Origin of the sequence: Streptomyces sp. NPDC008137 (genome assembly GCF_042957035.1) — a bacterium.
Lineage (GTDB): Bacteria > Actinomycetota > Actinomycetes > Streptomycetales > Streptomycetaceae > Streptomyces.
On the sequence record NZ_JBIBHN010000003.1, the window covers coordinates 171,496 to 227,176 of the forward strand.

A 55,681-nucleotide genomic window follows, 5' to 3' on the forward strand; every position below is an offset into this window, starting at 1 on the left:
CGAGCGCGGTGTCCACCGAACCGGCGTCCGTCACCCGCAGCTCCGGTCCGCCCCCCGCCGCGTCCCGTTCCACGGCCCGGCGGATCGCGTGGTGCGCCCGCCGCTCCGGACGCCACTCCCGCCCGGCCGAGCACAGCACCTCCGCATGGCCCCGGGCCCGGCCCACGACGTCACCCCCCGCACCCACCCCGTCGCGACCGGCGCCGCCCGCCCGCAGCCGCGCCCGCACCACGCCCAGCACACACCCGGGCTCGCTGATCAGCGCCCGCTCGGCGTACCGTCGGCGCAGGGACACCGCCCTGGCGACCGTCACCTCCCGGCGGCCGCTCTCCCGGGCGAACGCGTCGGCCAGCACGGTCGCGAGGAACCCGCTGACCGTCAGCCGCCGCGCCCCGCACCAGTCACGCAGCCGCCGGCTCTCGTACGGACCGAGGGCGAGGGTCACACCCTCCCCGGCCTCACGCACCTCCCCGGCCTCACGCACCTCCCCGGCCTCACGCACCACCCCGGCCCACCGCCCACGCCCGGGTCCCGGCCCCGCGCCCGCTCCTCCTCCGTACGACGTCACGGCCCGCCGCGCCGGCCCCGGCACGCACACCCCGCACACCCCGCCGCTCTCGTACGTCAGCTCGTCGGTGTCCGGCGGCAGCTCCTCCTCCCCGGCACAGGCACCCGGAACGCCGGACAGGGCGTCCAGCAGCGGCCGTACGAGGCGCCCGACCGAGTGGCCGTCGCAGATCGCGGGGTGCAGGCTGAGGGAGAAACGCGTCGCCCCCTGCGCGGTCCGCCCGACCCGAAGCCCCCACAGCCGCTCACCCGCCGGCGGCCCGGGCTCCCCCCGCCGGAACCACAGTCCGCCGTCCCCGGTGTCCTCGATCCGCAGCGACAGCAGCGGCAGCCGCCGCAGCCACGACTCCACGGCCGCGTCCACCCGCTGCGGCGAGAACACGCCGTCCACTGTGAAGGAGGTGGTGATTCCGCCCCTGCCGCGCATCAGGGCGTGGCTGTACGCGAAGGTCGCCTCCGTGTCACTGAGCCTGCGCACTCCGCCGTCCGGCGTACGCGGCCCGCCAGCCCGCGCGCGCCCCCGCTCACCGCCGCTCACGATCCCTCGCGCGCGGCGGCCGCGAGCATCGGCGACGCACATCGCACGGTGTTCGCCAGGGTGACCCCGTGGCTCGTGAAGTCCAGGGTGACGCGGTCGCGGTCGGTCATCCGGAAGCCGTCGTGGAAGCTGCTGCGGTCGGCGCCGATGTAGACGTAGTGCACACGGCCGGGGGCGAGCAGGGCGTCGTAGGAGAACAGTTCGGACATGATGTCGTCGAGTCCGTAGTGCAGGGCCTTGGTGCCGGTGGTGAACTCTCCCCGCCAGCACGGCTCGCCGTCCCGCTCGATGGTGACGTGCCCGGTGACGTGGCGCGGCGGTTCGTCGAGGAAGAGCCAGGGCGCCACGCCCGCGTCGCACAGCTTGGCGTACGAGAGGTGCCCGCGGTGGCGGCGGAAGCGGCCGATGTCGGTGAGATCGTTGCCGAAGGTGTAGCCGACGTACCGGGGCATGCCGTCCGCGTCGGTGACGTAGACGAGGACGACCTCCGCCTCCTCGGTCAGCGCGACGGACCCGGCCGGGGCGCGCAGCTCCTCCCCGGAGGTCCTCAGCACATCGCCGAGGCCCTTGAGGAACCAGTTCGGCTGGGACGGGGTGTCCGCGTCCACCTTGACGTTGTGGGTCTGCATGAAGCCGCCGACGACCGCGTCACCGAGGTGGCCGGGCAGCAGCGGCGGGCGGAAGGACACGGTGTCGAGTTCGCTCACGGGAACCGTCACCGTCTCGGAGGCGGCGAGGAGCACGGCGACGTCGCCGCCCTCGGTGAGCAGCTTCCCCAGGTCCCGGCTCCCGAGCGGTGTGAGGCTCAACGGCCGGCCCGCCTCGGGCAGTCCGAGGCCGAAGTGACGGCCACCCCGGTAGGTGCATTCGAACAGTACGGTCATGACGTTCCCGCCTTTCAGGCATGGGTGTGGTGGGTGAGGTGCTTCGGTGGTGTGCGTCAGTGATGTGCGCGTGGGAAGGCCGGGTCAGTAGTCCCGTACGGCCCAGCGCTCCGCGCGCGCGGCGAGGTCCATGCCCCAGCCGGTGCCGTCCGCCGGTGCCAGCGTGTTCGTGTGGCGGTCGACGGCCGGGGGCGGGGCGACGATCATCTCCGGGAAGAAGCGGTCGGACTGCCCGGCCTCGACGGTGAGCGCGTCCGGGTGGCCGAAGGCCAGGGCCCGGCCGGAGTTGATGAGCGGGCCCACCTCGGCGACCTGGACCCCGAACTGGTAGCGGACGCCGTTCTCCCGGGCGTAGGCGACGAGCCCGGCGGCCGGCAGCGGCCCCCCGTTCTTCGACACCCGGATGTTGAACGCGTCGCAGGCCTCGGACTCGACCGCCGTACGGGCGTCCTGGGCCGTGCACACCGACTCGTCCAGCATGATCCGCAGCCCGCCCTCGCGGCGCAGCGCGCGCAGCGCCTCCCACGAGCCCTTGGGCAGCGGTTCCTCCACATAGTCGACGCCGGCCTCGCGCAGCCGGTGGGCATGCTCGACCGAGTTCTCGGGCGTCCAGCACATGTTGGCGTCGACCATGATGGGTATGTCGTCGCCGATCTTGTCGCGGATCGTCCGGACGGTACGGGCGTCGTGCTCGATGTCGTCCGACGCCTTGATCTTGACGAAGTGGAAGGGTCCCCGGGTGGCGAGGAACTCCTCGGCGTCCAGGCTGAGGTCGAGCACCTGCGACACGGGCAGCGAACGGCGTCCCTCGTCGGGCTCGCCCGGCAGCAGCTCCCGTCCGCCCACACCCGTCCGGCGCCCCAGCCAGTCGAGGACCGCCGTCTCCAGCAGGCAGAGCAGGTTGTTGCCGCCGTCGATCCCGAAGATCCGGGCGAAGCCGTCCCGGTGGAGCAGCTCCAGCAGTTCCCCCGGGTCGCGGCCGGTCAGCAGCGCGAACAACGCGTCGAAGTCGACCTCTTCGAGCGCCGAGCGCACACTCGCGGTGGTCTCCCCGGTGACGTACGACCGGGGCGCGCACTCGCCGATGCCGTCCACGCCGTCGGCCGAGAGTCTCAGGACCAGGCTGTCGGACGTACGACGCCGGGCGGCCGGATGGTCGAACGGTGTCCGCATGGGCAGCTCGACGTGGTAGAGCCGGGCCCGTCCGGGCCTGCCCGCCTCAGGCGCCACGGTTCACCCCCTGGAGCAGGGTGTACGTCGACGTCCAGTCGACCAGGTCGCCGCTGACGTCGGTGTAGAAGAGGTAGTGCTTGTCGGTGGGGAACTTCATGATCGAGCCGCGCCCGGAGACCAGGTCCTGGAAGACGGAGTGCGCGGCGTCCAGGTCCACGATCGGGTCGGTCATCCCGGAGACGAAGGTCGCGGCGGGGACCGCCGGGCTCAGGCGTCCGCGCGTCAGATAGAGCCGCTCCAGTTCCAGCAGCACCGCCCGCGACCGTCGCGTCAACTGCCTTACCGCCAGGTCGTCGTGGTCGATGAAGTGCTGGTACTTGACCTCGTCGGTGAAGTCTTCGGCCTTCAGCCCCGCGTCCCACAAGTCCTCGCTCCCGCTCGCCGCGATGGCCTCGCGTGCGTCCGGGTCGAGGGTCGCGTGCATCTTGCCGAGCCAGGACGAGCAGAACACGGCCGCGTCGTACGAGGTGGTGAACCCCTCGTACGCCATCAGGGCCGCCAGGAAGGAGCCGCCGAGGCAGTGCCCGAACAGGGACAGGGGTACGGCGTCGCCGATCATTCCCCGGACGTACGCGACGGCGTTCGCGTAGTCGCCGAGGACGGTGTCGACGTCCGGTATCTCGTGCCGCGGACCGGGGCTGATGCCGCTGCCGCGCCGGTCGAGGACGAAGAACGCGATGTCGTTGTCGGCGAACTGCGGGCCCACTTCCCACAGCCACCCGGCGTGGCTCTGCAGTCCGTGGAAGTAGAAGACGGCTCCCTTGATCTGCTCCGGCCGCCACACGTGCAGGGCGAGCCGGGTGTCGCCGCAGGGCAGGTCGATGATCTCGCGGCGGGTGTTCTGCGGGGGCCTGAGGGTCTCCAGCATGGTCAACTCTCCTTGATCGGTACTGATGAGTGGGTGCGGGGCGGACGTGTGCCGGCCGGCTGTCAGCCGCCGAGGATCGCGTCGACGAAGTCGATGTCCTTCTGGAACGGCTTGTACTTGTACTGAGTGGCGTTGCCCCGCTGCCGCCGTGACTCGACGTACGCGGCGATCGCGCCCTGCGCCACGGTCCGCACCCGGAGCGCGGAGAGCCGGCCGCTGTCCCGCTTCGAGGCGTACTCGATGTTGATGACGGACAGTTCGCGGTCGATCGCGGCGGACAGCACCTCGTCGAGGTCCGCCCCGGGTTCCGGTACCTCGACGACGACGGTGTAGGACGGCGGCTCGTCCCAGCGCGGGCCGCACATGTACAGCCCGGTGTCGAGCCCGCTGCCTTCGAGCCCCTGCCGGATGGCCTGGGTGACCTGGCCCTCGGTGATCTTCTCGCCGGTGAAGGAGTGGAAGACGCCGTCGCGGTGGGTGAAGTGGACCCAGGGGGTGCCGTCCGCGATCCGGTCCACGCGGTAGATGTCCCCGGTCCACAGCCGGTAGAGACCGTTCCCCTGGGACATGATCAGGTGGTAGTCGCGCCCCTCCTCGACCTCGTCGTACAGCAGCGTCTCGACCTTCTCGCCGGCGTCGAGGAGCGCGCCGAGCGGTACGTCGGCGGGGACGAACTCGAAGTACGCCTGGCTGACGGCGAGCGGCTGGCTCTCCAGGGTGTCGTCCACGGGGATGGTGGTGACGCCCTCGGTCCCGCAGCTCATGAACGGCAGCTTGGCGACACCGGGCAGCACGGCGTCCAGGCGCGGCTTGTACAGCTCGGCGGAGGCCGACAGCCAGCAGCTGTACAGCGTCAGCGTCGGCCAGAGGTCCACCAGGCTGAACTCGCCCTTGGCCAGGACCTGTTCGAGGTGGAGCGCGGCCTTCTCGTCGGGCTCGGTCCAGGGCCTGCCCTGGAGGGTGCCCTCTCTCAGGTCCCGCACCAGCTCGGCGCCGTGCTCGGCGATCAGGTCGCGCAGCGAGACGAGGGTGCTGGGGTTGATCGCCGAGATGTAGTGCAGGTCCTTGCCGACGAGGTGCCGTACGCGGTGGTACATCCGCCCGGCGTGGCTGGTGGGCGTGTCGGGGCCGAACCACGGCGACTCGTACCACGGCGGGTTCCAGTCCCGGCTGTTGATCTGCGGATGCCGGTTGCTGATCGCCTGGTGCTCGACGCCGTGCACGAAGTCGTACACGTCCTCGCGGACGGTCTGGGTGTCGAGGGTGGCGAAGGGGTGCGCGAGGATCTCGGGGTGGTGTTCCAGATAGGTGCCCCACATCGCCTTCATCGCGGGGATGCGGTACTTGAGCAGCCAGTGCAGGGTGTACGGGACGCGCTTGGGGGTGCCGGTCGTCCCGCTGGTCTTGAGCCAGCGCAGTACCGGGCTGCACGACAGGATGCCGCCCTTGGTGTGGGTCTCCCGGTCGATCTGCTCGACGAAGTCGTTGTAGCGCATGATCGGCAGCACCGCCCGGAAGGTCTCCGGGGCGGCGGCGACGGCGTCGTACCCCTGCTCCTTCCAGTGCAGCGAGGCGGTGCCGATGTCGATGAGGTCGTCGAGGACACGGGCCTGGGCGGCGCCGGGGTCCTTCAGATCGGCGAGCAGGCTCTCACGGGCCCGGAAGCACTCCTCGACGAAGGGGTCGCGCCGGTCCTGCCAGTGCTGCTGCCACTGCGATGTGCCGTGCGTCTCCATGGCTGTCTCTCCTCAAGAGCTGTGCCGGCGGCCTGTTTTCGGGCATGCCGAAGGGCCGCGCGGCGGTGGCCGAACGGTGGGGTGGGTGCTACGGAATGCGGGAGGTCTTCGGTGCGGGGAGGGGCTCCACGGAGTGGAGGGCTACGCGCCGTTCTCCCCGGCCGCGAGCGCGGCCAGCTCGTTCAGGTCGTACAGGGCCTGGCGTTTGGTCCCGTACCGGGTGATCTTGCCGCGGTTGGCCCACTGGCGGATCGTGCCCTCGCGGACGCCGAGGGCGAGGGCGGCGAGCGAGGTGGGCACGCGTTTGCCGCGCGGGGCGCGCAGGTCGTCGTTCATGCCGGCTCCTTGGTCTCGAGCGTCGATTGACGATGGTTCATGAGCAGCCACTGGCGTGGGGTGAGCACATGTCCCGCTCCGCACATCGGTCCGCGCAGCACCAGCTCGTCGCCGCCGCGCCCGGGCAGCGACACCTCGGCGTCGCAGCCCGCCTCCACGCACCGGCCGAGCGGTACGAGGTCCGGCTTGGGCGGCGCGACCACCAGCCGCAGGGCGGTGGCGGTGCGGGCGATCTCGTCGGCCGCCGGGCCGGCGGCGGGGTGGGCGGCCAGGAAGTCGATGTGCCGGCCGAGGAAGACGGCCAGCTCGGGGACGGACCGCTCCGGCGGGACTCCGGCCGCCGGGTCCTCGTCCAGGACGAGCCGGGCCCAGGACGCCAGTCGTACGACGGCGTCGTGCCGGGCGTCCAGCGCCGCGTCGCTCACCGGCGGCGTGTCCGGACGGTGGCCCGTGACCCGGGCGAGGCCCCCCTGCCGGGCGGGGAGTACGAGCCGCTGCTCGCTCTCGTGGTGGAGCGCGGGCAGGGCGGTCAGATCGGCCGCGAGGGCGCGTTTGCAGGGGCGGCAGAGCCGGGCGCCGGGCGCGGCGGTCCTGCGCCGCAGCCCGTCGGAGCGGGCCGCGCGGCGGCAGCGGTTCGACGCGCACCGCTCCGGGAGGGGCTGCGAGGGGGTCGGGTCGGCCATGGTCACTGGTCGCCTCACCTTCGGGAGACAAGGAGATGCGGGGAAACGGGGAGCCCCGGAAAACGGAGCCCCGGAAAACGGAGCCCCGGAAAACAAAAAAGCGCCGCTCGACGGCGACGCGATGGCAGTGCGAAGGCTCCTGGAAGTGGGCAGACTGCCTCGCGAAAGAGTGTTACACGTCTGCCGCATGGGCCGCAAGAGCCCACCGGAAAATATCCAACAAGTCTGTATCGCCTGGTAGTTGGCCGCGCACAGACGACAGGTGCCGTCCGCCCCGGTCCTCGCGGGGCGGACGGCACCTGGCGCCGGGGGCCGGTCAGCCCGGCGTCGGCACACCGAGAACACGGTCACGAAGGGCGGGGAACTCGGCACGGGTCTTCGCGACGAGCGCCGGGTCGAGGTCGACGACGAGCGTCTCCTCTCCCGCCCCGGCCTCGGCGACGACCTCGCCCCATGGATCGACCACCACGCTGTGGCCCGCCTGTTCCACCCCGGCGTGCGTACCGGCCGTACCGCAGGCGAGGACGTACGCCTGGGACTCGACGGCCCGCGCGCGGGCCAGCAGCGACCAGTGGGCGCGCCGGGCGGCGGGCCAGCCGGCCGGGACGACGAACATCCCCGCGCCGGCGTCCACCAGCAGCCGGAACTGCTCGGGGAAGCGCAGGTCGTAGCAGGTGGCGAGCCCCGCCGTCAGCTCCGCCGGGCCGCCGTCGCCCAGTGTGACGGTGACGGTCTCCTCGCCCCGGCCCAGCAGGGCGGCCTCGCCCCGGTCGAAGCCGAAGCGGTGGATCTTCCGGTACGTCCGGTGCAGCCGGCCGTCGGGCGCGAAGACGAGGGAGGTGTTGAACAGCGCGTCGTCCGGGCCCTGTTCGATGATCGAGCCGGCGTGCAGCCAGACCCGGGCCGCGGCCGCGGCCGCGCCCAGCGCCCGGGCCGTGGGCCCGTCCAGCGGCTCGGCGTGGGCGCGGAACTCGTCGAAGGCGAACGCGCCGACCGTCCAGAGTTCCGGCAGGACCACCAGGTCGGCGGTGTGCTGTTCACGAACGAGACCGGCCACACGGGCACGCCGCTCGGCGACGGTTTCGTCCGGTCGTACGGCGATCTGCGACAGCGCGGCGCGCACGGGATCTCCCTGAGGTGTTGTGCGGCCCGGAGGGCCGGGGGTGGGTCAGCGCAGGTACGAGGCGCCGTTGACGTCGATCACGGCACCGCTGCACCACTCGGCCCGCTCACCGCTGAGCCAGGCCACGGCGGCGGCGACGTCCGAGGGCGCGGCGATCCTGCCGAGCGGGCTCTGCCGGCGCACCTGCTCCTCGGCGTCCCCGACGAGCATGCTCTCGGCCAGGTCCGTACGGACGAATCCCGGCGCCACGGCGGTCACCGCGACGCCGAGCGGGCCCAGGGACTGGGCGAGCGACTGGGTCAGCGCGTGCAGGGCGGCCTTGGTCGCGCCGTAGGCGGGCGCGTCGGGTTCGCCCCGGTAGGCGCCGCGCGAGCCGACGTTGACGATCCGGGCGCCCCGCGGGCCCTGCGGCCGCTGCCGGAGGTGGTCGACGAGGTGCCAGATCAGGTCGGCGGGCCCGAGCAGGTTGACGTCGACGAGGCGCCGCCAGTCGGCCTGCCAGTCCTCGTACGAGGTGGTGGCGACGGGCTGCTCGGCGTAGACGCCGGCGTTGTTGACGAGGACGTCCACGGTGCCCAGTTGCGCCACGGCGGACTCGATGACCCCGCGGGCCGCGCCCGGTGTGCCGACATCACCGGTGACCAGGGCGTGGCCGGTGCCGGGCAGGGCGTCCAGGACGGCCTTCGCGGCGGCGGTGTCGGCACGGCAGTGCACCGCCACGCGGTGTCCGTCGGCGGCGAGTTCGGTCGCGATGGCGGCTCCGATGCCCCGGGAACCACCGGTGACGAGCGCGCAGCGTCGAGTCATGGGAAGAGCCTTTTCATTGGAGAGGTCAGAGAGAACAAGCGAATCATCGAGGCCCGACCGGACACTCATTCGATAGATGCACCAGGGCCCACAGACACTTCAGCTGGGCCTGCACCTCCGCGCCGGTGCTCCCCGATCGCAGAGCCGCCTCGGCGCCCGCCGTCAGATAGACCGCCAGCAGTTCCAGTTCGTCGGGCGCGGGCCGGGCACCGGCCGGTTCCGGGGCCGCTGTCAACAGGTCCCGCAGGGCCGCCCGCCAGAGGGTGTACCAGCAGGACGCAACGGCCCGTTCCCGGGTGAGCCGGGCCGCCGCGCGGACGGTGACCTCCCGCTCCAGCAGCCGGGCCACCTCAAGGGTGAACTCGGCGACCGGCGGCAGCGGTCCGGCCGGCACGAGCCGGGCGAGCGCCTCGCCGGTGAGGGCCTCGGCCTCACGGCAGACGGCGGTGGCCAGGTCCGCCTTGGCGGGGAAGTGGAAGGTGAGTGCTCCCATCGTCGCCCCGCAGGCCCGGTGCACGGCGGACAGCGAGGTCCCGGCGTACCCCTGCCGGTCGAACTCGACGGCCGCCGCCGCGATCAGCGCCTGACGGGTACGTTCCGCTCTCACCTGCTTCACCATGGGCTCGACCTCTGCATCCATCACGGGAAATGACTCCCACGGGCCCGCCGCGGACGGGGGCGGGCGGGGGGCGCGGGGGAGGGCGGAGGGCCACGCCCCCCGTCCTGTGAACGTACCGCCGCTTTTCCTCGCGGACGCCTTCCGTGCCCAACCCCGCAACCACTTGGCCAAGTCGGGCGGGGTCGCCTCGACTTCAGCCGAGGACCACAGCTCCAGCCGGCCCGGCTCGGCGCCCAGGCGGTGTCACCCGGCGCGCAGCTGCTCCCGGTACCAGGCCGCCGCCCCGGCCAGCCGCTCCAGCGGTCCCGGCCCGGGGGCGCAGCCCGTGAGCCGCCAGATCTCCTCGCTCTCGTACCAGTGGTCCCGCGCCAGCAGGGCGAACTGCCGCTCGCTGATCCGCCCCGGCGTCTCCCGCAGCCGCACGAGGCACTTCTCCCAGGCCCAGTCGTCGGCGCCGGCCGACGGCAGCACGTCCAGCTCGGCGAGTCTCGCCATGAGGTCGCCGCCCCGCACCGGCACCGGATGGCTGGCGTGGTGGACACCGGCGGCCACGGCGTCACTGTCCGGTGCAGTGACCAGGGCGGTGACGAGGCGTGCCAGGTCGTCGACGTCGACGGCGGAGACCTGGCCGCGTCCGCCGTCCCAGCGGGCCGGTACCCGCCGGAGCAGTTCGCCGAGCGCGGGTACGACCCAGCGGTCCCCGGGACCGAGGACCAGCCCGGGGCGCAGCACGACGGCTCCCGCGTCGAGCGCGATCCGCTCGGCGGCCAGCCGCGTACGGCTGGCCGCCGACACCGGCGCGGGCACGACCCCGCCGACGGGGATGCCCCGGTGCGGACCGGGCCCGTACACCGCCGCCGTGGACAGCTGGACGACCCGCCCCACCCCCGCACGCCGCGCCTCGTCGACGATCGCCCGGGTGCCGCCGACGTTCGTCCGCTCGCACTCCTCCGCCCCGCCGGAGACCCGGCAGGCGAGGTGGACGAGGACGTCCGTACCGCTCGCCGCTCCATGGAGGGACGCGGGGTCCGACAGGTCCGCGCGCACCCACTCCACGCCCGCCCGTTCCCCCGCGTCGGCGGGAACCGCGCGGGCGACGGCCCGCACCTCGACCCCACGCCCGTCGGCCCCGCGTGCCCGCAGCAGCCGGCGCAGGACCGCCCGCCCGACGAACCCGGTCGAGCCGGTCAGCAACACCCGGACCGGTGTCATGAAGCCGCACCCTCCTCGGGCTCGGGCGCCACCGCCGGTTCCCCCGCCGTCTCCCCGTTCCCCGGGAACTCCAGCGAGGCGACCACCTCCGCCGGCGCGATGGCCGGCAACAGACATCGCAGCATGTTCTCTATGCGCGCGGGCAGGTCGGACCGGTTGGTGGAGAGCCGGGACATGATCTGCGTACCGGTGTACGAGGCGACGATCACCTGGGCGAACGCGGCCTCGTCCACCTCCGGGTTGAGCTGGCCGAGTTCACGCGCCTCGGTCAGATGGGTGCGGAACTGCTCGGACCACCAGTCGTAGATCGAGTAGTCGAGCAGGTTCACCTCGCTCTGCTCGACGGCGAGCCGGACGCCCGCCCGGAACAGCACGTTGGAGCGCATCTCCACGGCCAGGTACTGGCACACGTCGATCAGCTGCTGCAACCCCTTCTTGCCCTGGGGCCATTGCAGCTCGGCGGCCTGGTCGACGATGACCGCGCGGGCCAGTTCCTCCTTCGACTTGAAGTGGAAGTACATGGCTCCGGTCGTGATGCCGGCTCTCTGCAGGATCGCGTTCAGACCCGCGCCGTGGTACCCGGCCTGGTCGAACACCTCCGCAGCAGCGTGGATGAGCGCGGCCCGAGTCCGTTCCGCGCGTTCCTGCCGTTGTCGTGCCATCGGCAGACTCCCTCACACCCGTAGACAAACAAAAAGAACGACCTCTATTTTATTCACGTCGGCGCCGCCCTGTCACTGCGGCCGCCTTCGCTTCACTTGCGCGTGCCCATTGGAGAGTCACCGCATCAGGGGGGAACACCATGTCCATCAGCCTTGCCCAGTACAGCGTCGAGAACCGTTTTGAGACGGTTTCGCCCGTCCTCACCCACAAGACGAACCAGGACGAAGTGCTGCTGCGCAACTGGCGGCGGACCGCGCCCGACGCTTTCACGGTCACGGCCGCCTGGCCCGCCACCCACCCGTTCTACGTCAACCGGCTGGGTCTGCACGACCCGCTGATGCTCAGCGAGACCGTACGCCAGACGCTGCCGCTGCTGTCCCACGGCGCCTACGGCGTGCCGTTCGGCCACCAGCTGCTGTGGAAGGACTTCAGCTGGACGCTCGACCCGGCCGCCGCTCGCGCCGACGGGGGGCCGGCCGAGCTGGAACTGCACATCACCTGCGACGAGGTGACCTACCGTCGTGAGCGGGCGTCCGCGATATCCCTGAGAGTCGACGTCGAGCGCGCCGGCCGCCCGCTGGCCTCGGTGCGCTCGCGCTTCACCATCCAGGACCGCACCGTCTACAACCGGCTGCGCGGCCCGTACGCCGACGCGGCCGCGGCCACCGCGCGCGCCGTGCCGCTGCCGCCTCCCGCGGGTCTCACCCCGTTCGGCCGCGACCGCTTCGAGGACGTGGTGCTCGCCGCGACCGACCGGCCCGACCGCTGGCAGCTGCGGGTGGACACGACCCACCCCATCCTCTTCGACCACCTCGTGGACCACGCCCCGGGCATGCTGCTGCTGGAGGCCGCCCGCCAGGCGGCACTGGCCACGGCCCACCCCGGCACCGTGACGGTCACCGGCATGGACAACGACTTCGTGCGCTACGCCGAGATGGACGTCCCCTGCTGGCTGGAGGCGGAGCAGCTGGCGGACCCGGACCAGGTCAGGATCAGCGCCCGGCAGCACGGCAAGGAGATCTTCGCCAGCGTGGTGACCCTGGCCGCCGCGCCCGCCGATTCCACCGACCACCGCGTCTGACATGTGCCTCTTCCGCTCTCTCCGCCGACCCGCGCCCCCAGGGCGGCGGTCAGTCCGCCCCGGGTCCGCCGGGCGGGTCGGCGGTGGCGGCCGCGTCCCGCAGGGCGTCCAGCAGGCCGCGCAGGGCGGGCTGTTCGAGGGCGGTCTCCCGTACGGCGGCCGAGATCACCCGGACCGGTTCGGGGTTGCGGACCGGGCGTACGACGACGCCGGGGTGCCGGTTGCGCAGTCCGAGACCCGGCATCAGACCCACGCCGAGACCGGCCGCGACGAAGCCCTGCGCGGTGGCGTAGTCCTCGCTCTGGATGACGAAGTCGGGGCTGAAGCCGGCCGCCGCACAGGAGTCGATGACGGGTTCGAGGCAGGGCCCGGGGGGCTCGCTGCCCACCCACTGCTCACCGGACAGCTCATGGAGGTCGACGACTTCCCTGTCGGCGAGCGGATGGCCGAGGGGCAGCACGGCGGCGTACGGGTCGTCGAGGAGGTGGACGATCCGGAAGCCGTCGCCCGCGCGGTCACGGTCCTGGACGACCACGGCCAGGTCGGCCCGGCCCCGTACCACCTCCTGGAACGGGTCCTCGGGGTCGGTGAGTTCGAGGTCGACGCGCACGCCGGGGTGCTCGGTGCGCAGCCGGGCCAGGGCGGGCGCCACCAGGGTGGAACCGGCCGTGGCGAAGTAACGGACCGACAGCAGGCCGGTGCGCCCGGCGCGGAGGTCCGCGAGGGCGGACTCCGCCTGCGCGACCGCCGAGCTGATCAGGGCCGCGTGCTCGGTGAGCAGCAGGCCCGCGGCGGTGGGGCGCACCCCTCGGCCGACCCGCTCCAGCAGCGCCGTACCGGCCTGCTTCTCCAGTGCCGCCACCTGCTGGCTCACGGCGGACGGTGTGTAGCCGAGGTGGGACGCGGCGGCGGTGACCGTGCCGCTGGTGACCACCGCGCGCAGGACCTGGAGCCGCCTCACATCAAGCATGTAGCTGAGCTTAACAGAATAGGTAGAATCATTTGCTTGTCCTCAAAGCTTGACTCAGGCACCTTCGTAGGACCGGGACGAGAACGCACCGGGCGGGCTTCATGGGACGGAGGAACATCGTGAACAGCGGTACGCGGAGTCTGTGGGGCGGATTGCGGGTGGCGGTGCTCGCCCTGCTGTGGGGATCGACCTTCCTCTGGATCGAGCTGGCGCTGCGGGGGCTCTCCCCGCTCCAGGTCACGTTCGTCCGCTGCGCCCTCGGCGCGCTGGTCCTCGTCGTCGCCTGTTACGCGACGGGTCATCGGATGCCCCGGGGCGTGACCGTCTGGCGGCACATCGCCGTCGCGGCCTTCTTCTGCAACGCGCTGCCGTTCGCGCTGTTCAGCCTGGGCCAGCAGACGGTCGACTCGGGTCTCGCCGGTGTCCTGAACGCCACGACCCCGCTCTGGTCGATCGCCCTCGGCCTGGCCCTCGGCTCGGAGCGCGGACTCCGCCCCGTACGGCTGGCGGGGCTGCTGCTGGGCTTCACCGGGACCATCGTGATCTTCGCCCCCTGGCAGACGACCGGCGCGACCGGCTGGGGCGCCCTCGCGATCCTCGGCGCGGCCGCCAGTTACGCCGTCGCGTTCACCTACATGGGCCGCACGCTGGTCCGCAAGGGCACTCCCACCATCTCGCTGTCCGCCGCCCAGCTGGTGGCGGCGAGCGGGCTGACCGCGCTCGCGATGCCGGTGGGGGGCCTGGAGTCGGTCGACGTCGGCCCGGCCGTCGTGACCGCGGCCGTCGTCCTGAGCGTCTTCTGCACGGCGATCACCTTCCACCTCACCTACCGCATCATCAACGACGAGGGCGCCACCAACGCGGCCGTGGTGGGCTATCTGCTGCCGGTCGTCTCGGTCCTGCTGGGCGCGGTGGTCCTGGGCGAGAGCCTCAGCGCGCGGGTGGTGCTGGGCATGGTCGTGGTGCTGGTGGGCGTCGGGCTGACACGGCGGAAGGTGGCGGTGGCGGTGGCGTCGGGTTCGGCTCCGGGGGGCGGGAGCGTGGGCTCCGAGCCGCAGATCGACGAGGCGGGGGACTCGGGGGAGCGGGGCGCCAGGGGGCTCGCGACGGAGAAGCCGGCCTCCGGGCAGTCGGCCTCCGAGGAGCCCGGCACCGTACAGCCGGGCTTCGAAGCGGCCGGCACCGTACAGCCGGCCTCCGGGCAGTCGGCCTCCGAGGAGCCCGGCACCGTACAGCCGGGCTTCGAAGCGGCCGGCACCGTACAGCCGGGCTTCGAAGCGGCCGGCACCGAACAGCCGGCCTCCGCTGCGCCCGCTGCCGCGAAGCCGGACTCCGCGGAGCCGAGCCGCGGTGACACTCCCCGGCGTACCCCCGGGCGCACGCTGCTGGAGAACGCCCGGTGACCCTCGGCGGATCCGAGCCCCGGCTCTGGTCGGCCTATCGCGCGCTGACCGAGAAGGCGGTCTTCACGGACCTCACCCACGCCTTCGGGCCCGGGCAGCCGCATTTCCCGGGCTTCGGGGACGAGCGGCGCGAGACGCTCTTCGACCTGGAGCGCGGCGACGGTTTCACCGTCCACCGCCACACCCTCGTCGGCCAGTGGGGCACGCACGTCGACCCGCCCTCGCACTTCGTGGCCGGGGCACGTCCGCTGGACCGCATCCCGGTCGAGGAGATGATCCTGCCGCTGGTCGTGCTCGACATCACAGCCCGGGTGGAGACCGACCCCGACGCCACGCCCACCCTGGACGACGTGAGGTCATGGGAGGAGCGCAACGTCCGTGTCCCGTCCGGCTCGTTCGTCGCCCTGCGCACCGGGTGGAGCCGGCGCTGGCCGGACCAGGTGGCGATGGCCAACCGGGACGAAGCGGGCGTCAGTCATACGCCGGGCTGGTCGGCCGAGGTGCTGCGGTATCTGTTCGAGGACGCGGGCGTCACGGCCATCGGCCACGAACAGGCCGACACCGACCCGGGCCTCGCCGCCTCCGCGGGTGACTACAGCCTGGAGACATACGTCCTGGGACGCGACCGCTGGCAGATCGAACTGCTGACCAACCTCGACCGGCTCCCCGAGGCGGGGGCTCTGATCATCGCGACGTGGCCCAAGCCACAGGGCGGTTCAGGGTTCCCGGCGCGAGTGTTCGCCGTACATCCGGCGCAGTAAGCGAGTCCCGGGGGTGCCATGGCAACGGCCAGGGCCGCCACCCCCCACAGGAGAGGCCCCGGCCGTCGCGCGGCACGGGCCGCGCGGCGGCCCGTACTCCCTACAGCGCCATGTCTGCGTTTTCTGTCACACCTGCCGTGTCACGGCTTAGTTGCATCGCGGACGGGCATGGACGGGGAATGGTTTCAGGACGTAACGTGCCTTTCGCGCCAACGCGAAGGCGGCAAGACCACCGCAACCACCTGCGGAGTTAATACCGCAACCATCACTTGAGGAACCACGACGGCGAGAACCCGGTCCGCGAGAGCGGCGCCGGCTCAGGCGCAGAAGGGCGCGCGGTGCTGGGGGACGACGCGGAGCTGACCGCCGCGGTGCGTGCGGCACAGGACGGAGATGAGACCGCGTTCCGGACTGTGTACCGAGCCGTGCACCCGCGGCTGCTCGGATATGTACGGACGCTGGTCGGCGACCCCGACGCCGAGGACGTCACGTCCGAGGCGTGGCTGCAGATAGCCCGTGACCTGGAGCGGTTCACCGGCGACGCGGACCGGTTCCGCGGCTGGGCCGCCCGTATCGCCCGAAATCGTGCGCTGGACCATATACGTATGCGCGGGCGCCGGCCCGCGATCGGCGGGGACGAGACCGAACTGACCGGCCGGGCCGCGGAGTCCGACACCGCGGGCGAGGCCATGGAAGCGCTCGCCACGGACGGCACGTTCTCCCTGATCGCCCGGCTGCCGCAGGACCAGGCCGAGGCGGTCGTGCTGCGGGTGGTCGTGGGGCTGGACGCGAAGACCGCCGCCGAGACGCTCGGCAAGCGCCCGGGCGCGGTCCGCACGGCGGCGCACCGGGGTCTGAAGCGGCTCGCCGAACTGCTGGGTGACGCCCCGCAGGCTGATCCGGAATCGGCCGGGGTGCTCGACGCCCTGCCGCCTCCGCGAGAACCGCGCGGAGGTGCGGTGACGTCCGCAGGTGTGACGCAAAGCGTCCCGCGGACGCAGAAGGATGTGTGATGGCCGACGAGCAGTACAGGTGGCTGGACCGCGAAACGGCGGAGCGTTTGCTGAGCGGAGAGCCCCTCGAAGCTGTCGACGGCGCCGACCGGGCCCAGGCCGAACGACTTGCCAAGTCCCTCGGGGCGCTGTCCGCGTCACCCCCGCTGACCAGCGAGGAACTCCCCGGTGAGGCCGCGGCGATGGCCGCTTTCCGCAAGGTGCGCGCGGAGCGTGCCGACGCCGCGGCGGCCCTCGCGGCCTCGGAGGGCACGGGCGGACAGGCCGCCGACGACGTGGTCGACGCCGGACTCGTCCGGATCGGTACCTCTCGCGGCGGTGGCTCCGGCGCTGTCCGGCGGCCTCGCACGGCCCGCCCCGCACGCCTCGCCCTGGCCGCCGTGCTGGCTGTCGGAATGGTCGGCGGGATCGCGGTCGCGGCCGGAACCGGAGTCCTCACACCGTTCGGCGGCGACGAGCCCGACCCCGGCGCGTCGGTCTCCGCCGCCGTCTCGCCCCCCGGGCGGTCGCCGACCTCGCCTTCGCCGAGCGACGCCGTGCAGGGCGGATCCACTCCGGACGACGGCCCTGGTGACGCCCCGAGCGGCCCCGCGGCGGGCGGCGCCGGTGCCTCCGGAGGGGACGACACACGCGACGAAGCCGCCCCGAAGCCCGGCCAAGGCGAGCGGGGAGACCGCCCCGGCGAGAGCCGCGGAAAGCTCGCCTTGGCCTGCCGCGACCTCCGCGACGGCAAGCGGCTGAACGCCGACCGCAGGCGCGCCCTGCGGGATGCGGCGGGCGGCACCCGGGTGTGGAAGTACTGCAAGGGCGTCCTGTCCACGACAGGTACCCGCTCCACGGACGGCGACGACGAGGGCGGCGACCAGGGCAGGCGCCAGAACAAGGACGGGAACACAGACGAGAACAAGGACGGCGACAGGGACAAGAGGAAGGCCAGGGACCGGGACCGGAACGGGGACCGCGAGCAGGACCGCGACCGGCACCACCGGAACGACGGCGACGACCACGCGGACCGCAGCCATTCCCGGCAGTCCCTCGCACCCCTCCGACCTGCGGTTTCGTACTCCGTGAAAATCTCCCGGCCGGCGGTGTGACGTTTTCGGCCGCCCCGGCGCAGTAATGAGTGAGCCGACTGGTCATCGGCCGTCGCACAGAGCCGGGGTTCCCCCCGTACCTACGGCTCGTGCACCTGAGCGCGGGCGGGACACGTTCCCCCGGTCCCGCCCGCGCCCCAACTTCCCGCCTCTCCCTCCCGAGTCCTCACCAGGACACGACGACCTTGTCGCCGTCGCGGACCCGCGCGTACAGCTCCGCGATCGCCGCCTCGTCCCGTACGTTGACGCAGCCGTGCGAGGCCCCCGCGTAGCCCCGGGCGGCGAAGTCCGCCGAGTAGTGCACGGCCTGGCCGCCGCTGAAGAACATCGCGTAGGGCATGGGTGAGTCGTAGAGCGTCGACACATGGTCGCGGGACTTCCAGTAGACCGAGAAGACACCCTCCCGGGTCGGCGTGCCGCTGGAGCCGAAGCGGACGGCCACCGTCGACACGGTCCGCCCGTCGATCATCCAGCGCAGCGTCCTGCTGGTCTTGTCGATGCACAGCACCCGGCCCCTCGTGCAGCGCGGGTCCGGCGGGTCGGCCGGCTGGCCGCCCATCAGGTACAGGTCCCATCTGCCTGGCTCGCGGGTCATCCGCAGCAGCCGCTGCCAGGTGACGGTGTCCATCCGCCCGGTGCGCGGCAGCCCCCGCTTGCCCTGGAAGCCGCTGACCGCCCGCTCCGTCTGTTCGCCGTACGTCCCGGTCGGTCCCTCGAAGAGCCAGGCGACCTGCCGCAGCCGGGCCTGGAGCTCGCGGACGTCCCGGCCGGTGGCACCGCGGGACCACAGCACACGGGCCGGGGCGGGCGGTGCCGCGCTGGGCTTGTCGTCGTCGGGCGGGGCGGGCGCGGAGGGCGCGGTGCTCCGGCTGCCGCCGCCGGGCGGGGTGCGCGCCGGGGACGGGATGCCACTCGGTAACTCGATGTGCACCGGCGAGCGGCGCTTTCCGTCGCCGTCGGGCGGCTGCACCGTGCAACCGGGCAGCGCGGCCAGTGCGGCCAGCGCGGCGAGTGCCGCTGTGATCGCTCTCCCCATGCCCGTAGTACGCACGCGGCCCCCTGTCGTCTCACCGGTGTGCCCGGATGCCACCCGAGATGTTCCCCCGGCGTGACCCGTCGTGAACCAAGGGGCATGGTGGTGAGCGAGGTCCTGACCATCCACTGCTCGGCGGGAGGCACACACCATGGCGCGTGAGTCGGAGTCCGGGCTGCCCATCGAGCCGGTCTACGGGCCGGAGGCTCTCGAGGGCTGGGATCCCGCGGAGAAGCTGGGGGAGCCGGGGACGTACCCCTTCACGCGGGGCGTGTACCCGTCGATGTACACCGGCCGCCCCTGGACGATGCGCCAGTACGCGGGCTTCGGCACGGCGACGGAGTCCAACGCCCGCTACCGGCAGCTGATCGCCCACGGCACCACCGGTCTGTCCGTCGCGTTCGACCTGCCCACCCAGATGGGCCACGACTCCGACGCCCCGATCGCGCACGGCGAGGTCGGCAAGGTCGGCGTGGCCGTCGACTCCCTCGACGACATGCGGGTGCTGTTCGGCGGCATCCCGCTGGACCAGGTCTCGACGTCGATGACGATCAACGCCCCGGCGGCCCTGCTGCTCCTGCTCTACCAGCTGGTCGCCGAGGAACAGGGTGTCAGCGCGGACCGGCTGACCGGCACGATCCAGAACGATGTACTGAAGGAGTACATCGCCCGGGGCACGTACATCTTCCCGCCGAAGCCGTCGCTGCGCCTGACCGCCGACATCTTCAAATACTGCGGGGCCGAGATCCCGAGGTGGAACACGATCTCCATCTCCGGCTACCACATGGCGGAGGCGGGCGCCTCGCCCGCGCAGGAGATCGCCTTCACCCTGGCCGACGGTGTCGAGTACGTCCGTACGGCGGTCGCGTCCGGCATGGACGTCGACGACTTCGCACCGCGCCTGTCGTTCTTCTTCGTCGCCCGTACGACGTTCCTGGAGGAGGTCGCCAAGTTCCGTGCCGCGCGGCGGATCTGGGCGCGGGTGATGAGGGAGGAGTTCGGCGCGAGGAACCCCAAGTCGCTGATGCTGCGCTTCCACACGCAGACGGCAGGGGTGCAGCTGACGGCCCAGCAGCCCGAGGTGAACCTGGTCCGGGTCGCCGTGCAGGGCCTGGGAGCGGTCCTCGGCGGCACCCAGTCCCTCCACACCAACTCCTTCGACGAGGCGATCGCCCTCCCGACCGACAGGAGCGCGCGTCTGGCCCTGCGCACCCAGCAGGTCCTCGCTTACGAAACGGACGTGACGGCGACCGTCGACCCCTTCGCGGGGTCCTACGCCATCGAGAGGATGACCGACGACGTCGAGGCCGCGGCCGTGGAGCTCATGGCCAGGGTCGAGGAGCTGGGCGGTGCCGTGGCCGCCATCGAACACGGCTTCCAGAAGGGCGAGATCGAGCGCAACGCCTACCGCATCGCGCAGGAGACCGACTCCGGCCAGCGGGTGGTGGTCGGCGTCAACCGCTTCCGGTCCGACGAGGAAGAACCGTACGAGCCACTGCGCGTGGACCCGGCCATCGAGTCCCGGCAGGCCGAACGCCTCGCCAGGCTGCGGGCGGAGCGCGACCAGCGGGCCGTGGACACCGCACTGACGGCTCTGAGGAAGGCCGCGGAGGGTTCGGACAACGTCCTGTACCCGATGCGGGAGGCCCTGCGGGCACGGGCGACCGTGGGCGAGGTGTGCGACGCGCTGCGGGAGGTGTGGGGGGCGTATGTCCCCTCGGACGTCTTCTGAACGGGGCCGATGACCGGGGGAGGGAGAGTGTCAGACCCGCGTGCGACACTCCTTCGCATGTTCGGTGTCATCGATCTGCCCACCTACCTCGTGGGCCTCGTCCTGATCGTCCTGCTGCCCGGTCCCAACTCGCTGTACGTGATCTCCGTCGCCGCGCGACGCGGTATGCGCACCGCGTTGTTCCTGGGCTTCGCGGTGAAGCTGTCCCTGGCGAGCGGCGCGTAGCACCTCACCGGCTCCGGCCGAACCGCGCGAAGTACTCCGCCAGCCCGGTCGCCGAGTCCCCGGCCCAGCCGACGTAGCCGTCGGGCCGTACGAGGAACAGCCCGGCCCCGTAGGCCCCGTGCGCCGGGCCGTGGACGGTCCGCACTCGCTCGCCGAGGGCGGGAAGCCACGCCGCCCCGCCCAGTGCCGGCACCGTCCAGTGCGGTCCGCGGAAGGCGTCGAAGAGGCGCGTCCCGTCCACCGTCCCGTCGGGTGCGCGGTCCCCGGCCCGGACTGGTCCGGGGCCGGTGCGGGTCTCCCGGGCACGCCGGGCAGATGGAGGAGAACCTGCGCCTGTTCACGGCTGCCGGTCTCACCCTCGCCCAGGCGGTCCGCGCGCTCACCACCGCGTACATGTACACGCTCGGCTTCGTCACCGAGGAGCAGGGCGTGCGGCCGCTGCCGGACGAGCGTCGCGAGGGGCACGACGTACACGAACGCGCCCGCCTGATGGCCGACTTTCCCTTGTCGGCCCAGGCGGGCGCGGAGATCTTCGAGGACTACGAGCGGCACTTCGAGGAGGGACTCGCCCTCGTGATCGACGGGATCGGGGCGCGCTACGGGGTCTCATGAGGCCCCGTGTCAGGAACGCTTCGCGCGTGCCCGCCGTACGGCCCGGGTGACCAGGGGCGGCAGCAGGTCCTTGGCGAGCCGGCGGGCCCGGGACGGGGCGGGCCTGGCCGGTCGCGCCGCACGGGACTCGGTCACCTCGGCGGCGGGGGCCTTCGGTGCCGCCGACGGGGCCACGTAGTGCCGGGAGGTCGGGAACGCCGGTGGCTTCATGCCCCGGGAGCGGGCGCGGACCAGCCGGTGCCCGGCCGCCGACTGCACGCTCAGCCCGACGTCGGAGCGCTGCCGCAGCATCTCGAGCAGTTCCTCCTGGAGCGGCTCGGGATCGCCCCAGGTGCCGTACAGCTTCTGCGTGCTGAGGCAGATCGGGCGCAGACCGCGGTTGAGGACGGCCTCCCAGGCGGCGACCGAGACACCGGGAGTGTGCTCGGAGCGGAAGTCGTCGAGGACGACGACGCCGTCGGGCACCAGGATGTCGTGGGCCGCGCCGATGTCGCCGTGCACGTGCTCGTACAGGTGCGAGGCGTCGACGTGGATGAATCGGCAGGAGGCCGGGGCCACCTTCTCCGGCACCACGGAGCTGGGGGCCGCGATCACCGTGGGCAGGTCGTCGTGGAAGGAGAGGTAGTTCCGCTCGAAGATCTGCTGGGTCAGCGAGGCGTACGACTTCGCCGACTCCGCCTGGTTGGCCCCGTCCGGGGCGTCGCCCTCGAACAGGTCGCAGACCGTGAACTTCTCGCCGTCCTGGAGGTGATGGCCGAGCAGGATCGCGCTCTTGCCCATGTAGACGCCGAGTTCCAGCAGGTCGCCCTTCATCCCCTGCTTCCGCTGCCGCTCCAGGAACCAGGTGAACAGCATCTGGTCCAGCGGCGGGAACCAGCCCGGGACGTCCGTGAGTTCGCCGGGGTGCTTGTCGGTTTGCTTGTCGGTCGCTTGTGCGTTGGTCATGAGACGAGCCTTCTCTCTGAGCGTTGCCCGAACCGACGGACGGTTGAACGTCCCGTGAACAGCTCAGCGATCCTTCGCCAGTACTGCCCGCAACCGTGGCGTCAGGGGCTTCTCCACATACTGGTTCAGCAACCACGCCAGCAGCAGCATTGAGGCGGCGGTGAGGGCGAATGTCGCCCCGGATGGCAGGCCCAGGCCGCGGTGCAGCGCGTGGATCACCACCCAGCCGAGGTGTTCGTGGACGAGATAGAACGGATAGGTCAGCGCCCCCGCCACGGTCAGCCAGCCCCAGTCGGCCCAGCGCAGCCAGCCCAGCGCGATCGCCGCGACCGCCAGGAAGCCGAAGCTCGCGACGAGGACGATGCCGGTCGAGGAGCGGTAGGAGAAGCCGTCCTCGCCGGCCGCGTGCCACAGGCTCTGCACCGCGTAGTGCTGCCCGATCAGCCAGCTGACGGCGACGATGCCCCACGCGTAGGCGTCCCGCCGGTCGAGGTGGACGAGGTAGAGGCCGACACCGCCGATGAAGTACGGGGCGTACTCGGGCATCAGGACGATGTCGAGCAGCGGCATGTTGGCGTTGTCCGCGATCACCGCCGCCAGCATCCAGCCCGCGCAGAACATGATGACCCGGCGGCGGCTCGCCCCCGGCAACACCACGCACAGCGCGAACAGGGCGTAGAAGCGGACCTCCGCCCACAGCGTCCAGCACACCCCGAGCACCCGGTCCACGCCGAGCGGCATCTGCAACATGGTCAGATTGACCAGGGCGTCGCTCGGTGACACCGCCTTGTAGGCCACCACCGGCAGGGCGAACACCACCGTCACTATCGCGACCGCCACCCAGTAGGCGGGCAGCAGCCGGGAGGCGCGGGAGGCGAAGAACGACTTCAGGGGACGTCCCCAGCCGCTCATGCAGATCACGAAGCCGCTGATGACGAAGAAGACCTGGACGCCGAGGCAGCCGTAGGCGAAGAACTCGTGCAGCGTGGGGAACTGGACCTTGGGCGAGCTGCCCCAGGCCTCGGAGACCTCACCGTCACGGCCGCCGTAGTGGTAGGCCGCCACCATCAGCGCGGCCACCAGCCTGAGGCCGTCCAGGGCACGCAGCCGGCCGCCGGAGCCCTTCCTGCGCCGCGGGGCGGTCGTGGCTACCGGTGGTTCGACCAGCACGGTGACGTCGGACTGGGGCTTGCGGGTGCTGACGACCGTCTCGGTCACGCTGGAAACCTCTGTAGCTCGTGTGTCCTTCACCTGAGCCGCCTGTGGGCGGGCAGGGCGCCGCCTGTCACCCTAGGGCGGGAATTGACGCTTAAACGTTCGACGGAAACAGGCTTCGCCTTCCTGTTTCCAGGGATTCATCTGGATGTCGGTAACCAGTGGCGAAAACGCGGAGGCGCCGGCCCGCCTCCGTGGCGGACCGACGCCTTTGCGGTGCTCGGCATACGTCTTCAGCGGCGTACCGCCTTGCGCAGCGCCCTGGCCCGCCGGACCACCCGGCGTGCCGTGGAATTGCGCGGCAGGAAGGCCAGCCGCTGCGGAATACCGCCGGGCAGGCCGAGCGAGGTGAGGCGGCGCTTCTTGAAGTAGCGCCGGGTGCGCGGACCGAGATACCGGGAGAGGAACCCCTCCGCCTGCGGGCGCAGATCGGGATAGATCTGCGGCTGCATGGTGAACCCGACGGCGGTGACCAGACCGGACAGCCGCTCGGCCGGCAGCACGTCGCCGTCCGTCCCGCCGTCCAGGTCGGGCAGCAGCGCGTCCGCCAGGGTGGTGGGGATCCGGTTGCTGTTCTGGTACGGCGTCAGCCGCTCCAGCAGCAGTTCGGTGCCGATGCGGGCGACCGGCAGGTCGTAGAGCTCCTTGGCGGTGAACAGCGCGGTCGAGAAGCAGCCGACGACCAGCGCGGGCCGGGCCCGGTCGAAGAGGACCTCGGCGAGGACGGGCGTGTCCAGCACGGTGAGGTCCACGCCGAGCTTCTCGGCCTCGTTCTCCAGGGCGCGGCTGTAACGGGCCGGTGCGGTCGGGTGCGGCTTGAAGACGACCGTGCGGTGTCCCTGGGCGACCGCGCCCCGCATCATCCGCACGTGCAGGTCCTCTTCCTCCTCGGGAGAGAGGATGTTCAGCGCCGACAGGTACTGGCCGAGCAGCAGCGCCGCGTCACCGGGCACGGCGGGCAGCTCGGGGACGGTCTCGGTGACCTCGCCCAGCACCTTCAGGAACGCGGGCGACGGCACCAGGTGCGCCGGCACCTCGAACTCGGTCAGCAGCATGGGCGTGAGCCCCGGCACCAGGTCGAGGTGCAGCAGCCGCCGCACGCGCGTGCCGACCAGCGGGTCGAGCTTGTTGCGCGTGGGCCCGTAGCTCATCAGCCCGTCGGCGTAGACGTCGATGGGGGCGTCGGTGAACAGCTGGGCCACCGTGAGGGCGGGCGCGACCTGGATGGACTCCAGGACCAGGCTCACGCGGTCGTCGCCGAGGCCCCACAGCATCCGCAGATAGCGCTCGAACAGCGGGATGTCGTCGGAGCGCGGCGCCCAGGCCCCGGGGTGGAAGGGCCGGATGGCCTCGTTCCAGGACAGCACCTCGTCGAAGTGCTCGCGCAGCGGCGCGAAGCCCGGCATCTCGTCGAGCGCCGGGGTGGTCTCCGGGGTCGCGGAGTTGTTGAACACCAGCAGCACCCGGCGGTCCGGCTCTTCGAAGAGGTCCGAGTCGATGGCGGCGGCCAGGGTGGCGACGCCGTACAGCGTCGAGGCGCAGAAGATCTGAGTGGTCCCGGGCATCAGGCGGCCGCCTCCGTGGTGGTGGCCCTGCGCCGCAGCCGCCGCAGCCTGGACGAGCGGTCCATGTCCATCGCCTCCAGTGCGTCACCGAGCGCGTCCTGCGGCATGCGCTTGATGGCCGCCGCGCTCATCGACCGCAGCTGTCTGGCCACGGCCGGTTCGAACCTGTCTTCGTTGGAGAGGTGGTGGGCGATGATCGCGCAGTAGGTCCGCACCGCCTTGGGGAGCAGCCGGTCGGCCTCCCGGTCCGACGCGGTCTCCTCGATCACCTGGTCGAAGGCCCGGATGAAGTCGAGCTGGCGGACATCGCCGATCTGGGTCAGCGACGAGGCCACCCCGCGGCGGTAGAACACGCCCAGCAGGCTCACCACGGCGAACGACTCCGCCTCCCGGTGCAGCTTCCAGATCCACGGCCGGTCCTCGGCCGTGCGCAGCCCGTGGGTGAAGTGGAGCACGCCCTTGTCCAGGAGGCGGCGGTGATAGGCGCCGGCCCAGGCGTAGGCGTAGTCCACCGACGTCGAGCGATGGGCGGGGAGGATGGCGTCCCGCGGGCTGAACGCCTCCCAGCGGCGGCCCACCGGCACCCGGCTCACGGAACGGGCGCGCGCGGTGGCCTGCACATGGTCGGTGCGCACGAAGTCGCATCCCAACTCGTCCATGGCGGACACCAGTTCGGTGAAGTAGCCGGGGGCCAGCCAGTCGTCGCCGTCCAGGAACGTCAGGTACTCGCCCTGGGCCGCGTCCAGGCCGGTGTTCCGGGCGGTGGCGAGCCCGCCGTTCTCCTCATGGCGGATGTAACGCACCTGGGCGACGTCCGAAAGTTCCTCGGCCGCTCGTTCGAGAATGGCCGGGGTTTCATCCTTCGAATGGTCGTCGACCAGGATGAACTCGAAATCACGGTCGGCGTTCAGCCGAAGGCTTCTGAGGGTGTCCGGGGCATATTGCTGCACGTTGTAGAACGGCACGATCACGGAAAGCTTAGGCACCCGCAAAACGTTAGGAGCCCGCCCGGCAGCGCAACTTTCCGATGAACGTACACCGGGTGAACTCAATGTGTCAGAACGGTGCACCGCGTGTACTTCCGGCCTTCCAGCGGGCCAGTTCGGCTCTCGGTGGGGTGTTGTTAACTTTTCGTTGAGTCGCGGTTCCGCCATACCTCGGATTCGCTTCCTAGCGTCATCGACGTGCCAGCAAGTACACCGAAGCGCCCGCGAATCGCCGTCCTCGCGGACTCAGACACCCGATGGAAATGGGGTGCGCTGACCGCGGACCGCATCGCCCCGGGCCCGTCCATGGAAGCCGGACCGCGCGAGGGCGCGCAAGTCCGCCCGGTCCTCGACGGCTACCTGCTGCGCGGCCGGGCGACGCCCACTCCGCGCCAGCTGGAGGAAGTGGGCGTGCGCGCCGACTCGCTGCGGGAGGTCACCGCCGTCGAGTTCCTGCGCGCCATGGAGGAGGAGCCGTACGACCTCCTCGTCCTCGCCCTCGTCGGCGGTGGTGTGCAGGCGATGCTGCACGGCCTGGCGCGCGTCTGGCAGGACCGCGCCGAGCGGCCCGTCGTCGTCACCGGCTACGTCGGTGTCGTCTACGAGAAGCTCGCCGACGGCCTGTTGCTGCGGCACGGCGCGGACCTCGTCCTCGCCAACTCCCGCCAGGACGCGGACCGCTTCCGCGCCGTCTACGACGGAGTGGGCGCCGACGCCTCGTCGGTCACCGAGGTGGCCCTGCCGTTCCTCGGCGGTGCGCCGTACGAGGGCGAGCACGATCCCTACACGGTCGTCTTCGCCGCCCAGCCCTCCGTCCCGGACAGCCGGGGGGACCGTACGTACCTGCTGAACCGGCTGGTCCAGCACGCCCGCAGGCACCCCGAGCGCGAGGTGCTGCTGAAGCTGCGCTCCAAGCCGGGCGAGCACACCACCCACATCGAGGAACTGCCGTACCAGAAGCTGGTGCAGCGCCTCGACCCGCCGGACAACTTCCGCCTGGTCTACGGGAACATGGGCGAGGTTCTCGACCGCACCGACCTGCTGGTGACCATCAGCTCCACGGCCGCGCTCGAGTCGCTGCACCGCCGGGTCCCGACCGTCGTCCTGACCGACCTCGGCATCCGCGAGTCGCTCGGCAACCACCACTTCGTCGGCTCCGGCTGCCTCGCCTCCTGGGACCAGCTCGACGCCGGGCACCGGCCCACGCCCGACGAGGAGTGGGTCGCCCGGCAGGGCGTCGCCGCGGACGGCTCCTACGACTCCGCCTTCGACGCGGCCCGCGAACGCATCGCCAAGCTGCTCGGCCGGCCCGGCGGCCTGCCCCCGCTGGCCCCGTACTACACCCCCGTCACCGCGCCCGGCTACCTGCCCGGGATCCTCGCCCGCCACCACCTCGGCCCGGACGGCTCCCCGCTGCCCGGCGCGCCCGCCGCCGACAAGGACCCCGGACCGGTCCGGCAGATCGTGCGCCGGGCGGCGCGCGGCGCCTACCGGCACGGCGTCCAGCGCGTGGCGCCCGTCATCCGGCGGATGGGCGAGCTGTGAGCCGCCCCGAATCCCCTGCCCAAGGAGTAGTCCCCATGACACAACCGGAAGCGGGCCAAGGCGCCTCGGTGCGCCGCGTGCTCGCGGTGATCCCCGCGCGCGGCGGCTCCAAGGGCGTGCCCGCGAAGAACCTCCTCCCCGTCGGCGGCGTCCCGCTGGTGGCCCGTGCGGTGCGCGAGTGCCGCGCCGCCCGGCTCGTGACGGACGTCGTGGTCTCCACCGACGACCAGGCCATCGCCGCCGCCGCCCGCGAGGCGGGCGCCGAGGTCGTGCTGCGGCCCGCCGCCATCGCCGGCGACACCGCCACCTCCGAGGCCGCCGTCCTGCACGCCGTGGACGCCCACGAGGCCCTGCACGGCGCGGTCGTGGACGTGGTGCTGCTGGTGCAGTGCACCAGCCCGTTCATCACCCGCGAGGACATCGACGGGGTCGCGGGCGCGATCGTCGAGAACGGCGCCGACACCGCGGTGACCGTGGCGCCCTTCCACGGGTTCATCTGGCGGGACGCCGAGGACGCCGTGGCCGCCGGCAGCGTCTCCGAGGCCGACGCGGCCGCCGGCGGCGGCTACGGCGTCAACCACGACAAGTCCTTCCGCCCCCGCCGCCAGGACCGCCCCCAGGACCTCCTGGAGACCGGCGCCGCCTACGGCATGGAAGCCGTCGGTTTCCGCAAGCACCAGCACCGCTTCTTCGGCCGCACCGAACTGGTGCGCACCGACCCCGCGCGCGTGCTGGAGATCGACGACCCGCACGACCTCGCCCGCGCCCGGGCCCTGGCCCCGCTCTTCGACGCGGACCGGCCCGGCGCGCTCCCGACCGCCGACGACATCGACGCGGTCGTCCTCGACTTCGACGGCACCCAGACCGACGACCGGGTGCTCGTCGACTCCGACGGACGGGAGTTCGTCTCCGTGCACCGCGGGGACGGACTCGGCATCGCGGCCCTGCGCAACAGCGGCCTGAAGATGCTGATCCTGTCCACGGAACAGAACCCTGTGGTCGCCGCCCGGGCCCGGAAGCTCAAGCTCCCGGTGCTGCACGGCATCGACCGCAAGGACCTCGCGCTGAAGCAGTGGTGCGAGGAGCAGGGCATCGCGCCGGAGCGCGTGCTCTACGTCGGCAACGACGTCAATGACCTCCCGTGCTTCGCCCTCGCGGGCTGGCCCGTGGCGGTCGCGAGCGCCCACGACGTCGTGCGCGGCGCCGCACGCGCGGTCACCACCGTCCCCGGTGGCGACGGCGCGATCCGAGAGATCGCCAGCTGGATCCTCGGCCCCTCTCTCGATTCCCTCACCAAGTAAGGACATCTGCGCCATGAGCAACAACTCCCGCATCCGCAAGTTCGGTACCCGCGAGGCCGGCCCCGGCCGCCCCGTCTACGTCACCGGCGAGATCGGCATCAACCACAACGGCGACATCGAGAACGCGTTCAAGCTGATCGACGCCGCCGCCGAGGCCGGCTGCGACGCGGTCAAGTTCCAGAAGCGCACGCCGGAGATCTGCACCCCGCGCGACCAGTGGGACATCGAGCGCGACACCCCCTGGGGCCGGATGACCTACATCGACTACCGCCACCGCGTCGAGTTCGGCGAGGACGAGTACGGCCAGATCGACGCCTACTGCAAGAAGCGTGGCATCGACTGGTTCGCCTCCCCGTGGGACACCGAGGCCGTCGCCTTCCTGGAGAAGTTCGACGTCCCCGCCCACAAGGTCGCCTCGGCCTCCCTCACCGACGACGAGCTGCTGCGCGCCCTGCGCGCCACCGGCCGTACGGTCATCCTCTCCACGGGCATGTCCACCCCGAAGCAGATCCGCCACGCGGTCGAGGTCCTGGGCAGCGAGAACATCCTCCTGTGCCACGCCACCTCGACCTACCCGGCGAAGGCCGAGGAGCTCAACCTCCGCGTCATCAACACCCTGCAGGGCGAGTACCCGAACGTCCCGATCGGCTACTCCGGCCACGAGACCGGCCTGCAGACCACCCTCGCCGCGGTCGCCCTGGGCGCCACGTTCGTCGAGCGCCACATCACCCTCGACCGCGCCATGTGGGGCTCGGACCAGGCCGCCTCCGTGGAGCCGCAGGGCCTGACGCGCCTCGTCCGCGACATCCGCACCATCGAGGCCTCCCTCGGTGACGGCGTCAAGAAGGTCTACGAGTCCGAGCTCGGCCCGATGAAGAAGCTGCGCCGCGTCAGCGGTGTGGTCGCCGAGGCGGAGATCGCCGACGCGGCGGGCGAGCCGGTCGGCGTCTGATCCCACACCCCCACAACCCCCCTTACGACGGGACGGTCGTACGTCGATGAGCCCCCGCGCCGGGAACGCCGGCCCCCACACTCTCGCCTTCGTCGAGAGTCCGGTACAGCTGCTGAACGTGCTGGAGTGGGCGCACGCGCATGCGCCCGGCGTGGGGCTCACCCTCGTGGTGCTGTCGCCCGTCGACCCGATGACACGCGGCCAGCTGCGGCGGATGTCCGACCTGGCCCGTGACGAGGGGCACGAGGTCCGCTGGGAGGAAGCGCGGGGCGGGCCCCTGGCGCCCTTCCAGACCATCGGCGGCCTGACGGGCGTACTCCGCAGGGCCCGCCGCATCGTCCTGGGTGACCCTTTCTCCCGCTACGTTCAGCTCCTGTTGACCATCACCCGCGCCCGTGACCTGGTCGTCGTCGACGACGGCACGGCGACGATGGAGTTCGTCGGGCAGCTGGCCCGGGGCGAGCGGCTGGTGCGCTGGCACCGCAAGGGCGGCCGCCCCGGCCCCCGCGACCTCGTCTTCGCGCCGGTGTCCTCCTCGGCCCGCCGCCGCCTGACCCCCGGCGGCAGCCGCCGAGTCGAGATCTTCTCCTCCATGCCGATGGAGGAGACCCCCGAGGGCGTCACGATCAGCGCCAACGACTTCGCCTGGACCCGGGCCCGCTTCGGCCCGCCGCGCATCACCAAGGGCGCCGACATGGTGGGCACGTCCCTGGTGGAGACGGGGGTCGTCGACGACGACCGCTACCTGGAGGCCGTCCGCGCCCTGGCCGCCGCCCACGGCGCCACCCGCTACTTCGCCCACCGCCGCGAGAGCCCGACGAAACTCCGCCGCCTCGCGGTCGAGACGGGCCTGGAGATCGTCCGCCCCGAACTCCCCCTGGAACTGATCGCACGCCGAGGCCCCATCGGCCGCACGATCCTCAGTTTCCCCTCCACGGTCGTCCACACCCTCCCCCTGGCCCTCTCCGGCACCGAGGTCCGCGTAGCGGTCTGCGACATCGACCCCGCCTGGCTGACCGAGAACGCGTCCCCCCGAGCCCAGGGCTTCCTCTCGGGCGTCACGGGCACGGCCCGGGACGTCCACCGACTGTCCACGGGGGGTACGCCCGACGCCGCCGGAGGACCGACCGACCCTGGAAGCATTCCGGACCCGATGACCATGACCGGCCCTGCGAGTGCCACGGATCCGACGGGTTCGTCGACCATGACCGGCCCGGCCGGCCCGGGGGGTGTCCCGGGTTCGGCGAGCACGACGGGTTCGGTCGGGCGGGGGAGTGCCACGGGCCCGACGGGTTCGGCAAACACGACCGGCTCGGCTGGTCCGCCCGGCATCCCGGGCCCGACGGCAAGGGCGAGCGTGTCCGGCCCGGCGGGGTCGGTCCGCCCGGCAGGCAGGACGGGCCCGGCGGACGCCGCGGGCGCGGTGGCCACCGGCTGACGCCGGGCAGGGCTTTCGGGGGCCGGGGACCGGCCCTGACGGCACCGGTCTCTTGACGCCGCCGAGGACCCGACCGACCCGGGAAGCATCCCGGACCCGACGACCATGACCGGCCCGGCGAGTGCCACGGATCCGACGGGTTCGTCGAGCGGGCGCGGTGGCCACCGGCTGACGCCGGGCAGGGCTTTCGGGGGCCGGGGACCGGTGCCCTCGCAGGGCCGGGCCCCGGCCGCGACCGGCTCACGCCCCGGCGGGGCTCCCCTCATGCCTCATGTCTCCGCTCATGCCTCCGCAGCGCCCGGTTTGCGGGCCAGCAGGAACGCCCGAGGGCGTTTCTCCTCGCCCTCCGGCTCCCGGAACACGCGGGCGTGGAGGCGCAGGCCTGCCTCGGTGAGGGCGGTCGCGACCGACTCCGGGGTGCGCCAGTAGTAGTCGAGGGAGATCGGACTGCCGAAGCGCTCGGTGAGACGCTGGTGCCCGTCCTCGTCGCCCGACTGGAAGCCGAGCAGGACCGGCGCGCCCGGCAGCAGCACGCGGTGGAACTCGGCGAAGACCGCCGGCAGATGATCGTCCGGCACATGGATGATCGAGTAGAGCGCGACGATGCCGCCGAGTGTCTCGCCCGGCAGGTCCAGGGCCGTCATCGAACCGACATGGAACCGCAGCTCCGGGTGCGCCCGGCGCGCCAGGGCCACCATGCGGGGCGAGACGTCGATGCCGAACACCGGCAGCCCGAGCCCGTGCAGCCGCGCCGCGACATACCCGGGGCCGCTGCCGATGTCCGCGACCGGGGGCCGCACCGCCGCCCCGGCGACCCCGGCCGCCCCGGCCACCTCGGGCGCCCGGACCAGATCCACGAAGGCCATGAGCAGCGCCCGCTCCAGCGGTCTCCCGTCCAGGCTGTCGGGCAACCCGGCGGCATAGGCCTCCGCGATGGCGTCGTACGAGGCCTGGGTGGCGGTGAGGAACTCGGGGCTGTCGGCACGCACGGGCCGCACACTATCGGGGCCGTGGGTCAGTGAGACGAACAAGACAGCGTTCCCCGCGCGGGGCGTGGTATCCGTGGAGAGGATGGATGGATACCACAGTCGCGCTGAGGTGTGGCCGACATCACACTCCCCGGAGTGCGGTGATCGGCTCGACCCAAAAGGCAGGCCAGTTTACCCATCTCACTTGATAGCTATACGTTCGGCGGTCATATTTTCTTCCCCTAACGGGTTGAAATTTTGTTGATCGAGGGTCAGCCGACCGCCCTGGCGCCCTACCCTTCAGAGGGTGAAGCAATTGATGTCACTGGAGTCCGAGGTCGATCTTCCCGGCGAAGCCGTACTTCCCGGCGCACTGCCCGACGCCCTGCGCGCAGAGCTCATTGCGTTCCGGCGCGACATGCACATGCACCCGGAGCTGGGCAACCAGGAGTTCCGCACGACCGCCGCGATCAAGGAGCGGCTCGAGCGGGCCGGCCTCAAACCGCGTGTCCTCACCGTCGGCACCGGACTCGTCTGCGACATCGGCGTAGAGGGCGAGCGCTGGGACGGAGGCCCCAGCATGCTCGCCCTGCGGGCCGACATCGACGGCCTGCCCATCCCGGACACCAAGGCCGACTGCCCGTACCGCTCGACCGTGCCCGACCGCGCCCACGCCTGCGGCCACGACGTGCACACCACCGTCGTCCTCGGCGCCGGCCTGGTCCTCGCCGAACTGCACAAGCAGGGCCTGCTGCCCCGCCCCGTCCGGCTGATCTTCCAGCCCGCCGAGGAAGTGCTGCCCGGCGGCGCCGCCGACGTCATCAAGTGCGGGGCGCTGGAGGGCGTCGGCGCGATCATCGCCGTGCACTGCGACCCCCGCGTGGACGCCGGGAAGATCGGACTCCGCGAGGGTCCCATCACCTCCGCCTGCGACCGGCTGGAGATCTCCCTCGACGGGCCGGGCGGCCACACCGCACGCCCCCACCTCACCACCGACCTGGTCACCGCGGCCGCCCGCGTGGTCACCGACGTACCCGCCCTGGTGGGCCGTCGCTTCGACAGCCGCAGCGGGCTCGCCATCACCTGGGGCCGCGTCGAGTCGGGGCACGCCCCGAACGTGATCCCGCAGCACGCCGAGCTCTCCGGCACGGTGCGCTGCCTCGACATCGACGCCTGGCGCCAGGCCCCCGACGTCGTGGTCGCCGTGATCGACGAGATCGCCAATCTGTACCGCGCCAAGTCGGAGATCAACTACGTACGCGGCGTGCCGCCCGTCGTCAACGAGCCCGGCGTGACCGAACTGCTGCGCGACGCCATGATCGCCCGTCGCGGCGTCGACTCCGTCCTGGGCACCGAGCAGAGCCTCGGCGGCGAGGACTTCTCCTGGTACCTGGAGCACGTCCCCGGCGCCATGGCACGGCTGGGTGTACGCGTTCCCGGCGAGCGTCACGTCCGCGACCTCCACCAGGGCGACTTCGACGTGGACGAGTCGGCGATCACCGTAGGCGTCGAACTCTTCACGGCGGCGGCCCTGGTCAACGGCCTCCGTTAGGGCGGCCCCGGCCTCCGTTAGGGAAGCCCCGGCCTCCGCTGGGGCTGCCCCCGGCCCCCGGAAAGGACTCCGGGCGGGGATGGGCGACGGCGCGTGACGAACAGGATCGCGCCGTGTCCCGGACCGCACTTTTCGCCCCCGTTCGCTCCCGTGGTTCACAACGGCGTAACCGGCCATCGGCACGAATGGATAACGGCCCCACGGCGAACCGTTCCCAAGGGTGTCTACGCGCGTTAATGTGCGCCGCACTGAGCGCCCACTGCGGGGCTTTGGAGAATGGGGAACTTCAGATGCGTCGGATTTCCAAACTGACCCGTGTCGCGGTGGGGGTCGCGTCGCTCGGGCTCGCCGCCACGGCCTGTGGCAGCACCAGCAGTGAGAGCGGTGGCAGCGACACGAAGGAAGACAAGGGTCTCGCCATCGCCTACGACATCGGCGGCAAGGGCGACCAGTCCTTCAACGACGCCGCCTTCGCGGGCCTGACGAAGGCCAAGGACGAGTACGGCTACAAGACGGCCGACATCGAGCCCACCGAGGGCGAGACCGACGCCGACAAGGAACAGCGGCTGGTCTCGCTGGCCAAGCAGGGCTACAACCCGGTCATCGGCGTCGGGTACGCCTACGGCCCCGCGATGAAGGCCGTGGCCGCCAAGTACCCGAAGACCACCTTCGGCATCGTCGACTCCGTGGTCGAGGGCAAGAACGTCGCCTCCCTCGTCTTCGCCGAGGAGCAGGCCTCCTACCTCGCCGGTGTCGCCGCCGCCAAGGTCACCAAGTCGAACACCGTCGGTTTCGTCGGCGGTGTGGACATCCCGCTGATCCACAAGTTCGAGGCCGGCTACAAGCAGGGCGTGCAGGACACCAACCCCAAGGTGAAGGTCGTCTCGCAGTACCTGACGCAGACGGCCGAGGAGGGCGGCTTCGCCAGCCCCGACAAGGGCAAGGCCGCCGCCGAGGGCCAGATCGAGAAGAAGGCCGACGTCGTCTACCAGGCGGCCGGTCTCTCCGGTCAGGGCGTGATAGAGGCCGCGGCCAAGGCGAAGGTCTGGGCGATCGGCGTCGACTCCGACCAGTACAAGCAGGCCCCCCTCGCCGCGTACAAGCAGTACATCCTCACCTCCGCCCTCAAGGACGTCGGCGGCGCCGTCTACGCGCTGTCCAAGTCCGTCCACGACGGCAAGCCGCTCTCCGGCGTCCAGACCTTCGACCTGAAGGTCAACGGCGTCGGAGTCTCCGAGGCCAACCCGGAGTTCGGCCAGGTCGCGGGGCTCAAGGACGCCGTGGACAAGGCCAAGAAGGGCATCATCGACGGCTCCATCAAGGTCAAGACCGAGTAGAGGTAGCGGTCTGCGACAGCCGCAGAGGGCGGGCACCCGGGGTGCCCGCCCTCTGCGGCGTTCCCAGGGGACGGATCACCCAGCGCCACTCCGCGTTCGCGGTCGGCAACGCCCGGGCCAGGGCACGGTGATGGCAGGGCACGGGCGCATAACAAGGTGGACAGAAGGGGTTTTCAGGCAGGTCTACGCGCGTTAATCTGCGGCGAAACCAGCGCCGAAGCTGAACCGACCCCCGGCGCTTGTACGACAGGAGTACCCACACATGCGCCGGATTTCCCGGATCACGGTCGCAGGCGCAGCGACCGCCTCCCTGGCCCTCGCCCTCTCCGCCTGCGGCAGCACCTCGACCTCTGCCGGGTCGTCGGACTCGAAGGGGAACAAGGGCCTCGCCATCGCGTACGACGTCGGCGGCAAGGGCGACCAGTCCTTCAACGACGCCGCGTACGCGGGTCTGGAGAAGGCGCAGAAGGAGTTCGGCTACAAGACGGCCGACGTGGAGCCCACCGAGGGCGAGACCGACGCCGACAAGGAGCAGCGTCTGGTCTCGCTGGCGAAGCAGGGCCACAACCCGGTCATCGGCGTCGGCTACGCGTACGCCTCGGCCGTCAAGGGCGCCGCGGAGAAGTTCCCGGACACCACCTTCGGCATCGTCGACGACGCCACGATCAACAAGAAGAACGTCGCCGACCTGGTCTTCAACGAGGAGCAGGCCTCCTACCTGGCCGGTGTCGCCGCCGCCAGGAGCACCAAGTCGAAGGTCGTCGGCTTCGTCGGCGGTGTGGACATCCCGCTGATCCACAAGTTCCAGGCCGGCTTCGCGCAGGGCGTCAAGGACACCGACCCGAAGGTCAAGGTGCTCTCCCAGTACCTGACCCAGACGGCCGAGGAGGGCGGTTTCGCCAGCCCCGACAAGGGCAAGACGGCCGCCGAGGGCCAGATCGAGAAGAAGGCCGACGTGGTCTACGCGGCCGCCGGTCTGTCCGGTCAGGGCGTGATCGAGGCCGCCGCCGCCAAGAAGGTGTGGGCGATCGGCGTCGACTCCGACCAGTACGAGCAGGCCGCCCTCGCCAAGTACAAGGACTTCATCCTGACCTCGGCGATGAAGGACGTCGCCAAGGCGGTGTACAACCTCGCGAAGTCGGTTGAGGACGGCAAGCCGGAGACCGGTATCGTTCGTGGCGATCTGAAGACCGGTGAGGTGAGCCTCTCGGACTCCAACCCGAAGTTCGCGGACGACGCCGAGCTTCAGGAAGCCATCAAGACGGCCAAGGAGAAGATCATCAGCGGCGAGATCAAGGTCAAGAGCAGCTGACGACTTACTGCCTCGAACAGGCGGTGACCCCCGGGGGTCGCGTCCGCGGGGCGGGGTGCGGGGAGATCGCTCCCCGCACCCCGCCCCGCGGGGGCACGGCCCCTTTGTATGCCGTAGGGGCGCTACGCGCGTAGACGACCCCCGTCCCCAGGAGAGTGCGTTATCAACGCGTCCAGCAGCCCTCCGGCCGGAGCGGCGGTCAACGAATCGGTGACCGCCGTCGAACTCGCCGGGATCACCAAGCGTTTCCCCGGCGTCGTGGCCAACCACGACATCCACCTCAGCGTCCGCAAGGGCACCGTCCACGCCCTCGTCGGTGAGAACGGCGCCGGCAAGTCGACGCTGATGAAGATCCTCTACGGCATGCAGAAGCCGGACGAGGGCACCATCGCCGTCAACGGCGAGCAGGTCGCCTTCTCCTCGCCGGCCGACGCCATCGTCCGCGGCATCGGCATGGTCCACCAGCACTTCATGCTCGCCGACAACCTCACGGTCCTCGAGAACGTGGTGCTCGGCAGCGAGAAGCTCCACGGCATCGGCGCCAAGGCCCGCCGCAGGATCAAGGAACTCTCCGAGCGCTACGGCCTCGGCGTCAGGCCCGACCTCCTGGTCGAGGAGCTCGGCGTCGCCGCCCGCCAGCGCGTGGAGATCCTCAAGGTCCTCTACCGCGGCGCCACCACACTGATCCTCGACGAGCCCACGGCCGTCCTGGTGCCTCAGGAGGTCGACGCCCTCTTCGCCAACCTGCGCGAACTGAAGTCCGAGGGCCTGTCGGTCATCTTCATCTCGCACAAGCTCGGCGAGGTGCTCTCCGTCGCCGACGAGATCACCGTCATCCGCCGCGGCACCACCGTCGGCACGGCCGTCCCCGCCGAGACGACGCCGCGTCAGCTCGCCGAGATGATGGTGGGCAGCGAACTGCCCACGCCCGAGACGGCCGAGTCCACGGTCACCGACCGCCCGGTCATCACCGTCGACAAGCTCCGCCTGGAGGCCCCCGGCGGCAAGGCCCTCCTCGACGACATCAGCTTCACCATCCACGAGGGCGAGGTCCTCGGCATCGCGGGTGTCGAGGGCAACGGCCAGACCGAACTGGTCGACGCGCTCATCGGCCTCAAGCACGCCGACTCCGGCACGATCACCCTCGCCGCCGAGGAGATCACCGCCTGGCCCACCCGCAGGCGCCGCGAGCAGGGCATCGGCTACATCCCCGAGGACCGGCACCGCCACGGCCTCCTCCTGGAGGCCCCCCTCTGGGAGAACCGCATCCTCGGCCACGTCACCGAGAAGCCCCTCGCCAAGGGCGTCTGGCTGGACCCGAAGGCAGCCCAGGAGGACACCCGCCGGATCGTCACGGAGTACGACGTCCGCACCCCGGGCATCGACGTCACCGCCGCCTCCCTCTCCGGCGGCAACCAGCAGAAGCTGATCGTCGGCCGCGAGATGAGCCACAAGCCCCGCTTCCTGATCGCCGCCCACCCCACCCGGGGCGTGGACGTCGGCGCCCAGGCCGCCATCTGGGACCTCATCCGCGAGGCCCGCCGCGAGGGCCTGGCCGTGCTGCTGATCTCCGCCGACCTGGACGAGCTGATCGGCCTGTCCGACACCCTGCGCGTGATCTACAACGGCCGGCTGGTCGCCGACGCCGACCCGGCCACCATCACCCCCGAGGAGCTCGGCTCGGCCATGACCGGCGCCGCGACCGGACACCTCGAGCACGAAGAGACCCCCGAGATCTCGAAGGCCGACGCCCCCGAGTCTCCGGAAGACGAGGCCCGCTGATGAAGAAGTTCGACAAGGAGCGCGTGCTCCTCGCGGTGGCCGGGCCGGTCATCGCGCTCGCCGTGGCCTTCGTCCTGATCGCGATCGTGCTGGTCGCGTCGGGCAAGAACCCGATCGAGCCGTTCGCCCTGATGTTCGAGCAGCTCGGCTTCTCCGACATCCAGGTGCTGATCATCAACCAGGCGTCGATGTACTACATCGCGGCGCTCGCGGTGGCCATCGGCTTCCGGATGAACCTGTTCAACATCGGCGTCGACGGCCAGTACCAGCTCGCCGCCATGATGGCCGCCATCGTCGGCGCCCACGCCAGCCTGCCGGCCCCCCTCCAGGTCCCGCTGCTGCTCCTGACCGCCGTCCTCACCGGCGCCTTCTGGTCCGGCATCGCCGGTGTCCTCAAGGTCACCCGCGGCGTCAGCGAGGTCGTCGCCACGATCATGCTCAACGCGATCGCCACCTCCGTGATCGCCTACCTGTGGCTGCCGGACGTCTTCGGCGTCAAGATCGGCAACAACAACACCACCGGCGAGATGCACGAGTCCGGCTGGATCCCCGGCATCGGCATGGGCGCGGCCGGCGAGATCTACGGCCTGGTCCTGCTCGCCGTGCTGCTCGGCATCGGCTACTGGGTCGTCCTCAACCGCACCCGCTTCGGCTTCGACCTGCGCGCCTCCGGCGCCTCGTCGACCGCCGCCGCGGCCAGCGGAGTCGACCCCAAGCGCATGGTGCTGACCGCCATGCTGCTCTCCGGCGGCCTCGCGGGCCTGGCCGGCCTGCCGATCCTGCTCGGCGACACCCACACCTACAGCCTGAACTTCCCCACCGGCATCGGCTTCCTCGGCATCGGCATCGCCCTGCTCGGCCGCAACAGCCCCGTCGGCATCGCCTTCGCCGCCCTGCTGTGGGCCTGGCTCGACAAGGCCTCGCCCGAACTGGACTTCCACGGCTACGACAAGGAGATCGCGGTCATCATGCAGGGCCTGATCGTGCTCTCGGTCGTCGTCTCCTACGAGGCCGTCCGCGAATGGGGCCTGCGCCGCCAGCAGCGCCGGGTCGGCGCCGAACTGGCCGCCGGCCACGTCCTCGGCACCACCACCCACAACACCACGAAGGAGGTGGCTGGCCGATGACCACCGTGACCGACCTCAACCAGCCCACGCTGCAGCCCGCGGCGCCCACCGGCCGCCGCCTGTCGTGGCCCGTCCTGCTGCTGGTCATCGCCGGCGGCCTGGCGCTGACCTCGATCGTCCGCATCATCACCGGCGCCGACGGCATCACCAACGTCAGCCAGATGTCCACCGCGCTCCAGCTCGCCGTGCCGATCGGCCTCGCCGGTCTCGGCGGCCTCTGGGCCGAGCGCGCGGGCGTCGTCAACATCGGCCTCGAGGGCATGATGATCCTCGGCACCTGGTTCGGCGCCTGGGCCGGATTCCAGTGGGGCCCGTGGACCGGAGTCCTGGTGGGCATCGCGGGCGGCGCGATCGGCGGCCTGCTGCACGCCTTCGTCACCGTCACCTTCAACGTCAACCACATCGTCTCCGGTGTGGCCATCAACATCCTCGCCCTCGGCGCCACCCGCTACCTCGCGCCCCTCGCCTTCGAGGGCCACACGGGCGGCTCCGCCAAGCAGTCCCCGGCGATCGACTCCCTCGGCAACTTCACGGTGCCGGGACTCTCCGACGCCCTGCGCGACCTCAACGCCCACGGCTGGTTCCTGGTCTCGGACATCGCCGGCCTGCTCGGCGGCCTGGTCACCAACGTCTCCTGGCTGACCCTGATCGCCATCGCCCTGATCCCCGCCACCTGGTGGATCCTGTGGCGCACCGCCTTCGGACTGCGGCTGCGCTCCTGCGGCGAGAACCCGGTCGCCGCCGAGTCCCTCGGCGTCAACGTCTACAAGTACAAGTACATCGCCGTGGTCATCTCCGGTGGTCTGGCCGGCCTCGGCGGTGCCTTCCTGTCCATCGTGGCCAACCCCTTCTACCTGGAGGGCCAGGTCAGCGGCCGCGGCTACATCGGCCTCGCCGCGATGATCTTCGGCAACTGGATGCCCGGCGGCCTCGCCCTCGGCGCGGGCCTGTTCGGCTACACCGACAGCCTCAACCTGCGCGGCGGCTCGGCCAACGTCCACGCCCTGCTGCTGCTCGGCGCGCTCCTGCTGCTCATCGGCGCCATCTGGCTGGTGGTCAGCAAGAAGTACGTCCACGCCGCGATCACCCTGGTCATCGGCGGCCTGGTCTTCGCCTGGTACGCGACCACCGACGAGGTCCCGAACCAGGTCGTCTCCGCCACGCCGTACGTCATCACCCTGGTGGTGCTCGCCCTGTCCGCGCAGCGCCTGCGGATGCCCAAGGCGGACGGCATGCCGTACCGGAAGGGGCAGGGCAAGTGACCGGCACCGGCCCGGCAGTCGACTGGGAGCAGCTGCGCGCGGTGGCCCGGGACGCCATGTCCCGGGCGTACGCCCCGTACTCCGGCTACCCGGTGGGCGTGGCCGCCCTGGTCGACGACGGCCGGATCGTCTCCGGCTGCAACGTCGAGAACGCCTCGTACGGCCTCGGCCTGTGCGCCGAGTGCGGTCTGGTGTCGGAGCTGCAGAACACCGGCGGCGGCCGTCTGACGCACTTCACCTGCGTCGACCGCGAGGGCGACCCGCTCGTCCCGTGCGGTCGCTGCCGCCAGCTGCTGCACGAGTTCGGCGGCCCGGACCTGCTGCTGGAGACCCCGGCGGGCATCCTGCCGCTGTCGGCGATGCTTCCCCAGGCCTTCGGACCCGGCCACCTCAGCAAGTAGTCATTCCCGTACGGCCCCTCCGAGTCGCTCACGCGACCGGCTCAGAGGGGCCGTACGGCTTCTGGAAATCCTCGGAAGGAAGGCCAAGCCATGGCCATGGACGCCATCTCCGTCATCCGCACCAAGCGGGACCGCGGCGAGCTCAGCGACGAACAGATCGACTGGGTCATCGACGCGTACACCCGCGGGGAGGTGGCCGACGAGCAGATGTCGGCCCTCGCGATGGCCATCCTGCTCAACGGCATGAACCGCCGTGAGATCGCCCGCTGGACCGCCGCGATGATCGCCTCCGGCGAGCGCATGGACTTCTCGTCCCTGTCCCGCCCGACGGCCGACAAGCACTCCACGGGCGGCGTCGGAGACAAGATCACACTCCCGCTGGCCCCCCTGGTCGCCGCCTGCGGCGCCGCCGTACCCCAGCTCTCGGGCCGCGGCCTCGGCCACACCGGCGGCACGCTGGACAAGCTGGAGTCCATCCCCGGCTGGCAGGCCCTGCTCTCCAACGAGCGGATGCTGAACGTCCTGGACACCACCGGCGCGGTGATCTGCGCGGCGGGCGACGGCCTGGCCCCCGCGGACAAGAAGCTCTACGCCCTGCGCGACGTCACCGGCACGGTCGAGGCCATCCCCCTGATCGCCTCCTCGATCATGTCGAAGAAGATCGCCGAGGGTACGGGCTCCCTGGTCCTCGACGTCAAGGTCGGCACGGGCGCCTTCATGAAGACCATCGAGGACGCCCGCGAACTGGCCTCCACGATGGTCGGCCTGGGCACGGACCACGGCGTCAAGACGGTCGCGCTCCTGACGGACATGTCCACCCCGCTCGGCCTCACCGCCGGCAACGCCTTGGAGGTCCGCGAGTCGGTGGAGGTCCTGGCGGGCGGCGGCCCGGCGGACGTGGTCGAACTGACCATCGCCCTGGCCCGGGAGATGCTGGACGCCGCCGGTGTGAAGGACGCCGACCCGGCGAAGGCCCTGGCCGACGGCTCCGCCATGGACGTCTGGCGCCGCATGATCACGGCCCAGGGCGGCGACCCGGACGCGGTGCTCCCGGTGGCCCGCGAGCAGCACGTGATCAAGGCCCCGGCCTCGGGCGTCCTCACCCGCCTCGACGCCTACGACATCGGCGTCGCCGCCTGGCGTCTCGGCGCGGGGCGTGCCCGCAAGGAGGACCCGGTGCAGGCGGGCGCGGGCGTGGAACTCCACGCCAAGCCGGGCGACACGGTGAAGGAGGGCCAGCCCCTCCTCACCCTCCACACGGACACGCCCGAGCGCTTCGACTACGCCCTGCAGTCGGTGGAGGGCTCCTACGACATCGCGGCCCCGGGCACGGACTTCACGGCGCCGCCGGTGGTGCTGGAACGAATCGCCTGACCTGGGGCTTTCCCTTTCGGGTGAACGGGATCGGTGGACCTCCGCCGGTCCCGTTCGGCATGCTGGGATCGGTGACGCACTGATTGGAGAACCGCCATGAGCGCACTCACCGTCGACCACTCGGCTGCCAACGGCCACGAGTGGGACGACCTCGTTCGGATCTGGCAGGAGACGAACGCACCCGAGGGCTGCAAGGTGGAGATCATCGAGGGGATCGTCACCGTGGCACCACCGCCGTCCAATGCCCACAACGACATCGCTGACCTGGTTCAGCGAGTCCTGTACGAGGTCATCCCCAGGCACTGGGGCATCTACCAGACCCTGGGTACGGCGGTCCCGTCTCGTGACGGGCTCTACATCCCCGACCTCGCAGTCGCCCCCAGGCAGGTGCTGCGTGACGAGGGCGGTTACTTCATCCCGGCGGCTGCCGCAGAACTCATTGTCGAGATCACGTCCAAGTCGAATGCGACCCACGACCGGATCAAGAAAGCCGCCGGTTATGCCCAGGCCGGTGTTCCGCTGTACCTGCTCATCGATGGCTGGGCCCCCGGAGGTCCTGCCATTACGCTCTACGGCGAACCGCGAGGGGACGTCTACCGGGTTCTGGATGAGGGCAAATTCGGAGATCGCATCACGCTGCCCGACCCCTTCGGCCTCGAACTCGACACCCGCGAGTTCCCCGACAACTGACTCACCCCAGCAACGCCGCCACCACCACCAATACCGGCACCGCCAACACCGTAGACAACAAGATCGCCTCCCTCGCCAGCACCTCACCAACCCGGTAGCTGCTCGCGTACGTGAACAGGTTCTGTGCCGCCGGCAGGGCGGACGTCACCACCACGTCGAGCAGGGACGCTCCGTGGAGGCCGAAGACGCCCGCTGCCAGGGACCAGGCGATCAAGGGCTGGGCGATGGCCTTGAGGGCGACGGCCAGCAGGACGGGGGCCCGTTCCGCGCCGCGCAGGGGGAGTGTGCTGCCGCGCAGGGAGATTCCGAAGGCGAGGAGGACGGCCGGGACCGACATGTTGCCGATCAGGGTGAGGGGGTCCATCAGCGGGCCCGGGACGCGGAGGCCGGTCGCCGACGCCGCCACCCCGGCCAGGGAGCCGAGCGCTATCGGGTTGCGGAGCGGGGTGAGCAGGCTCTGCCACAGAGGGCGCTTGTCCTCGTCCGTGACGGTCGCCAGGTCCAGGACCGTCAGTGCCACCGGCGTGACGGCGACCAGCTGGAACAGCAGCACCGGCGCGACCAGCGACGCGTCGCCCAGGACGTACACGGCGATCGGGATGCCGAGGTTCCCCGAGTTGACGTAGCTGGAGCACAGGGCGCCGATCGTCGTCCGGCCGACCCCCCACCCGCGCACCGCGCCCACCGCCACGAAGACCCCCGCCGCAGCCGCCGTACTCATCGCCGTGACCAGCAGCCGGTCCGAGAAGATCACCGACAGGTCGGCCCGCGCGAGCGTCGTGAAGAGCAGCGCCGGGGACGCCACATGGAAGGCCAGCTTGGTCAGGACCTCGCGGCCCCCGCCCCCCAGATAGCCCCGGCGGCCGATCAGATAACCGACCCCGATGACCACGGCGATGACCGCGAACCCGCTCAGCACCCCCTGCACGACGCCCCCTCACCGGCGAAGAAAGCATCAGGCAGCGCGGGAGGGGCAGGTGTATGGGGCATACAGCCAACCCTCCGGGGCAGGCCATGTCCCGGTCAATGTGATCTTCACGGCGCGCCGACAGGAAGGACCGTCGCGATGAGTTACGACCGCCCGCCCGGTCTACCGATCGTGGACGCCATGACACCCCCCGTGCTCGTGCTGCCCGGCCCCGTCACCCGGGACGAGGTGAGGGGGCTGAGCGACGACGTACGGGCACTGCTGCACACCAGCGGTGCCCGGGTCGTGGTGTGCGATGTCGGAGGTCTGGGACCGCCGGGCCTCGCCACCGTCGACCTGCTGGCGCGGCTCCAGCTCGCCGCCCGCCGGGCTGGAGGCCGGATCAGGCTCCGCGACCCCGACCCGGCCCTAGGCGCTCTGCTCGACCTGGTCGGCCTCCGCTTCGAGACGGAGGGGCAGGTCGAAGAGCGGGAACCAGCGCTCGGTGTCGAGGAAGCAGTGGAACCCGGTGATCCGGCCGTCTGAGATCTCCAGCACCTGGACCGCCCACGGCACGAAGCCGCCGCCCTCCGGGTCGGGCTTGTACTGGGCGAACCCCGGCAGCCCGTTGACCTCGACCGGCATCAGCCGGGAGCCCGCGCAGGGCGCGCCGAGCGTCGTCATGAAGCCGGTGATGTCGTCGGTACCCGTCAGCCACAGGTCGAACGGTGGCATCGTCATGACCGCGTCCTCGTGCAGCAGGGCCGTCAGCGCCGCCATGTCGTAGCCCTCGAAGGCCGCCACATAGCGGTCCAGCAGCTTCTGCTGGTCCTCGTCCAGCGGGTCGGAGACGACCGCCTCGGCGCCCGGCTGCTGCCGCTCGGCCAGGGTGGCGCGGGCCCGCTGGAGGGCGCTGTTGACCGACGCCACCGAGGTGTCCAGCAGCTCGGCGACCTCGCTGGCCTTCCAGGCCAGGACCTCGCGCAGGATCAGCACCGCCCGCTGCTTGGCCGGCAGCTGCTGCAGCGCGGCCATGAAGGCGAGCCGTACGGACTCCTTGGCGACCGCCGCCTCCGCCGGATCGTCGGTCGTGGGCAGCACACGGGCGTCCGGCATCGGCTCCAGCCAGGTGTTGTCCGGGCGGGGGGACAGGGCCGCCTGGGCGAGCGGCGTGGACTCGGTGAGATCCATGGGCCGGGCGCGCTTGTTGCCCGCGGTCAGCATGTCCAGGCACACGTTCGTCGCGATGCGGTAGAGCCAGGAGCGGAGGCTGGAGCGGCCCTCGAACTTGTCGTAGCTGCGCCAGGCGCGGACCATCGTGTCCTGCACCGCGTCCTCGGCCTCGAAGGAGGAGCCCAGCATCCGGTAGCAGTACCCGGTCAGCTCGGTGCGGTGTGCCTCCAGCCTGCTGTCCAGGTCCGTCGGTGCCGCCGTGCCGTTCGTCATCGTCCACCCACCCCTGTGGAATGTCTGTCACGCGCCTTTGCGCCCAGTACTCCGGAAGCTACCGCAGCCCACTGACAACGGCCCCCCGAGCGCACAAACGCGCAGGTAGAAGTGGTCCTTTCACACGAGCTGCTTCACGGACATCAGCAGGTGCCGGTGCGACACGGCCTCCCCGTCCTCCCCGCCCTCCGGTACCCCGTGCAGCAGCGCCCGCTGCCCCGCCCCCAGCAGCTCCAGCCGTACCCGCGGACTTTCGAAGGACGTCAGCGCGTCCAGCAGATAGGCCGGGTTGAAGGCCACCGGCACCTCGTCGGCGCCGCTCAGCGTGGCCGGCAGCCGCTGGGCCGCCACGTCGTCCCCGAAGCCGGCCCGCAGCGTGACGGCCCCCTCGGCCGAGAAGTCAAGCCGCACCGGACTGTTCGCCTCCGCCACCACCGCGACCCGCCGCACCGCCTCCGCGAGCCCTTCGCACTCCACCTCGGCGACCGCAGCCCCCGCCATGTCGAACAGCGACTTGTAGGCGGGCAGCCGCCCGTCCAGGAGCCGCAGCGATGTCCGTGACCGCCCGCCCTCGAAGCCCATCAGCCCGTCGCCACCGGCCGGATCCCACCCGATGACCACGTCCCCGCAGCGCCCCAGGGACCGCGCGACGTCCAGCAGTCGCCGCGACGGCAGCAGGGCCTCCACCACCCCGTCGGCCGCCGCCTCCGGCTTCCACCCCAGCCGCCGCACCGCGTACCGGTAGCGGTCCGAGGCCGACAGCATCATCTCCTCGCCGTCGAGACGCAGTTGGACACCCGTCAGTAGCGGCAGCGTGTCGTCCCGCCCGGCGGCGACCGCGACCTGCGCGACAGCGGTCGCGAACGCGGCGGCGTCCACCGTGCCGTACGGCGCGGGCGCCACCGGCAGGGCCGGGTACTCGGCGAGCGGCAGCGTCGAGAGCCCGAAGCGCGTACCGTCCGCCTCCACCGTGAACCGCGACGCCTCCAGCGCACAGCTCACCGGCCCCTCCGGCAGCACCCGGCACACATCCAGCAGCCGCCGCCCCGGGACGAGCACCCGCCCCGGCACCCCCACCACCGCCTCGGCCTCCACCCGTACCGCCGCCTCGAAGTCGAACCCCGTCACGGCGAGCCGTCCCGCGTCCGCCTCCAGCAGCAGCCCGCCCAGCACCGGCACCGGCGTCCGCGCGGGCAGCGCCCGCCCCGCCCGGCCCACGGCCTCGGCGAACGCCGTACGGTCGATGCGGAACTCCATGAAAAATCCCCCTGCTCGGTCCGGTGGTCAGCAGACGCGGACGTTATCCGCACCCACTGACAACCGGCCCCGACCAGGGGGATCGTCGCCAGGAATCAGGCCGCCGTGGCCAGTTGCCTCCGCTGCAGCCGAGCCGCCCGCGTGCCGAACACCGTGATCGTCACGACGCCGAGCACGGCCAGCAGCCCGACCCCGACCGTCCCGGCCCAGCCGCCCGCGTGGAAGGCGACGGCGCCGACCGTGCTGCCCGCGCTGGAGCCGATGTAGTAGGCGGACTGGTACAGCGCCGAGGCCTGTGCGCGGCCCGTTGTGGCCGTCTTGCTGACCGCCGAGGAGGCCACCGCGTGGCCCGCGAAGAAGCCGCCGGTGATCAGGACCAGGCCCAGCAGGACCAGCGGCATGGACCCGGCCAGCGACAGCAGCAGGCCCGTGGCCGTCGTGCCGCCCGCCGCGTACAGCGCGCCCCGGCGGCCCATCCGGCCCACCAGCCGGCCCGCGGTCGACGCCGACACCGTACCGACGAGGTACACCAGGAAGATCGAGCCGATGATGCCCTGCGGCAGCGAGAACGGGGCCTCGGTCAGGCGGTACCCGATGACCGTGTACACGCCGCCGAACACCGTCATGAACAGCGCGCCGATCGCGTACAGCCGGCACAGCAGGGGGTTGGACAGGTGGTCGCGGACCGTGCGAGCCAGGACCCGCGGACGCAGCGAGCCGGCCTTGAAGTGCTTCGGGGCGGGAAGCAGCGCCCGGAAGGCCACCGCGCACGCCACGGCGATCACGCCGATGACACCGACGGCGACCCGCCAGCCCCACTCCTGCGCGACCCAGCCGGTGATGACCCGGCCGCTCATCCCGCCGACGCTGTTGCCCGCGACGAACAGCCCGATCGCGGTGACCAGCGCCTTGGGGCTGACCTCCTCCGCGAGGTACGCGGTCGCCGACGCGGGCAGCCCGGCCAGGGCCGCGCCCTGGAGCGCCCGCAGCACGACCAGCACACCCAGCGACGGGGCGAGGGGCACCAGCAGTCCGATGGTGACGGCGACGGCCAGTGACGCCGTCATGACCGCACGCCGTCCGAAGCGCTCGGACAGGGCGCTCATCGGCAGCACGAACAGCGCCAGCCCGCCCGTCGCGGCGGCCACCGTCCAACTCGCGTCGCTCGCCGCCACCCCGAACTCGCCGGAGATCAGCGGAAGCAGCGCCTGGGTGGAGTACAGCAGCGCGAAGGTCGCGACACCCGCGAGGAAGAGGGCGAAACTCATCCGGCGGTAGCCGGGCCCGCCCGGCGACATACGGGAGTCGGAAGCAGGGACAGAGACATCGGCGCCCACGGTGGTGGACGCCCCGGTACTGGCGGGAGACATGCTTCGAAATTACGTACGCTCCCACTGATCCGTCCAATGCATGGAACGGAGATAATCGTTCCCATGGTGCATCAATCCAGTTCAGCGGCTCGCCTGTCACCATCCAGTGACACAGAAGACATGGCGGAGATGTCCAAGGTGCTGGCGCCCCGCCTCGCCTACTTCGCAGGCGTGGCCCGTACCGAGCACGTCACCCGTGCCGCCCAGGAGATGAACGTCCCGCAGTCGACCCTCTCCCGGTCCATGGCCCGTCTGGAGCAGGACCTCGGCGTCGACCTCTTCGCCCGCCACGGCCGTACGGTCTCCCTCACCCCGGCCGGCCGCACCTTCCTCGCCTCCGTGGAACGCGCCCTGGCCGAGGTCGAGCGCGCCGCCGAGGAGGTGCGCGCCGACGCCGACCCCTTCACCGGCAAGGTCGCCTTCGGCTTCCTGCACACCATGGGCGCCGAGACCGTCCCCGGCCTCCTCCAGGCCTTCCGCGCCGACCACCCCCGCGTCCGCTTCAGCCTGGTCCAGAACTACGGCGAGGCCATGCTCGAACGCCTCCGAGCGGGCGAACTCGACCTCTGCCTGACGTCACCCGTCCCCGACGCCCCCGGCCTGGTGGCCCGCCGCCTCGACGAACAGAAACTCCGCCTGGTCGTCCCCGCCGACCACTCCCTCGCCACCCGCCGCCGTATCCGCCTCGCGGAAGCGGCCGACGAAACCTTCGTCACCCTCGAACCCGGCTACGGCCTGCGCCGCATCACCGACGACCTCTGCCAGGAGGCGGGCTTCAAGCCCCGTATCGCCTTCGAGGGCGAGGAAGCGGAAACCCTCCGAGGCCTGGTGGCGGCAGGCCTCGGAGTGGCCCTCCTGCCCCCACCGGCGGTCCCCCGCCCAGGAGTGGTCGAACTGACGGTGACGGCCCCCCGGGCAGTCCGAGAAATCGGCGTGGCCTGGCTGGAAGGCCACCCCGACACACTCCCGGTGGCAGCGTTCAAGAGGTTCCTGCTCTCCAGAAGAGGCAGCTTGCTCCCCACCTAAGGGGCGCGGGGAACCGCGCGACAAGCCACGTACAACCCGCACAGGCCAGTGAACAGGCACCCCGAACGGCGCTACCGCCGCAACGAAGAACCAAACCCAGCAGCCAACGGCATCCGCAACCCCAGCGGCGGCGGCGCGGCGAACGCGTCCCGCACAGGCCGCGACACCGCCCGCCCGTACACCGCCCCCATCACGAAGTCCTCGGCCAGCGCCAGCACTTCATCCCGGTACTGATGCAACCCGTGCCCGTCCGCGTGCACTTCGAACCGGCAGACATCCCGATTCGCCTTCTTCGCCCGCGCCGCCAGCCGGAACGACAACTCGGGATCCGTCCGCTCGTCGTTCGTGCCGTGCACGATCAGCACCTGCCGCCCCACCAACTGCTTCACCGGTTCGGGTGGCGCCGCCACATCGTCCTCCGGCAGCCAGGGGGCCAGCGCCAGCACGGAGTTGACGGCCACGTGCCCACCCGTCCGCAGCCCGGCGCGGCCTCCCATCCCCACCCCCGCGAGGCAGACGGGCACGTCCCCGTACCGCCGTACCACCTCGTCGGCCGCCCAGGCGGCATCGGCCGCGAGATTGGCCTCGCCGCCGTTCCACCCGCGGCAGCGGTAGTGCACCACGTGCGCGGAAAGACCCTCGTCCCGGCCGGCGCGGGCCAGCCGGCGCCCCAGGGCGCGTACGGAGGCGGTCGCCAGCATGGGAGACGGTCTGCGGCCGGAGTTCTCGTCCCCGTTGGGCAGCAGCAGCACCACGCCGCTCACCGCCGTCGGCTCCGGACCGAGTGTCCTGCCCAGCCGGGCCCTGCGAACCGGCGTCGCTTGGTGTGCCATGACAGAACAGTGTCAGAAGCGCGGGTGTACTCGGCCCGTCCTCGGGGTCACCGTTACGTATCGACGAAATCCCGAAGGTGCCGAAGAGGCGCCGTCTACGCGCGTAGGAGTTACAGTGCGGAAATGACGAGCCAGACCATCGCGAACACCCCGACACCGGACCAGATCCGCCGGGCGCCCAAGGTTCTGCTGCACGATCACCTCGACGGCGGCCTGCGCCCGGCGACGATCGTCGGACTCGCCCGCGAAACCGGCTATACGCAGCTCCCCGAGACCGACCCGGAGAAGCTCGGCATCTGGTTCCGCGAGGCCGCCGACTCCGGTTCCCTGGAGCGGTATCTGGAGACCTTCTCCCATACCGTCGGCGTCATGCAGACCCGCGACGCCCTGGTCCGGGTCGCCGCCGAGTGCGCCGAGGACCTCGCCGAGGACGGCGTCGTCTACGCCGAGGTGCGCTACGCCCCCGAGCAGCACCTCGAGGGCGGACTGAGCCTCGAAGAGGTGGTCGAGGCCGTCAACGAGGGCTTCCGGGAAGGGGAGCGGCGTGCCAGGGAGAACGGCCACCGCATCCGCGTCGGCGCCCTGCTCACCGCCATGCGGCACGCGGCCCGCGCTCTGGAGATCGCCGAACTCGCCAACCGCCACCGGGACCTGGGAGTGGTGGGATTCGACATCGCCGGTGCCGAGGCCGGCTACCCGCCCACCCGGCACCTGGACGCCTTCGAGTACCTGAAGCGCGAGAACAACCACTTCACCATCCACGCCGGCGAGGCCTTCGGGCTGCCGTCCATCTGGCAGGCCCTGCAGTGGTGCGGCGCCGACCGGCTCGGGCACGGCGTGCGGATCATCGACGACATCCAGGTCCACGAGGACGGCCGCGTCGAACTCGGGCGGCTCGCCGCGTACGTCCGGGACAAGCGCATCCCGCTGGAGCTGTGCCCGAGCTCCAACCTCCAGACCGGGGCGGCGTCCTCGTACGCCGAGCACCCCATCGGGCTGCTGAGGAGGCTGCATTTCAGGGCCACCGTAAACACGGACAATCGCCTCATGTCCTACACCAGCATGAGCCGGGAATTCGAGCACCTTGTCGAGGCGTTCGGTTACACGCTCGACGACATGCAGTGGTTCTCAGTCAATGCGATGAAATCAGCGTTCATTCCTTTCGATGAACGACTGGCCATGATCAATGACGTGATCAAGCCGGGATACGCCGAGCTGAAATCCGAATGGCTGTTCCGGCAGACCGCCTCCACCAGCGGCTCTGCGGATTCGGAGGGCTGAGCCCGGGGGAATGTGCGCACAGGGAATGCGGGCGGTGTTCACAAGCCGTCCGCATTTCGATGTTTGCGGCGGGTGGTGCCGCGTGATTACGGTCGCCGCACCGCTCACACACCCCGTCATCCCATTGCGAGGACGCGTTTTCATGAAGCAGTCTGCTGCCAAGTCCCTCGGTGTCGCCGCTCTCGGTGCCGCCTTCGCCGCCACCGGCGCGGGTGCCGCCAACGCCGCCCCGGCCGTCCCGGACGCCACCCAGGCGCTGGAGAGCGTCACCCACGCCCTCCCGGCGGAGCAGCTCTCCCAGACGCTGCCGGCGGGCTCGGGCGAGGCGGTGGGCCAGGGGCAGAGCCTGGCCGGTACCGGTCTCGCCGCCGCCGAGCCGGTCGCCGGGCAGCTGCTCGCCCAGGGCCCGAACGGCCCGGCCCCCAAGCTGCTCGGCGGGCTCCCGGTGAACGGTATTCCGCTCGCCTGACCCTCCCGCCCGCGCGGACGCACACGCCGATGGGGCGCACCCCTGGACACAGGGTGCGCCCCATCGGCGTGTGAGCGGCGGGCTGTCAGGTGTTTCAGTTGCGGGCTGTCACCAGGCCGTCTGGGCCTTGTTCCGTACCTTGTCCTCCGAGGGCAGCACGATCCACAGCGCGATGTACAGCAGGAACTGCGGGCCGGGCAGCAGGCACGAGACCAGGAAGATCACCCGCATCGTCGTCGTGGAGGTGCCGAAGCGCCGTGCCAGCGCGGCGCACACTCCGCCGATCATGCGGCCGTTGGTGGGGCGGGCGAGGCGGGACATGTGCGACTCCTTCAGCGTCGGTGTGCGAGGTCTCTCGTCCGAGTACCCCATCTGCACTCCACGCTACGGAGACGAAGGGGGCAAAGCGTCGCTCCACGGGGCGATCCCGACCCTGGGAATCGTCGGGGTCCGACCCTGAGCCGGCTCCTCCGGGGGGAGGGGCATGCGGGCCAGGGGCACGGCCGTGCGGCGGCGCAGCCAGGAGCGGCCCGCGGGGACCAGCGCGAGATGCGCGAGGCCCACGCCCGCGGTGTTCAGGAACAGCGAGTCGACATCCACGACCTGACCGGGCACACCGGTCTGCAACAGCTCGATGCCCATCGACAGCAGGGCACCGGCCGCGACGGCGCGCAGCAGGGACGCCAGCGGCGAGACGGCCAGCCTGCCGCTCGCCATCGGCAGCAGCACGCCCAGCGGGGCGAGCAGGGCCAGCTTCCCGCCGATGTGCCGGGCCGCCTCCGGCCAGCCCAGGGCGAGATCGGCCCGGATCCCGGCGAACGGCCGCAGATTGGCGGGCATCACCCAGGGCACCTCCAACGGCCGCAGCGTGAACCAGGCGACGAACGCGAGGTGTGCGACGAGGAGGACACCTCCCGTCACACGGATGCGGAACTCGGCGCTGCCGCCGACGGAGCCTTGACGCTGCACGCCCCCCTAGACGCGGCCTCCGGCAGGATCGGTTCCGGGATGCGCCCAGGGACACCTGTGAGGCGTGCGCCACAGCAGGGCGGAGCCCCGCCGCCGCGCGGGGTCCCTACTCGCCTGCCACGTCCTTGGACGGCGGCTCCGTGCTGCCCGGGCGGGCCCGCACCTCGTCGGTGCACTCGTAGCGGCGCGGTGACTCGGGGCCGGGGCCGCCGAGGACCACGGAGCCGTCGCCCTCGGCGGCGGCGGAGTCGGAGAAGGTGCAGACGATCTGGGCCAGGGCGTACGAGGTGAGGTTGTCCGGCGCCGTACTCAGCCGCAGCGTGTCCTCCGGGTCGCCCTTCAGGGGCCCGCCCACGGTGATGCCGCCGCGTACGTCCGTGCTGTAACCGGCCTCCTTCTCGGCGGGCGACGGGGTCTCGGCGAGCTGGTCCAGCAGGCCCTGCGCCACCAGCATGCGCCGCTCGGAGTCGGCCGCGCCGTCCGGGACGCGTACGGTCCGGTCGACGGTCACCAGCGAGGACCCGCACAGCAGGAACACCCGCACCGGCAGCCCCCGCGCGGCCTGCGTCGACACATCCGGCTCAGCCAGCGAACACTGCACCCGCGAGGGCGCGGGCCCGAAGTTCGTCGGCACCTCCGTGGCCCGGATCCCGCAGCCGGCCAGCAGAACGGCCAGCACGGGCAGGCCGGCCAGCCGCACCAGGGCTCGTGGACGTCGGGTGGTCATCAGGCATCCCCCTTCGAGTCCTCGGCCTGGCTCCGGTCGGCGTCGGACCCGGCCTGCTCGTCGTCCTCGGCGGACTGGTCGGCCGAGGACGAGGTGCCGCGCGGGAGCCGCAGGGTGAACACCGCGCCCGAGTCGGCCGAGTTGGCCGCGGTGATCTCGCCGCCGTGGATGTGCGCGTTCTCCAGGGCGATGGACAGACCGAGGCCACTGCCCTCGGAGCGCGGCCGGGAGGCGCTGGCCTTGTAGAACCGGTCGAAGACATGCGGCAGCACCTCCTCGGGGATGCCGGGCCCGTGGTCCTGCACCTCGATGACGAGCGAGTCGTCATCCGCCCGGACGGTCACCCGAACCGGGGAGCCGCCGTGCTTGAGCGCGTTGCCGATGAGGTTGGCCAGGATGACGTCGAGGCGGCGCGGATCCAGTCGGGCGTGGATGCCGCGCTCGGCGTCCAGCTCGACCGCGTCCAGCCAGGCCCGGGCGTCGATGCACGCGGTGATCTGGTCGGCGATGTCGACGTCGTCCAGGACGAGCCGGGCGGTGCCCGCGTCGAAGCGGGTGACCTCCATCAGGTTCTCGACCAGGCTGTTGAGCCGCCGCGTCTCGCTGACCACCAGCCGGACGGCCGGCTCGATCATCGGGTCCATGCTCCCGGTCTCGGCCTCCAGCTCCTCCTCCAGTACCTCCGTCACGGCGGTGATGGCGGTGAGCGGCGTCCGCAGCTCATGGCTCATGTCCGCGACGAACCGCCGGGACGCCTCGTCCCGCGCGGCCATGTCGGCGACCCGTTTCTCCAACGCCTCGGCCGCGTTGTTGAACGTCCGCGACAGATCGGCGAGTTCATCGGTGCCCGACACCCTGAGCCGGGTGTCCAGCTTGCCCTCGCCGAGCCGCCGCGCGGCCGTGCCCAGCCGCTGCACGGGCTTCAGCACCGTCGTCGCGGCGGCCTGCGCGAGCAGCGCCGAGCCGATCAGCGCGAGTCCCGTGGCGATTCCCAGCGACCAGGCGAGCGAGTTCAGATCCTTCGCCTCCGGTTCCAGCGACTTGAGCATGTAGCCGGTCGGGCCGCCGCCGATCACCCGCGTCCCGGCCACGAGATACGGCGTGTCGTGGTCTATGACCCGCTGCCAGTACAGGTGGTACGGGTGCTTGTTGGCCCCGTCGACCTTCTGCGTTCTGTTCACCGCCGTGCGCAGCGGGGCCGGCACGTCCCGCAGCGAGAAGCCGCTCAGCCCGCCGGAGCTGCCGTAGACGGTCCTGCCGTCGGCGTCGCGGGCGACCAGCAGCACGCTGAAGCGCTGGTCGCTGCCCGCCATCTGGCCGGCGGTGTGCTGCAACTCGTCCTGCGTCGGCCGCTCGGGCAGCGCGCCCGCCCGGTTCTGCATCTCCTGCTCGAAGTCGCGCAGCACCGCGTCCTGGGTGCGGGTGAGGACCGCCTCGCGGTTGAGCCAGTACGCGATGGCGGACGCGGACACGGCGGCCGTCAGGGCCACCAGGCCGAAGACGAGGACCAGCCTCAGGCGCAGGCTGGTGAAGCGCAGCCGCGACAGAACTCCCTTGCGCTCCGCGGTCCAGCCGCGGGCCCCCCCTTGGTGCGCCTGTGTCACTGAGGCGCGTCCAGGCGGTAGCCGACACCCCGCACGGTACGGATCAGCGTGGGCGACGACGGAACGTCCTCGACCTTGGCACGCAGCCGCTGGACACAGGCGTCCACCAGCCGCGAGTCACCCAGGTAGTCGTGCTCCCACACCAGCCGCAGCAGCTGCTGGCGGGACAGCGCCTGCCCCGGCCGCCGGCTCAGCTCCAGCAGCAGCCGCAGCTCGGTCGGCGTGAGCTGGAGATCCTCGCCGTTCTTGGTCACGGTCATCGCGGAGCGGTCGATGACGAGGCTGCCGAACGACGCCGCGTCGTTGGACTCCCGCTCGCCGCGCCGCAGCACGGCCCGGATCCGGGCGTCGAGCACACGCCCCTGCACGGGTTTGACCACATAGTCGTCGGCGCCGGACTCCAGCCCGACGACCACGTCGATGTCGTCATTGCGCGCGGTCAGCAGGATGATCGGCAACTGGTCCGTGCGCCGGATGCGCCGGCACACCTCGAACCCGTCGATGCCGGGCAGCATCACATCCAGCACGATCAGATCCGGCCGCTGCTCGCGCAGCAGCTTCAGACCGTCCTCACCGCTGGCAGCGGTCGCCACGCGGTGACCCTGGCGCGTCAGTGAGAGCTCCAGGGCCGTCCGGATGGCGTCGTCGTCCTCGATCAGCAACAGGGAAGGCACGGGCTCATTCTGGCCCATGAGGGGGGCGGGGTTCGACCTGTGGGCCGAGATCAGCGCCGCGCCTACCGCCGACACCTGTGTACGAACCGTGCTCGCCCTGTGGCCGACCCCTGTGACAGGCCTGTGACAGTCGGCGGACACGGCGATGAAAGTGCCGGGGCAAGCTTCTCGGC

General features: G+C 71.5%; 50 protein-coding genes and 5 pseudogenes (1 of these 55 cut by a window edge). 25 read left to right on the forward strand and 30 right to left on the reverse strand.

All coding sequences use genetic code 11. The features are described 5' to 3' along the window. From ACFZBT_RS06755 to ACFZBT_RS06810, 12 genes are all read right to left on the reverse strand, one after another. Nucleotides 1-1,045 carry the 5' portion of a hypothetical protein gene (locus tag ACFZBT_RS06755; RefSeq protein ID WP_391099239.1) on the reverse strand. 188 nt of this gene lie to the left of the window's left edge, so only the first 1,045 of its 1,233 coding nucleotides appear in the window; it begins with the start codon at nt 1,043-1,045; the stop codon falls past the left edge of the window. Between the two features lie 56 nt (nt 1,046-1,101). Further along, nucleotides 1,102-1,989, reverse strand: a complete 888-nt coding sequence (locus ACFZBT_RS06760; RefSeq protein ID WP_391099242.1) for an FAH family protein — start codon at nt 1,987-1,989, stop codon at nt 1,102-1,104. Between the two features lie 84 nt (nt 1,990-2,073). Further along, entirely contained in the window at nt 2,074-3,219 is a 1,146-nt protein-coding gene (locus ACFZBT_RS06765) for an enolase C-terminal domain-like protein (RefSeq protein ID WP_391099245.1), read from the reverse strand. Further along, the gene (locus ACFZBT_RS06770; protein ID WP_391099247.1) at nt 3,209-4,090 is read right to left on the reverse strand and encodes an alpha/beta fold hydrolase; all 882 of its coding nucleotides are present in this window, start codon (nt 4,088-4,090) and stop codon (nt 3,209-3,211) included. The genes ACFZBT_RS06765 and ACFZBT_RS06770 overlap by 11 nt, the downstream gene beginning before the upstream one ends. Nucleotides 4,091-4,152: 62 nt before the next feature. Next, a complete protein-coding gene (locus ACFZBT_RS06775; protein WP_391099250.1) occupies nt 4,153-5,826 on the reverse strand; it encodes a GH3 auxin-responsive promoter family protein in 1,674 nt (557 codons plus the stop codon). Between the two features lie 141 nt (nt 5,827-5,967). Further along, entirely contained in the window at nt 5,968-6,162 is a 195-nt protein-coding gene (locus ACFZBT_RS06780) for a hypothetical protein (RefSeq protein WP_391099252.1), read from the reverse strand. Next, nucleotides 6,159-6,845 (reverse strand): hypothetical protein, encoded by a 687-nt coding sequence (locus ACFZBT_RS06785; RefSeq protein WP_391099254.1) that lies wholly within the window; start codon nt 6,843-6,845, stop codon nt 6,159-6,161. The genes ACFZBT_RS06780 and ACFZBT_RS06785 overlap by 4 nt, the downstream gene beginning before the upstream one ends. A 316-nt stretch (nt 6,846-7,161) precedes the next feature. After that, nucleotides 7,162-7,968, reverse strand: coding sequence for a nitrilase-related carbon-nitrogen hydrolase (locus ACFZBT_RS06790; protein ID WP_391099256.1), 807 nt, complete (start codon nt 7,966-7,968; stop codon nt 7,162-7,164). Nucleotides 7,969-8,013: 45 nt separating this feature from the next. Further along, nucleotides 8,014-8,775, reverse strand: coding sequence for an SDR family oxidoreductase (locus tag ACFZBT_RS06795; protein ID WP_391099259.1), 762 nt, complete (start codon nt 8,773-8,775; stop codon nt 8,014-8,016). Nucleotides 8,776-8,818: 43 nt separating this feature from the next. Further along, nucleotides 8,819-9,382: a TetR family transcriptional regulator gene (locus ACFZBT_RS06800; RefSeq protein ID WP_391099262.1), complete on the reverse strand. Its 564-nt coding sequence runs from the start codon at nt 9,380-9,382 to the stop codon at nt 8,819-8,821. Between the two features lie 255 nt (nt 9,383-9,637). Then, nucleotides 9,638-10,606 (reverse strand): NAD-dependent epimerase/dehydratase family protein, encoded by a 969-nt coding sequence (locus ACFZBT_RS06805; protein ID WP_391099264.1) that lies wholly within the window; start codon nt 10,604-10,606, stop codon nt 9,638-9,640. Then, nucleotides 10,603-11,268, reverse strand: a complete 666-nt coding sequence (locus tag ACFZBT_RS06810) for a ScbR family autoregulator-binding transcription factor (RefSeq protein WP_391099266.1) — start codon at nt 11,266-11,268, stop codon at nt 10,603-10,605. Before ACFZBT_RS06810 ends, ACFZBT_RS06805 begins: the two co-directional genes overlap by 4 nt. Before the next feature lie 140 nt (nt 11,269-11,408). Between ACFZBT_RS06810 and ACFZBT_RS06815 the strand changes: the two genes are divergently transcribed. Beyond that, nucleotides 11,409-12,350: a ScbA/BarX family gamma-butyrolactone biosynthesis protein gene (locus ACFZBT_RS06815; RefSeq protein ID WP_391099269.1), complete on the forward strand. Its 942-nt coding sequence runs from the start codon at nt 11,409-11,411 to the stop codon at nt 12,348-12,350. 49 nt (nt 12,351-12,399) lie between these two features. On the opposite strand, the gene ACFZBT_RS06820 is transcribed toward ACFZBT_RS06815, so the two are convergent. After that, a complete protein-coding gene (locus ACFZBT_RS06820) occupies nt 12,400-13,320 on the reverse strand; it encodes a LysR substrate-binding domain-containing protein (protein ID WP_391099272.1) in 921 nt (306 codons plus the stop codon). Nucleotides 13,321-13,421: 101 nt separating this feature from the next. Between ACFZBT_RS06820 and ACFZBT_RS06825 the strand changes: the two are divergent. The 4 genes and pseudogenes from ACFZBT_RS06825 to ACFZBT_RS06840 all read left to right on the forward strand — a co-directional run. After that, nucleotides 13,422-14,328, forward strand: a pseudogene (locus tag ACFZBT_RS06825) (DMT family transporter); the annotation flags it as partial. Nucleotides 14,329-14,719: 391 nt separating this feature from the next. Next, the gene (locus tag ACFZBT_RS06830; protein WP_391099274.1) at nt 14,720-15,484 is read left to right on the forward strand and encodes a cyclase family protein; all 765 of its coding nucleotides are present in this window, start codon (nt 14,720-14,722) and stop codon (nt 15,482-15,484) included. 338 nt (nt 15,485-15,822) lie between these two features. Then, on the forward strand, nt 15,823-16,497 hold the full coding sequence (locus ACFZBT_RS06835) for a sigma-70 family RNA polymerase sigma factor (protein WP_391099871.1): 675 nt from the start codon (nt 15,823-15,825) through the stop codon (nt 16,495-16,497). Continuing rightward, a complete protein-coding gene (locus tag ACFZBT_RS06840; protein WP_391099276.1) occupies nt 16,497-17,591 on the forward strand; it encodes a hypothetical protein in 1,095 nt (364 codons plus the stop codon). The genes ACFZBT_RS06835 and ACFZBT_RS06840 overlap by 1 nt, the downstream gene beginning before the upstream one ends. A gap of 166 nt (nt 17,592-17,757) precedes the next feature. Here ACFZBT_RS06840 and ACFZBT_RS06845 read toward each other — a convergent pair whose 3' ends face one another. Further along, nucleotides 17,758-18,627, reverse strand: coding sequence for a L,D-transpeptidase family protein (locus ACFZBT_RS06845; RefSeq protein ID WP_391099278.1), 870 nt, complete (start codon nt 18,625-18,627; stop codon nt 17,758-17,760). Between the two features lie 148 nt (nt 18,628-18,775). Here ACFZBT_RS06845 and ACFZBT_RS06850 point away from each other — a divergent pair, with 148 nt between their 5' ends. Together ACFZBT_RS06850 and ACFZBT_RS06855 are read left to right on the forward strand one after the other, a co-directional pair. Beyond that, nucleotides 18,776-20,356, forward strand: coding sequence for a methylmalonyl-CoA mutase family protein (locus ACFZBT_RS06850; RefSeq protein ID WP_391099281.1), 1,581 nt, complete (start codon nt 18,776-18,778; stop codon nt 20,354-20,356). 57 nt (nt 20,357-20,413) lie between these two features. Then, a pseudogene (locus tag ACFZBT_RS06855) lies at nt 20,414-20,530 on the forward strand (leucine efflux protein LeuE); the annotation flags it as partial. 55 nt (nt 20,531-20,585) lie between these two features. Here the strand turns inward: ACFZBT_RS06855 and ACFZBT_RS06860 are convergent. Then, nucleotides 20,586-20,879 (reverse strand): annotated as a pseudogene (locus tag ACFZBT_RS06860) (pentachlorophenol monooxygenase); the annotation flags it as partial. A 5-nt stretch (nt 20,880-20,884) separates the two neighbouring features. Here ACFZBT_RS06860 and ACFZBT_RS06865 point away from each other — a divergent pair. Continuing rightward, nucleotides 20,885-21,193 (forward strand): annotated as a pseudogene (locus tag ACFZBT_RS06865) (TetR/AcrR family transcriptional regulator C-terminal domain-containing protein); the annotation flags it as partial. Between the two features lie 9 nt (nt 21,194-21,202). Here the strand turns inward: ACFZBT_RS06865 and ACFZBT_RS06870 are convergent. The 4 genes from ACFZBT_RS06870 to ACFZBT_RS06885 all read right to left on the reverse strand — a co-directional run bounded on the left by ACFZBT_RS06870 (nt 21,203) and on the right by ACFZBT_RS06885 (nt 25,904). Beyond that, nucleotides 21,203-22,138: a class I SAM-dependent methyltransferase gene (locus ACFZBT_RS06870; RefSeq protein WP_391099283.1), complete on the reverse strand. Its 936-nt coding sequence runs from the start codon at nt 22,136-22,138 to the stop codon at nt 21,203-21,205. Between the two features lie 63 nt (nt 22,139-22,201). Then, on the reverse strand, nt 22,202-23,356 hold the full coding sequence (locus tag ACFZBT_RS06875; protein WP_391099285.1) for an acyltransferase family protein: 1,155 nt from the start codon (nt 23,354-23,356) through the stop codon (nt 22,202-22,204). A gap of 230 nt (nt 23,357-23,586) precedes the next feature. Next, complete coding sequence (locus ACFZBT_RS06880) at nt 23,587-24,918, reverse strand: polysialyltransferase family glycosyltransferase (RefSeq protein WP_391099287.1); 1,332 nt, start codon at nt 24,916-24,918, stop codon at nt 23,587-23,589. Beyond that, complete coding sequence (locus ACFZBT_RS06885; protein ID WP_391099289.1) at nt 24,918-25,904, reverse strand: glycosyltransferase; 987 nt, start codon at nt 25,902-25,904, stop codon at nt 24,918-24,920. The genes ACFZBT_RS06880 and ACFZBT_RS06885 overlap by 1 nt, the downstream gene beginning before the upstream one ends. 198 nt (nt 25,905-26,102) lie before the next feature. Here ACFZBT_RS06885 and ACFZBT_RS06890 point away from each other — a divergent pair, with 198 nt between their 5' ends. From ACFZBT_RS06890 to ACFZBT_RS06905, 4 genes and pseudogenes are all read left to right on the forward strand, one after another. Beyond that, entirely contained in the window at nt 26,103-27,449 is a 1,347-nt protein-coding gene (locus ACFZBT_RS06890) for a DUF6716 putative glycosyltransferase (RefSeq protein WP_391099291.1), read from the forward strand. A gap of 35 nt (nt 27,450-27,484) precedes the next feature. After that, a complete protein-coding gene (locus tag ACFZBT_RS06895; protein ID WP_391099294.1) occupies nt 27,485-28,750 on the forward strand; it encodes a cytidylyltransferase domain-containing protein in 1,266 nt (421 codons plus the stop codon). Nucleotides 28,751-28,763: 13 nt separating this feature from the next. Continuing rightward, nucleotides 28,764-29,702 carry an N-acetylneuraminate synthase family protein gene (locus tag ACFZBT_RS06900; RefSeq protein ID WP_189722860.1) on the forward strand — a complete coding sequence of 313 codons (939 nt, stop codon included), beginning with the start codon at nt 28,764-28,766 and terminating at the stop codon, nt 29,700-29,702. A 46-nt stretch (nt 29,703-29,748) separates the two neighbouring features. Next, nucleotides 29,749-30,795, forward strand: a pseudogene (locus ACFZBT_RS06905) (hypothetical protein); the annotation flags it as partial. A 626-nt stretch (nt 30,796-31,421) separates the two neighbouring features. Here ACFZBT_RS06905 and ACFZBT_RS06910 read toward each other — a convergent pair. Further along, the gene (locus tag ACFZBT_RS06910; RefSeq protein ID WP_391099296.1) at nt 31,422-32,129 is read right to left on the reverse strand and encodes a methyltransferase domain-containing protein; all 708 of its coding nucleotides are present in this window, start codon (nt 32,127-32,129) and stop codon (nt 31,422-31,424) included. A gap of 298 nt (nt 32,130-32,427) precedes the next feature. Here ACFZBT_RS06910 and ACFZBT_RS06915 point away from each other — a divergent pair, with 298 nt between their 5' ends. The 9 genes from ACFZBT_RS06915 to ACFZBT_RS06955 all read left to right on the forward strand — a co-directional run bounded on the left by ACFZBT_RS06915 (nt 32,428) and on the right by ACFZBT_RS06955 (nt 42,945). Beyond that, entirely contained in the window at nt 32,428-33,660 is a 1,233-nt protein-coding gene (locus tag ACFZBT_RS06915; RefSeq protein WP_391099874.1) for an amidohydrolase, read from the forward strand. A 290-nt stretch (nt 33,661-33,950) separates the two neighbouring features. Next, nucleotides 33,951-34,997, forward strand: coding sequence for a BMP family ABC transporter substrate-binding protein (locus tag ACFZBT_RS06920; protein ID WP_391099298.1), 1,047 nt, complete (start codon nt 33,951-33,953; stop codon nt 34,995-34,997). A gap of 262 nt (nt 34,998-35,259) precedes the next feature. Then, nucleotides 35,260-36,309 (forward strand): BMP family ABC transporter substrate-binding protein, encoded by a 1,050-nt coding sequence (locus ACFZBT_RS06925; protein ID WP_391099300.1) that lies wholly within the window; start codon nt 35,260-35,262, stop codon nt 36,307-36,309. A gap of 210 nt (nt 36,310-36,519) precedes the next feature. Next, nucleotides 36,520-38,091: an ATP-binding cassette domain-containing protein gene (locus ACFZBT_RS06930; RefSeq protein WP_391099303.1), complete on the forward strand. Its 1,572-nt coding sequence runs from the start codon at nt 36,520-36,522 to the stop codon at nt 38,089-38,091. Further along, entirely contained in the window at nt 38,091-39,218 is a 1,128-nt protein-coding gene (locus tag ACFZBT_RS06935; protein ID WP_391099305.1) for an ABC transporter permease, read from the forward strand. The genes ACFZBT_RS06930 and ACFZBT_RS06935 overlap by 1 nt, the downstream gene beginning before the upstream one ends. Beyond that, the gene (locus ACFZBT_RS06940; protein WP_391099308.1) at nt 39,215-40,480 is read left to right on the forward strand and encodes an ABC transporter permease; all 1,266 of its coding nucleotides are present in this window, start codon (nt 39,215-39,217) and stop codon (nt 40,478-40,480) included. Before ACFZBT_RS06935 ends, ACFZBT_RS06940 begins: the two co-directional genes overlap by 4 nt. Next, entirely contained in the window at nt 40,477-40,881 is a 405-nt protein-coding gene (locus tag ACFZBT_RS06945; RefSeq protein WP_391099311.1) for a cytidine deaminase, read from the forward strand. Before ACFZBT_RS06940 ends, ACFZBT_RS06945 begins: the two co-directional genes overlap by 4 nt. A 96-nt stretch (nt 40,882-40,977) precedes the next feature. Next, nucleotides 40,978-42,255 carry a thymidine phosphorylase gene (locus tag ACFZBT_RS06950; RefSeq protein ID WP_391099877.1) on the forward strand — a complete coding sequence of 426 codons (1,278 nt, stop codon included), beginning with the start codon at nt 40,978-40,980 and terminating at the stop codon, nt 42,253-42,255. 96 nt (nt 42,256-42,351) lie between these two features. Beyond that, the gene (locus tag ACFZBT_RS06955) at nt 42,352-42,945 is read left to right on the forward strand and encodes a Uma2 family endonuclease (RefSeq protein ID WP_391099314.1); all 594 of its coding nucleotides are present in this window, start codon (nt 42,352-42,354) and stop codon (nt 42,943-42,945) included. A 1-nt stretch (nt 42,946) separates the two neighbouring features. Here ACFZBT_RS06955 and ACFZBT_RS06960 read toward each other — a convergent pair whose 3' ends face one another. Next, a complete protein-coding gene (locus tag ACFZBT_RS06960) occupies nt 42,947-43,873 on the reverse strand; it encodes an AEC family transporter (RefSeq protein WP_391099317.1) in 927 nt (308 codons plus the stop codon). A 138-nt stretch (nt 43,874-44,011) separates the two neighbouring features. Here ACFZBT_RS06960 and ACFZBT_RS06965 point away from each other — a divergent pair, with 138 nt between their 5' ends. Beyond that, a complete protein-coding gene (locus ACFZBT_RS06965; RefSeq protein WP_391099319.1) occupies nt 44,012-44,398 on the forward strand; it encodes an STAS domain-containing protein in 387 nt (128 codons plus the stop codon). Here ACFZBT_RS06965 and ACFZBT_RS06970 read toward each other — a convergent pair. The 3 genes from ACFZBT_RS06970 to ACFZBT_RS06980 all read right to left on the reverse strand — a co-directional run bounded on the left by ACFZBT_RS06970 (nt 44,282) and on the right by ACFZBT_RS06980 (nt 47,925). After that, the gene (locus tag ACFZBT_RS06970) at nt 44,282-45,298 is read right to left on the reverse strand and encodes an RNA polymerase subunit sigma-70 (protein WP_391099321.1); all 1,017 of its coding nucleotides are present in this window, start codon (nt 45,296-45,298) and stop codon (nt 44,282-44,284) included. The two genes, ACFZBT_RS06965 and ACFZBT_RS06970, sit on opposite strands and share 117 nt — an antisense overlap. Nucleotides 45,299-45,418: 120 nt before the next feature. Beyond that, nucleotides 45,419-46,555: a DNA polymerase III subunit beta gene (gene dnaN, locus ACFZBT_RS06975; protein WP_391099323.1), complete on the reverse strand. Its 1,137-nt coding sequence runs from the start codon at nt 46,553-46,555 to the stop codon at nt 45,419-45,421. Nucleotides 46,556-46,650: 95 nt separating this feature from the next. Then, the gene (locus ACFZBT_RS06980; protein WP_391099325.1) at nt 46,651-47,925 is read right to left on the reverse strand and encodes an MFS transporter; all 1,275 of its coding nucleotides are present in this window, start codon (nt 47,923-47,925) and stop codon (nt 46,651-46,653) included. 63 nt (nt 47,926-47,988) lie between these two features. On the opposite strand from ACFZBT_RS06980, the gene ACFZBT_RS06985 reads away from it, so the two are divergent. Beyond that, on the forward strand, nt 47,989-48,951 hold the full coding sequence (locus tag ACFZBT_RS06985) for a LysR substrate-binding domain-containing protein (RefSeq protein WP_391099328.1): 963 nt from the start codon (nt 47,989-47,991) through the stop codon (nt 48,949-48,951). A 71-nt stretch (nt 48,952-49,022) separates the two neighbouring features. Here the strand turns inward: ACFZBT_RS06985 and ACFZBT_RS06990 are convergent, their stop codons facing one another. Then, entirely contained in the window at nt 49,023-49,784 is a 762-nt protein-coding gene (locus tag ACFZBT_RS06990; protein ID WP_391099331.1) for an alpha/beta hydrolase, read from the reverse strand. Between the two features lie 123 nt (nt 49,785-49,907). On the opposite strand from ACFZBT_RS06990, the gene ACFZBT_RS06995 reads away from it, so the two are divergent. Both ACFZBT_RS06995 and ACFZBT_RS07000 read left to right on the forward strand, forming a co-directional pair. Then, entirely contained in the window at nt 49,908-51,065 is a 1,158-nt protein-coding gene (locus ACFZBT_RS06995) for an adenosine deaminase (protein ID WP_391099334.1), read from the forward strand. 142 nt (nt 51,066-51,207) lie between these two features. Beyond that, complete coding sequence (locus ACFZBT_RS07000; RefSeq protein WP_391099337.1) at nt 51,208-51,534, forward strand: ATP-binding protein; 327 nt, start codon at nt 51,208-51,210, stop codon at nt 51,532-51,534. Nucleotides 51,535-51,642: 108 nt separating this feature from the next. Here the strand turns inward: ACFZBT_RS07000 and ACFZBT_RS07005 are convergent, their stop codons facing one another. From ACFZBT_RS07005 to afsQ1, 5 genes are all read right to left on the reverse strand, one after another. Continuing rightward, the gene (locus ACFZBT_RS07005) at nt 51,643-51,855 is read right to left on the reverse strand and encodes a PspC domain-containing protein (protein WP_193481686.1); all 213 of its coding nucleotides are present in this window, start codon (nt 51,853-51,855) and stop codon (nt 51,643-51,645) included. Nucleotides 51,856-51,918: 63 nt separating this feature from the next. Continuing rightward, nucleotides 51,919-52,503: a VanZ family protein gene (locus ACFZBT_RS07010; protein ID WP_391099340.1), complete on the reverse strand. Its 585-nt coding sequence runs from the start codon at nt 52,501-52,503 to the stop codon at nt 51,919-51,921. 106 nt (nt 52,504-52,609) lie between these two features. Then, nucleotides 52,610-53,230 (reverse strand): hypothetical protein, encoded by a 621-nt coding sequence (locus ACFZBT_RS07015; RefSeq protein WP_391099342.1) that lies wholly within the window; start codon nt 53,228-53,230, stop codon nt 52,610-52,612. Continuing rightward, nucleotides 53,230-54,834, reverse strand: a complete 1,605-nt coding sequence (locus ACFZBT_RS07020; RefSeq protein WP_391099345.1) for an ATP-binding protein — start codon at nt 54,832-54,834, stop codon at nt 53,230-53,232. The genes ACFZBT_RS07015 and ACFZBT_RS07020 overlap by 1 nt, the downstream gene beginning before the upstream one ends. After that, a complete protein-coding gene (gene afsQ1 / locus ACFZBT_RS07025) occupies nt 54,831-55,508 on the reverse strand; it encodes a two-component system response regulator AfsQ1 (protein WP_097219620.1) in 678 nt (225 codons plus the stop codon). The genes ACFZBT_RS07020 and afsQ1 overlap by 4 nt, the downstream gene beginning before the upstream one ends. Nucleotides 55,509-55,681: the final 173 nt, after the last annotated feature.

What these genes read in the sequence shown, in the direction of transcription:
- ACFZBT_RS06850 (WP_391099281.1), top strand. Translation starts at nt 18,776, where the DNA reads ATGGCGCGTGAGTCGGAGTCCGGGCTGCCCATCGAGCCGGTCTACGGG.
- ACFZBT_RS07015 (WP_391099342.1), bottom strand. Translation starts at nt 53,230, where the DNA reads ATGACCACCCGACGTCCACGAGCCCTGGTGCGGCTGGCCGGCCTGCCC.
- ACFZBT_RS06955 (WP_391099314.1), top strand. Translation starts at nt 42,352, where the DNA reads ATGAGCGCACTCACCGTCGACCACTCGGCTGCCAACGGCCACGAGTGG.
- ACFZBT_RS06760 (WP_391099242.1), bottom strand. Translation starts at nt 1,989, where the DNA reads ATGACCGTACTGTTCGAATGCACCTACCGGGGTGGCCGTCACTTCGGC.
- ACFZBT_RS06805 (WP_391099264.1), bottom strand. Translation starts at nt 10,606, where the DNA reads ATGACACCGGTCCGGGTGTTGCTGACCGGCTCGACCGGGTTCGTCGGG.
- ACFZBT_RS06920 (WP_391099298.1), top strand. Translation starts at nt 33,951, where the DNA reads ATGCGTCGGATTTCCAAACTGACCCGTGTCGCGGTGGGGGTCGCGTCG.
- ACFZBT_RS06985 (WP_391099328.1), top strand. Translation starts at nt 47,989, where the DNA reads ATGGTGCATCAATCCAGTTCAGCGGCTCGCCTGTCACCATCCAGTGAC.
- ACFZBT_RS06840 (WP_391099276.1), top strand. Translation starts at nt 16,497, where the DNA reads ATGGCCGACGAGCAGTACAGGTGGCTGGACCGCGAAACGGCGGAGCGT.
- ACFZBT_RS06990 (WP_391099331.1), bottom strand. Translation starts at nt 49,784, where the DNA reads ATGGCACACCAAGCGACGCCGGTTCGCAGGGCCCGGCTGGGCAGGACA.
- ACFZBT_RS06795 (WP_391099259.1), bottom strand. Translation starts at nt 8,775, where the DNA reads ATGACTCGACGCTGCGCGCTCGTCACCGGTGGTTCCCGGGGCATCGGA.
- ACFZBT_RS06995 (WP_391099334.1), top strand. Translation starts at nt 49,908, where the DNA reads ATGACGAGCCAGACCATCGCGAACACCCCGACACCGGACCAGATCCGC.
- ACFZBT_RS06925 (WP_391099300.1), top strand. Translation starts at nt 35,260, where the DNA reads ATGCGCCGGATTTCCCGGATCACGGTCGCAGGCGCAGCGACCGCCTCC.
- ACFZBT_RS06940 (WP_391099308.1), top strand. Translation starts at nt 39,215, where the DNA reads ATGACCACCGTGACCGACCTCAACCAGCCCACGCTGCAGCCCGCGGCG.
- ACFZBT_RS06970 (WP_391099321.1), bottom strand. Translation starts at nt 45,298, where the DNA reads ATGACGAACGGCACGGCGGCACCGACGGACCTGGACAGCAGGCTGGAG.
- ACFZBT_RS06810 (WP_391099266.1), bottom strand. Translation starts at nt 11,268, where the DNA reads ATGGCACGACAACGGCAGGAACGCGCGGAACGGACTCGGGCCGCGCTC.
- ACFZBT_RS06775 (WP_391099250.1), bottom strand. Translation starts at nt 5,826, where the DNA reads ATGGAGACGCACGGCACATCGCAGTGGCAGCAGCACTGGCAGGACCGG.
- ACFZBT_RS06915 (WP_391099874.1), top strand. Translation starts at nt 32,428, where the DNA reads ATGTCACTGGAGTCCGAGGTCGATCTTCCCGGCGAAGCCGTACTTCCC.
- ACFZBT_RS06965 (WP_391099319.1), top strand. Translation starts at nt 44,012, where the DNA reads ATGAGTTACGACCGCCCGCCCGGTCTACCGATCGTGGACGCCATGACA.
- ACFZBT_RS06780 (WP_391099252.1), bottom strand. Translation starts at nt 6,162, where the DNA reads ATGAACGACGACCTGCGCGCCCCGCGCGGCAAACGCGTGCCCACCTCG.
- ACFZBT_RS06770 (WP_391099247.1), bottom strand. Translation starts at nt 4,090, where the DNA reads ATGCTGGAGACCCTCAGGCCCCCGCAGAACACCCGCCGCGAGATCATC.
- ACFZBT_RS07005 (WP_193481686.1), bottom strand. Translation starts at nt 51,855, where the DNA reads ATGTCCCGCCTCGCCCGCCCCACCAACGGCCGCATGATCGGCGGAGTG.
- ACFZBT_RS07000 (WP_391099337.1), top strand. Translation starts at nt 51,208, where the DNA reads ATGAAGCAGTCTGCTGCCAAGTCCCTCGGTGTCGCCGCTCTCGGTGCC.
- ACFZBT_RS06870 (WP_391099283.1), bottom strand. Translation starts at nt 22,138, where the DNA reads ATGACCAACGCACAAGCGACCGACAAGCAAACCGACAAGCACCCCGGC.
- ACFZBT_RS06845 (WP_391099278.1), bottom strand. Translation starts at nt 18,627, where the DNA reads ATGGGGAGAGCGATCACAGCGGCACTCGCCGCGCTGGCCGCACTGGCC.
- ACFZBT_RS06785 (WP_391099254.1), bottom strand. Translation starts at nt 6,845, where the DNA reads ATGGCCGACCCGACCCCCTCGCAGCCCCTCCCGGAGCGGTGCGCGTCG.
- ACFZBT_RS06895 (WP_391099294.1), top strand. Translation starts at nt 27,485, where the DNA reads ATGACACAACCGGAAGCGGGCCAAGGCGCCTCGGTGCGCCGCGTGCTC.
- ACFZBT_RS06820 (WP_391099272.1), bottom strand. Translation starts at nt 13,320, where the DNA reads ATGCTTGATGTGAGGCGGCTCCAGGTCCTGCGCGCGGTGGTCACCAGC.
- ACFZBT_RS06935 (WP_391099305.1), top strand. Translation starts at nt 38,091, where the DNA reads ATGAAGAAGTTCGACAAGGAGCGCGTGCTCCTCGCGGTGGCCGGGCCG.
- dnaN (WP_391099323.1), bottom strand. Translation starts at nt 46,555, where the DNA reads ATGGAGTTCCGCATCGACCGTACGGCGTTCGCCGAGGCCGTGGGCCGG.
- ACFZBT_RS06815 (WP_391099269.1), top strand. Translation starts at nt 11,409, where the DNA reads ATGTCCATCAGCCTTGCCCAGTACAGCGTCGAGAACCGTTTTGAGACG.
- ACFZBT_RS06880 (WP_391099287.1), bottom strand. Translation starts at nt 24,918, where the DNA reads ATGCCCGGGACCACTCAGATCTTCTGCGCCTCGACGCTGTACGGCGTC.
- ACFZBT_RS06980 (WP_391099325.1), bottom strand. Translation starts at nt 47,925, where the DNA reads ATGTCTCCCGCCAGTACCGGGGCGTCCACCACCGTGGGCGCCGATGTC.
- ACFZBT_RS06950 (WP_391099877.1), top strand. Translation starts at nt 40,978, where the DNA reads ATGGACGCCATCTCCGTCATCCGCACCAAGCGGGACCGCGGCGAGCTC.
- ACFZBT_RS06900 (WP_189722860.1), top strand. Translation starts at nt 28,764, where the DNA reads ATGAGCAACAACTCCCGCATCCGCAAGTTCGGTACCCGCGAGGCCGGC.